Origin of the sequence: Actinomadura sp. 7K507 (assembly GCF_004348425.1) — a bacterium.
Classification (GTDB): Bacteria; Actinomycetota; Actinomycetes; order Streptosporangiales; family Streptosporangiaceae; genus Spirillospora.
Map to the genome: position 1 here is coordinate 1 of NZ_SMKK01000050.1, position 44,452 is coordinate 44,452.

Genomic DNA, 44,452 nt, shown 5'->3' on the forward strand with positions numbered 1-44,452 from the left:
CCGTGGTCACGGCCGCCGCCCGCCCGACCCCGCGCGCCGACGCCTACACCAGCGCCAGCACGGGCGCCCACACGGGCTCCCACACGGGCGCCCGCACGATCCCCAGCGCGCCGCTCGGCCCCGACACGCTGCTGTGGCGCCACGCCGCCGACATGCGCTCCCTCCTCCCCGGCGCCGCCGCCGGGCTGATGCAGCTCATGCACCCCGGCATCGGCGCGGGCGTCAACGAGCACTCCGCCTTCTTCGACGCGCCGTTCGACCGGATCCACCGCTCCATCCCGCAGATCTGGGCGACAATCCTCACCCCGGACGGCGACTCCCGCGCCCGCACCATCCGCGACCTGCACCGCGCCATCGGCGGCGTCGACGAGCACGCGCGCCGCTATCACGCCCTGGAACCCGAGACGTTCTGGTGGGCGCACGCCACGTTCACCTGGGAGATCTTCAAAGCGGCCGAGACGTTCCACCCCGGCACCCTCACCGCCGAGGACCACGAGCAGATGTACGCCGAAACCGTCACCTGGTACTCCCGCTACGGCGTCAGCATGCGTCCCGTCCCCGCCGACTACGCGTCCTTCCAGTCCAAGTTCTGGCACGTCTGCACCAAGCAGCTCGAACTGACCCCGGCCGCCGCCCGCGCCCTGGAGATCGCCAAGCACGGCTCGGACACCATCGCCGTCCTGCCCGTCGGCGGCCCGCGCCTCGACCGCGCCGGACGCCTCGTCATCGAACGTCCCCTGCGCCTGCTCACCTTCGGCTGCCTGCCCACGATCGTCCGGCAGCGCTTCGACATCCCCTGGACGCCGCTCGACCAGGCCCAGTTCGCCGCCCTCGCCATGGCCAACCGGCAGGGCTACCGCATGATGCCGACCGGCATCAACCACTGGGCCCTGCGCAGCATGCTCCGCTACATCGGCGCCCACACCCGCCGCGAGAGGTACCAGCCCGCGGCCTGAGCACCGGCCGTCAGCCCGCCGGAGCGGCCGCCTGCTCGGCCAGCCGGGGGCGCAGGGCCCGGCAGGCGGCGAGGACCCGGTTCACGTCGTCGTCGCTCAACCCCGCGTGGGCGGAGAGACGGACGAGAGTGCGTCCCACCGAGGCGGTGGGCGGGAACAGCGCCGCGCTGAAGATGTCGCGGACCGCCAGGGCGTCGCGCATGAGCGTCGCGTCGGCCTCCGAGCCCGCCTCCAGCGCGATGATCTGCGAGTCGGACTCCACGAGCCGGTAGCCCAGCTCGGCCAGGCCGTCGCGCAGGCGCCGCGTGACGACGCGCAGCCGCTCGCGGCGGCGGCCGCCCTCCCGCACGACCCTCAGCGCCGCGGCGAGGCCCGCGACGTCGTGCGGCAGCAGCGTGGAGCTGAACACGGCCGGGAGCGCGGTATGGACGAAGTAGTCCGCGAAGCCGGGACGGTCGCAGGCGATCAGGCCCGCGCGTCCGGGCAGGGCCTTGGCGAGGCTCGCGGTGCGGAAGTCGACACGGCCGGTGAGCCCGAGTTCGGCGACGAGGCCGTCCCCGTGGGCGCCGTGCGTGCCGAGCGAGTGCGACTCGTCCACCACCAGGAGGCAGTCGTACGCCTTGGCCACCTCCACCAGTCCGGGCAGCGGGCACACCGTGCCGTCGGTGCTGTAGACGGCGTCCACGGCGATCACTCCGGAGCCGCCCACCTCGATGCGGCGGCGCAGGTGGCCGAGGTCGTTGTGGCGGAAGTAGGCGAGCTCCGCGCCGGCCGTCCGCGCCCCCTCCCACAGCGACATGTGGGCGAGGGCGTCCAGGTAGACCGGGACGTCCGGCCCGGCGACCACCTGCATGAGCCCGGTGTTGGCCGCCCAGCCCGACGGGCACAGCACGCCGGCCCGCGCGCCCATGTGCCGGGCGAACTCCGCGCCGAGGGCGATCTGCGGGTGGTCGTCGGGCAGGCACGGGCCCGGGACCGGCACCGCGCCGTCCCCCGCCCGCAGGCTGGCGATCATGGCGTCGGCGATGGCCGGATGCTCGGCGAGGGCGAGATAGTCGCTACACGTCAGTAGGATCGTCCGGTTGCCCAGGGTCTTGGCGGTCGGCGGACGGCGTCCGCCCCTGGTGCCCCGGAAGCGGCTGATGCGTTCGCCCAGCCGCTGGTGAGCGCTGGTCATGGCCGTCACTCTCCCCCATCATGCGATCGTCACACGGTGTAGCGGATCCCAATCATAGTGTGAAAAGAATCTAAGGTGTCAGTCAAAGACCGCGCTCCGCGCAAGAAAATTTCCTGCTCCGGAATGAACCATTCCGTTCCTGTGATGATCGCCGGGGGCCGGCGCGCGGGTGATCGCGGCGGCGAAGGTACCACCGGCGTTCGCGGAGATCAGGCCTGCCGGTCGCATACTCTTCAGCCAGGTAGCCGAACAATGAGGTGTGAACACGATCGCCGCCGGCGCTGAATCCGCGGCGCCCGCCAAGCTCCCCGATCTTGGCGGACGCGCCGGGCCCCTGCCCCGCATCCCGCGGGTCCGCCGGGCCCGCTGGGCCGTGGCCGGGATCCTGCTGGCCTGCGGTGTCACCGCGGCGCTGGTGACGGCCGGGCCGCTGCGCCCGGCCCTGTCGGCGTTCGGCCAGATGCGCTGGGCGTTCCTGCCCGTCCTCCTCCTGCTCTGCGTGCTGCACTTCGTCAGCTCCGCGGTGGCGCTGCGCGCCGCGTCCGGTCGGCCGATCCCGCTGTACCAGACGACGCTGACGCAGTTCACCGCCTCGGCCGCCAACCGCGTCACCCCGGGCGGTCTCGGCGCCGTGGCGGTCAACACCCGCTATCTCGTCTGCCGCGGGCTCCCGCTCCCCCAGGCCGCGGTCACCGTCGCCGCCGTGCAGGTGGCGGGCGTGCCCGCGGACCTGCTGCTGCTGGGGGCGGTCATCGGCCTCGGCGGCGGCAACGGCCAGTTGCTGGACGCGCTGGGCCGGCACGCCGCTCACGCCGCCGGCCTCGTCCCGCCCGTCCCGCTGCTCATCGGCGCCGGGGTGCTGCTCCTGGCCGCCCTGCTGTGGGGGCGCCGCGTGCTGCGCTCCGAGGCGGTCGGACGGGCCGTCGCCGGGATCGCCGACCTGTGCCGCCGCCCGCGCGACCTCGGGGTGGTCCTCGCCGGATCCGCCGCGACCACGCTCGTGCTCGGCCTGGCGTTCGCGCTCAGCGCCTTCGCGGTGCCCGGGACGGGCGTGGGGCCGGGCGACGTCCTCGCGCTCGTGGCCGCCTACCTGGTGGGGGCGGCGGCGGGCTCGGCGGTGCCGTCCCCGGGCGGCGTCGGTTCCACCGAGGCCGCCCTCGTCGGAGCGCTCGTCGCCCTGGGCATCGCCGCCGGCCCGGCCCTGCACGCCGTCCTGCTGTTCCGGGCCGTCACCTTCTGGGCACCCGTCCCGGTGGGGTTGCTCGCCTGCCGGACGCTGCGCCGGTGAGCGCCTTTACGTTGTAGATCATTAGATGTGGAAGACGTCCTTGGCGTTGCCCGACAGGAACGCCTCCCTCGCCCCGTCGGGGAGCTCCAGATCGTCCAGGCCCTTGAGGGCCCGCTCCGCCGTCATCATCGGGAAGTTCGTGCCGAACAGGACCTTGTGCTGCCTGTCCTGAACCATGTACCGGACGAGCTCAGGCGGATACCTCCGCACCGTGTAGGCGGACGTGTCGATGTAGACGTTCGGGTGCTTGCGGCACACCGCGACCATCTCCTCCGTCCACGGATAGCCGATGTGCCCGCCGACGATGACGAGTTCCGGGAAGTCGAGCGCGACCTGGTCGATGTAGGGGATCGGCCGTCCCGTCTCACTCGGACGCAGCGGGCCCGTGTGGCCGACCTGCGTGCAGAAGGGGATGCCCAGCTCCACGCATTCGGCGAACAACGGGTAGTAGCGCCTGTCGGTGGGCGGCAGCTCCCACAGCCACGGCACCACTCGCAGACCCTTGAACCCCAGTTCGCGCACGCACCGCCTCAGTTCCCGGACGGCGTCCATGGGCTTGCGCAGGTCCACTGACGCGACGCCCTCCAGGCGCCCCGGCGGGGCCTGTCCGACGAACGAGGCGACCTCGTCGTTGCTCACCAGGGCACCCTCGGGGCCGTACCAAGCGCTGATGAGCCCGACGTCCACTCCCCCGGCGTCCATGGCGCCGACCGTCATCTCGACCGGCACCTCCTCCTCCGGAGGCTTCTGCCCGGTCCACCGCCACAGCGAATCCAGCATCTCGTGCTGGAGGAACCGCACCGTCCCGTGCTGCATCCACGCGTCAATCACCATGATTACCTCCCACCGACCGCCATGCGGCCTCGCTAAGCGACGCGACCTGGACGTCGTCCGGCTCTGGGCTCTGGCCGTTCAGCCACAGCCGGCTCAGCTCCTGCGCGGGCCCGAGCCACAGCACGAACGCCGTCACGACGTCCACGTCGATCAACGCCCCGTGCCGTACCTGGACGCGCCACCAGCTGCGGACCTCACGGAAGAACGACCGGTTGCGATCGGCCAGCCCGGCGCTTCCGGACGGACGTTCCGTGAACATGAACCTCGCCCGCTCGGGATGCTCCCTGCACCACCGCACATGAAACGCCACCACCCCTGGCACCGCCCCGCGCGCGCTGTCATGCGCCCGAAGCTCTTCCAGGAAGGCGTCCTGATACATCGCGAGGCACTCGATGAACAGCGCCTCGGCGACCTGCTCCTTGCCCGCGAAGTGGTGGTAGAAGCTGCCCACGCTCACGCCGCTCGCCGCCCGGAGGCTGCTGAGGGTCGTCCCGGCGACCCCGCCGCGCCCGAACAGCTCCAGCGCCGCGCGCAGCACCTTGTCCCGACCGACCTCGTTCACGGAACATTATTTTGGCACCCTAGAACAATGTTCTGTCAACCCGGCCATGGCCGACTGCTAGCCTGATGCCCATGTCCAGCCCCGAGTCGGATAGACGCTGACTCCCGGGCGACCCCCGATCGAGCGGGTCGCCTGACGCGGGCTGTCTCGCCTTTGACCCGATCCCCCACGCGATCACGCGTGCGGATCGTCGTCTCCGCCGTTCCGTGACGACGCCGGACGGCCGTACAGGCACAGCCCCCGACCGATCAGACGACCTGTTCGCCGACTCGGGAGTCCCCCATGCCTTTCGCCGTCTACGTCCTCGCCCTGGCCGTGTTCGCCCAGGGCACCTCGGAGTTCATGCTGGCCGGCCTGGTGCCGGGCATCGCCGCCGACCTGCACGTGTCCATCCCCGCGGCCGGGATGCTCACCTCCGCGTTCGCCGTCGGCATGGTGGTCGGCGCGCCCGCGATGGCGCTCCTGACCCGCCGATGGCCGCGCCGCCGCGCCCTCCTGGTGTTCCTGGGCGCCTTCATCGCCGTCCACGTCATCGGCGCGCTCGCCACGAACTACGCGCTGCTGCTCGCGACCCGCGTGGCCGCCGCCCTCGCCAACGCCGGATTCTGGGCCGTGGCCCTGGCCACCGCGGCCGCGCTGGCCGCCCCCGCCGCCCGCGCCCGCGCCATGTCCGTCGTCGTCGGCGGCGTCACTGTCGCATGCGTCGCCGGTGTCCCGGCGGGCGCGCTCCTCGGCGGACACTGGGGATGGAGGGCCTCGTTCTGGGCCGTCGCCATCGTCTCGGTGCCCGCGCTCATCGCGATCGCCAGGACGATCCCGGAGGAACAGCCGTCCGCCGCGAGCGCGCTCGGGGAACTGCGCGCCCTGGCCGACGGGCGCCTCGTCCTCACCCTCACCGTGAACGCGCTCTTCCAGGGAGCGACGTTCTGCACCTTCATCTACCTCGCGCCGCTGGCCACGAACGTCGCCGGCATCGGCTCCGCCTGGGTGCCGGCCTTGCTCGCGCTCTTCGGCGCGGGGTCCTTCGCGGGCGTCACCATCGGCGGGCGGATCGCCGACGCGCATCCGGCCGCGCTCATCACGACCGGCATGACGGCGCTCGCCGCCGGGTGGGCCGTCCTCGCGCTGACGGCCGGGAACCCGGCGGCGGTGATCGTGCTCGTGTTCGTCCAGGGCATGGTCGCGTTCGGCACCGGGCCCGCGCTGATCGCGCGCGTGCTGGACCGGGGCGCCGCGGCGCCGACGCTGGCCGGAGGCTTCGCGACCGCCGCGTTCAACGTGGGCGCCGCGGCCGGCCCGTGGCTCGGCGGCATCGCGATCGGCGCGGGCCTCGGCTACCGCTCGCCCGTCTGGGTGAGCGCGGCGCTCATGGCCCTCGCGCTCGCCGTCACGCGTCTGCCCGCAGGCCGGTCCGGGCGGGGTTCTTCACGGCGGTCTTGGCGGAGGCGGTCATCGCGGGCAGGTAGCCGAGGCGGTGGCCGCGCGCGGTCGGGTGGTAGGACGACTCGATCGGGATCGTCACCGCGTTGAGCCAGTCGTCACCGGAGCACAGCTCGTGCCCGGAGAACTCGTCCCGCACATCGGACCAGGTGAACCCGGCGCGGCCCGCGGCCTGGCGGGTCACCCCGGCCAGCGTGTCGGCGGCCCCGTTGAGGGCCGTGCGCTTGGCGTTGCTCAGCCCCACGCACCAGTCGACGATCGTGTACAGGCGCGGGTAGCCGAGCACCACCACGCGCGCGGACGGCGCCCTGGACCGGATCTTCGAGTACAGCGAGTCGAGGCGGCCCGGCAGGGTGTCCCTCATGTAGCCCTCGGCCTGCGCCACCCTGTTCTGGCACGTCGAGGTCGAGTTCAGCACGCACGTCTGCATGACGTCGCTGAAGCCGGCGTCGTTGCCGCCGGCCGTGACGCTCACGAGCGTCGTGGAGGACCCGAGCGCGCCGAGCTGCCCGCTGGCGACGCTCGTGGTCGTCGCCCCCGAGCAGGCGACGAACTTGAACGACTCCGTGGCGTTCGCCGACGCCCACAGGTTCGCGTAGGCGTTGGCGCTGCGCTTGCACGCCCCGCTGTCCGGGTCGTAGCTTCCGGCCCCCGTGCCGGACGAGTAGGAATCCCCGAGTGCGACATAGTGGGGCCCGGCCGCGTAGGCGGCCCCGGACCACACCATTGAACCGGCGGCGAGAGTCACCGCACCGAAAGCGGACAGAAGGGGGCGAGATAGACGCATCTGCACTCCGGAGCGACGTATCGAATTGTGACGCCCGCCTTATACCCGCCCCACCATTCCCTCAAGCCCCTGATCTGATCAACAACATTTGTCATGATTTGCGACCAAAATCCACGACTCTCACCAATCAAGTCCTGTCAAGACCCAAAATAGCCAACCATTAATTCTTGAACCCCAACAGCCCCAGAAACCCCACAAGCCTCTTCTTATATGGCGTTCTTCGCACTCCAGGCGCCGGTGACGGCCGTGCGTTCTCCGCGGACCCGGAGAGTCTCGCCGAACCTGCGCTGACGCTTGGGAAGGCCGTGAACCAGCATGATCTCCCGGGCCGCCACCTCCTCGGCGATATCGAGAAGGCCCCGCCGGTCGGCGTGGGCCGAAAGCCGCATCGTCTCGACCCGTGCGTGGACGGGGACGGTGACCGCGCCGTCGTGATCGGGCAGCGTGAAAGTACCGCCCGTTGCGGCGAGGTCGAGCAGCGCCCGGCCCGGCGATTCCTCGTCCTGGTAGCCGGATATGAACAGCGCGCCACCCGGCTCGGGCAGGATCCTGCGAGCCCACTGGACGGCGGGGCCGCCGTTCAGCATGCCCGAGGTGGAAATGACGACCCCGGTCCGGAAGGAGTCGAGTTCGGCGGGTCGGTCGGCGACGGCGGTGGCGCCCTCGAAGATCCGCAGGCGCGGGTTCAGCGTCTCGAACACGCGGGCCAGCTCGGCGGCCATGCCGTCCACGCGGACCGGAACCTCGGGCAGCAGCCGCCGCAGGATCAGCGCGATCTCCTGGGCGCGCCCGAGTGCGAACGCGGGGATCAGCACCCGGCCGCCGCCCTGGTGGATCTCGGCGACGGCGCGCACCAGCCGGTCCACGCCCGCGTCGCGCCGGTCGTGGTCATCGGTACAGCAGGTGGACTCCATGACCAGGAGGTCGGCGGCGCGAGCGGCCTCCGGGACGGCGTAACCGCCGACGGTCTCCTGCCGGAAGCCGGAGATGTCGCCGGTGACGACGGCACGGCGGTCCCCGGCTCGGACCACCACCGCCGGCCGCGCCGAGGATGTGCCCGGACGGGAACAGCTCGACGGTCAGCGCGCCGATCCGGCGGGGGACGCCGAACGCCAGTTCCTCGCAGCGACCGGCCGCGGCCTCGGCGTCCCGCCGGCCGTAGAGGACCTCGGCGCCGGCGCCCCAGCGGGCCAGGCGGCGTTCCCCGGCCGCCGCCACCTTGGCCGTGTCCGTCCACATCACCGGCATGAGCGCCACGGTCTCCGGCGTGCCGAGCACGCGCAGGTCCGGGCGCCGGGCGACGAGGGCGGGGACGTAGCCGCAGTGATCGTTGTGGGCGTGGGTGACGACCACCGCGTCCAGCCGCCCGTCCAGGGCCTGATCGATACCGCGGGGCGGCTCGGCGCGGTCGCCGGGCCTGAGCCCGGCGTCGATCAGGATCCGGGTGCCGCCGGCCTCGACGAGGACGCAGGACCCGCCGATGTGGGTGTCGCCGCCGAGCGGGACGACCCGCAGGCCGAGTTCCGCGGTCACCGAGACCGGCGGCGGGGCTGGGTCCACGATGGCGCGCAGCACCGAAAGGATCTCACCGGGGTCACGGCGGGCGGCCCGGGCCGCGGCGGCCAGGTGCGCGCTGCGGTGCTCAGCGGGCGGTGCCGGACCGGAACCGGCGTTACTGCGTGGATCGCGGGCCTCGGCGTCCTCGGCCGGGCGCGGCGGCGGTTGCTCGAGCGCGCCGAGGAGCGCGGCGGCCAGGCCGCGCGGCTCGCTCCAGCTCCGCCGCTCGATCCCGAGCCGCCGGGTCAGGTCCTCTGCGCGTTCCTCCTGTTCGGCGAGCGCCTCGCGGGTGTCGTCGAGCAGCCGCCTGACCTCGCGCACGTCGCGCTGCGCGTATTCCAAGCGCCCCTGCGAGGTCCTGAGCCGTTTCCGCAGGTCGTCGATCTTGCGGGCGGCGCGGCCGGCCTCCCGGCTCGCGCGGTCCGCGGCCCGGTCGCGGCGTTCGATCCACGTCAGCCCGGCCTCGACGACCGCGCCGTCGGGATGGAGCAGGACGACGGCCAGCGCACGGGCCTCGTCCCCGGCGCCCGCCTCCGTCAGCCGTGCGGCCGCCCGGCGGCGCAGCGCAGGGGACCGCGCGAGCGCCGACAGCAGCATCGGGGTGTGCTCCTCGACCAGGAGACCGGGGTCGGGCCGGAGGCGGACGGCGGGCGGACGGTCGAGCACCGCGAGCGCGACAGCGCGCAGGACGGGACCGAGCGCCTCCTCGGCGACGGCGGGCTCGGTGAGGGTCACGTGCCCTCCGCCCAGCGAGTCACCTCGGCGAGGACCGGCTCGCACGCCAGCGCCCCGTCCCCCGGCTCCAGCGCGCCGAGTACCAGCAGCGCCTCCACCAGGTCGTGCGCGCTGTCGTAGCCGTGATCGCGCAGGTCGCCGGGCATGAGCCCCGCCGTCCCCTCCTCGCCGTAGAGGGTGAGGAGGGTGGCGAGGTCCTCGGGGGTGTCGCGGGCGTCGTCGCCGACCAGGGTCAGCCAAGCGGCGGCCAGGCACGGGTCGGCCCGCACTCCGGTATCGCTGAGGAACATCTCAGGTTTGCCACGCACCTGCCGCAGCACGTTCTCCAGCACGTGGTCACGGTCGCCGCCGTGCTCGGCGAACGCGGTGACGACCCGTCCGACCAGCGCGGGCCAGCCGCCCGTGCGCCGGACCAGCTCGCGCTGCCCGGCGTCGTCGGGGAACCCGAGGGAGTCCTCCAGCATCCACTGCCGGATCGCCGGCGGGTCGAAACGCCGCAGTGGCACCAGCTCGACGTCGTCGTCGCCCGCGTACCGGAGCCACGCCGCGGACGACGCGGGCCCGGCGACGAGCACGACGGCGAGCGTCCCCTCGCCCGACCGGTCGGCGACCGCCTCGCGCGCCTCCGCGAACCGCCGTTCGAACTGGTCGCCGTCGCGCACCGCGTGCAGGTCGGCGACGATCACGTCGTGGCCGGGGTGGCGGCGGGCGCGCAGCACCCGGCTCGCGAACGTCCCCTCCCCCGGCCGGACGACCCCGATGCGCAGGTCGGACCGGTCGGACGGCATCGCCTCCAGCGACGCGACGACCCGCTCGGCGTGCAGGGCCGACGAACCCGCCACCAGGTGGACGAGACGGCCGGGACGCAGCAGCCCGGTGATCTGCCCGATGCTGAGGGGCGCGCGGTCAGGGCCTTCCTTGTGCGCCATCCGGTAGGAGTGCGCGTCGAAGTGGTCGGGCTCGTCGAAGTCGCCCGCGTTCTCCAGCGCGTTCTCGACCTCGCGGGCGCCGCCGAGCAGCCGCAGGACGTGCGGGGTGCGCAACCGGTACCTGTCCTCGTCCACGCCGAGCACGCCCAGGTTGACGCATTCGGCGAGCAGGCTGCGGAAGTCGTCGCCGCTGCAGTCCTTGAAGCCCTTCGCCCACCAGTAGCGGCACTCCTCGCGAAGCTCCTTCACGCTGAGGGACGCGTCGGCGCCGTCGCCGAGCGCGTGCAGCGCGACGGTGTAGGCGATGACCTTGTACCGCTTGTCCAGGTTCAGCGTCCATTCGAACCGGTCCTGGAAGCCGCGGACGAGCTTCTGGTCGCGCCACACCTCCGCCACGTCCTCGCCGGTGATCCCGTACGGGAGCGGCCGCGGCGTCTCCCGCAGGCGGGCGAGCAGTTTCTCGGCGAACAGCTGGACCAGGGCGGGGGCGTTGTTCGCCTCGGCGATCACGCGGGCGGCGAGCGTCTCGGGGAACACGAACCCGAGCGTGGCGAGCGGCCGGACGAGCAGGTCGAAAGCGTCCTGCGGCTCCAGTGGGCCGATCGCGATGGGCTCGCCCAGCTGCGCCAGAGGCTGGTTGGGCAGGCTGTGGAACCGGGCGGTCTGGTGCAGTCCCGCCCATACCACCTTGACGCGGCGGCCCGTGTCCTCCATGAGGGTGCGCAGCGCGGTGACGTCCTCGAAGCGGCCGCGCTCGGCGTCCTGATTGAGGAAGCTGTCGGCCTCGTCCAGCAGGATCAGGAGCTGCCGGTTCCCGTCGGCGTCGGCCCAGGCGCGCACCGCCTCGACCACCTGGTCGCGGCTCGCCAGCCCCGAACGCATCACGCCCGCCTTCGCGAGCCGGTCGCCGAGCTTCGGCCACAGCGACATCGACCGGACCTTCCCGACCGTCTGGATGTTCTCCAGGATCACCGTGCGGTTCGGGTCGGAGTCCAGGTCGCGTTCGGCCTTGCGCAGCAGCGCCGACTTGCCGAGCTGCCGCCCGCCGAACACGAACGACGGCCCCATCCGGTCGGTCACCTTGCGGACCTGCTCGGATCGTCCGTAGAACATCTCCTCCGGCACGTCCCCGGCCGGCGTGTAGGGGTTGGTGGCCGTGAACGGCGCCAGCAGCGCGACCGAGACCGACCAGTCCTGCGGCCGGCACGCCAGGTAGGCGATGGCCGCGTCGTCCAGGACGCCGGCGACCGGCGCGGGACGGCCGCGAGCGGCACGGCCAAGCTCTTCCCGGTCGCCCGCGGACAGGACGCCGAAGTAGAACACGAGTACCGTCTCGCCCTCCGGCTGGCCACTGAGGAGGTCGACTAGCTGCTGCGGCGCGGGGCGTCCCCAGAGCAGCAGCAGGCGCAGCCGCTCACCCGACGGGCTCTTCTGCGAGCCGAACGCGGGAAGCAGTGCCCCGCCCACCGAGCCGACGTGCCGGACATCGTCGATCCCGATCCACATCCGCTCGGGGGCCTGGTCGGCGTCGGTCTGCGTCCCCTCCAGCCCGATCATCTTGAGGACCGCTCCGATCAGCGACCGCATGTTCCCGGCCGTCTTCGCCTGGCCGTCCCGGAGGTTGAGCCACTTGCGCAACCCCTCCCCCGCGACCCGGCGGGACGCCTCACGCATCGCGGCGATGTCGATGCCGGCACCGCTGAGCAGGTCGTCCAGGCCCGGGTCGGCGACGCCCTGGCCGGCGATCAAGGCGTTCTTCAGCTCGTCGATGTACCCGCTGCTCTCCTGCTTGCGGGCGCGTTTCCCGGTCACCACCGACCGGCGGTGGAACACGTCCGGGAATGCCGGGTAGAAGCGCCCGAAATCAGTCTCTTCCGACTTTTCGGGAAGGTGCTTGCCGGCCTTCAGCTGGGCGAGGAACTCCCGCGCGGTCGTCAGGTCACCGGCCTCGATGTGCCACTCGATGCGCTGGACGTCCGCAGCGCGGAGGCCGCCCGCCTGCTCGGTGAGGACGGCGCGCTGGTCGGCGACGGCGGCCTCGCTCTGCGACCTCAACCGCGCGGCGAGTGCGTCGAGCTCCCCGCCGATCCGGTCGTAGTCGTGCCGATCGGCACTGCGAAGCCGCCGCACCGTCTCCTCGGCCTCGCGCTCCTGGCCTTCTGTGAGCAGCCCGTCCCGCCTGGACGTCGCGATCATGTCGCGGATGCTCTCGACGCGCCCGTCCCTTTCCGCCCGGGCGTCCCGGACGAGGTCGTCCCGGCGTGCCCGCAGCCGCGCCGCGGTCACGGGGTCGGGCGCCTGGAGGACGGAGATGACCGCCTGCGTGCCCCGGTGGTCGAGCCGTGCGGCACGTGCCTCGAACACGGCCGCCCAGTCGGGCGGCCCGGCGATCGCCACGGACACCAGTCCCTCCAGGCCGACCTCGCCGTCCAGTTTCAGCGTGTGCGGGTCGAGCGATACGCCGGCGGGCAGCAGGTCCCGGTTGAGGACGCGGGCCGGCGGCGGCTCGGCCCCGGGCAGCTCCCGGCCGTCCAACAGAGTGAACACGCTCGCCAGCAGGGACCGTGCGGCCTGCGCGGCCGCCTCCCCCGCGGTCTCCGCCGTCGCGGCGAGCGCCACGTCGATCTCCTGGCGCCGCCCGCTGACCGCCTCCCGCAGCTGACGCAGCGGCCCCGCCCGCCAGTCACGCTCCCCGGCCCCGGTGTCGCCGCCCTCCTTGACCGCGGCCGCCCACCGCCCGGCGGTGTCGAGCGCCTCGTCGATCCACTCGTGCAGCCTGGCCCGCGCCTTCGCGATGATCGGCTTGCCCTTCTTTGGACCGTTGACCCGTTTGTCGGTCGCGTCGATCAGCCGGTCGACGCGGTCGCCGCCACGCAGCCGGACGACCTCCGCCGCGACGTCCCCTGCCCGTGCCGGATCGTCCTGCGCGGCCGGCTTCAGCAGGTCGTGGATTTCCCTGCCGTCCTGGAGCAGCGCCTTCCACACCTCGGTCGCACGGGCCAGTTTGTTGGTGCGATGCGGCGCCTGGTCCAGCAGCCGCTCCGCCTCCCTCGACGCCGCCCGCCGCGCCTCGGCGACTCTCGCGGCGCCCCGGATCCAGCCGTCGGTTCCGGGACCGAGATACAGCCCCGCGCGCGCAGCCCGCGCGAAGGCCTCCCCGCACTCCTTCAGTACGTCATGGCCGGACACGACGACGTTGAGGCTCTCGGTGAGGCGCGCCGCCTCCGGATACACCAGCCCGGCCCTGATCGCCGAGGCCCACGCCAGAAGCCCGCCGGCCGGATCGTGCGCCAGCGCCTTGGCGTCCAGCTCACCGGACTTGATCGCGAACTCGGCCGACAGCGGCCCGGCGAACACCGCCATCTCCGTCGCGAGCGCCGCGCACCAACGCGCGTTCACCTCCGCGTCGCCTCGTCCCGCGGCCTTCCTGAGCCACCCGGCGAGGCCGAGCCGCCCGTCCCGCAGCGCGGCGGCCTCCGCCTCCACCGACACGGGCGGCTCGCTCTCCCCGGACTCACCGTCACGGCCGGCATGCTCCGGAGGCGTCCGCGGCTCCTCCCCGGCGGGTTCGGCGGACGGGCTCGGCATCGTGGCGTCCGGCTCGTTGCCGCCCGGCTCGTCGTCATCCGGGAGCGCCCGTTCAAGAAAGGCGTCGAGGGAGGACAGGTCGACCTCGTCGGCAAGCGCCTCGTCCTCGTTCCGAGGTCCGCGCTCCGGGACGGCGGCCGCAACGGCTTCAGCCTCCGGGGCCTTCCGGGGGACGGGGACGTCCACGACATCGGGGACCTCCTCCTGCACGGTCGGCCCGCCCACCAAGGGCGGGGCCACGACCTCGCCCGTGACGTCCGCGACCGAGAGCCGGCCCATCAACGCGACATCGATCAGGCCATGCCAGCCGGCCGGCAGTTCGGCGCGCGCCCGTTCGGCCAGGGCCGGGCCGCGTGCCTGCTCTCCCTTGTCGGCCATCACGTCGATGAGTTCGGCCAGGACCGCGAGCCCGAGGCCGCCGTCGTCGCCGGGCGCCGCCCGCCGCACCTCCTCCAGCAGCCCGGCCACGAACTCCGGTCCTTCGATGCCACGCAACGCGAGGGCCCGCCCCCTCCGCCGCCCGGTCTCCACGGCGGCCGCGAGCGCGGACAGTTCCGCGACGTGATCCCCCGGAAGCGCGGCATCGATCCGTGCCCTGATTCCGTCGAAATCCGCCACCACCCCCTGGATGAGGGCGAGGTCGCCGTCATCCGGGCGGCGCCCCTCCCGCAGGCTCCCTGCGGTGCTCTCTGCCGCGTCGGCCGCGTCCGGGAACCGGCCGCGCAGCTCGTCCAGCGCGGTCGCCAGTTCCTCGGGCCGAGAGGCGGTGACGGTCCCTACCGGGCCTCGCTGCGCCACTTCCCGCAACTCCAGAAAAGTGACGGGGCGTTCGGGCAACTCCGGATACTCCTCCTGGCACGCCGCCCACATGGCCCGCGCGCCGGGCATCCGCCCGGCGGGCTCCGCCGCCAGCAGGCCGAGCGCGACCACGGCGAGCGGGCGGCCCTCCCTGACCACCCGGACCAGGCCCCAGCGCGCGACCGTCTCGGGGGCCTCCCAGGCCAGCAGTGTCCGCAGACGGGGCGCCCGTGCGAGGACGTCAGCGGCGGTGCCCGCGTCGAGAAGCGCCACGCAATCGTCCGCGTCGAGCCCGTCGGCGTTCACGAAGCCGTGGCCAAAGACGCCGCCGATGAGGGACCGCAAATTGGTCCGCTGCCTCGTCGTCCCGTGACGCATGCTGCGCAGCACCTGTTCGGGCCCGCCTGGTGGGATCTTCTTCGCACCTCCGAGGCGTACGGCCTCCAGAACCGCGCGAACCAGTTCCTGCGGGCTCATCCGCAGGAGGTCCCGCATGTCCGCGGCGGATACCGCCGCCAGCGCCACTTCCTCAAGCTCGGCCAGCCCGGCGCCACATTCCACGAGAGGCCCGAAAGGCGCCGCCCCCTCATGGCACCCTTCAGACCGAGAACCTTGCCCCATCCTGGATCGCCCGCTCTCTCTCACCACCACCACACCCCTGTGCAGCCGGTGACGCGAGCGTAACCCAGAACATAGGATTTCTTCCATCAATGTGCAAAGTTTGTGTTGATCAAATTAACAACCATAGTCGTTGATCGTGTGTAAACCTGTGTGCGGCTCTGGACGTCCCATGCACCAGGCGCGTCGGCTCCCCCGCGCATCCGCTGCCACCGCGACGACGAAGGGCGGGCCCTCCGCGTGCACGTTCCACCAGCGCACCGCCATGGCGGACGGGCATGACGACGAGCAAGCCACTGACCTCGCGCGACCCCGAAAGGCTCGGTGGCTACCGGCTGCTGGGACGGCTGGGCGAGGGTGGCCAGGGTGTCGTCTACCTCGCCGAGAACGACGGCGGCCGTCGAGTCGCCCTGAAGGTCCTGCACGACCGCGGCGGCTCCCGTGACGCGTTCCTCAAGGAGATCTCGGCCGCCCGCAAGGTCGCGTCCTTCTGCACAGCCGAGATCCTCCAGGTCGGCGAGGACGACGGCCTGCAGTACGTGGTCACCGAGTTCATCGACGGCCCATCCCTCCGCGAACTCGTCCAGGAGGACGGCACGCAAGGCGGCCCCTCGCTCTACCGCCTCGCGATCGGCACGGCGACCGCGCTCGCCGCGATCCACCAGTCGGGCGTAGTGCACCGCGACTTCAAGCCGGGCAACGTCCTGGTCGGCCCGGACGGCCCCCGAGTCATCGACTTCGGCGTGGCCCGCTCCCTGGACGCCACCGTGACCGCGACGAGCTCCGTGATAGGCACACCCTCCTACATGGCCCCGGAACAACTCGCGGGCGACACGGTGGGGCCCGCCGCCGACGTATTCGCCTGGGGCGCGACCATCGCCTACGCCGCGAACGGCCGCCCGCCCTACGGCCAGGACACGATCCCCGCCGTCATGAACCGCATCATGAAGGGCAAGCCAGACCTCGGCGGCCTCGCCGGCCCGCTCCGCGACCTCGTCACCCAGGCTCTGCACAAGGACGCCGCCAAGCGCCCCCGCAGCCGCGATATCCTTCTCCACCTCCTGGAACGCGCGCAAAGCCCCATCGCCGCTCCGGAGGCCCTCGCCCAAGGCCGCGCCCTGGCGATGGCGGACGACGATGCCCTCACTATCCGGTTCGCCACGCTCAGGCTCCCAACCGAACCGACACGCCGTCCCACAACTCGCCGCAGGCTCATCCTGGTCAGCATGGCGGCAGCGGTCATGCTCATCGTCGTCGCAGCGGCGCTGGCAGTCAGATCCCATCTCGGCGCCGGTACGTCATCGACCGCCAAGCCAAGGCCCGAGGAATCACGGGCAGCCGCAGCGCCTGGGACGGCGAGTCCGCCTCCATCTGCGCCCCCCCACCACCTCCACCACGGTGGAAGCCGCCGTCAATCAGGCGATCGCCTCCCACAAGACCGCCGCGTTCTCCGCAACTGGCGCGATAGCCCAAGGAGACGATTCCTTCGTCGCCCGTGGTTGGCTGGACTATCAATCAGAGCAGACCACCAATTACGACCTGACCGTGCGCAGCCGCGACGGAGACGGCGTTACCGGCGTCTCCGCACCCGCACAGGTATTCCTCATCGGGAGATGCATCTATCTCGGGAAAACTCCGCAGCACTGCCAGCTCGAGCCGGGCGTCAATGAGAGACGTGACCTCGACCCTCACATATGGCTGGCCAGGGAGGCCCGCTGGGTCAGTTCCCCAGGCAATATCTTCGCACTCCTGCGCCACTCGACGTCACTCGAACGGAAGGCAGAGGCGAAGACGGTGACCTATCGAGGCGTAGCACGCCTCGAGCCCCTCGCCGCGGGACCGGGAGCCCCCTTCTACAGCCAGTATTCGGCCGACGGCACCAAGCTGACCTACACCTTGGTGACCAGCCTGGACCATCTGCCCCAGCGCCTCGACATCGAACTCGCGGTCGAACTCGAGCCGGCCAGCATCGTGCGCTCGCTCTATTCCGTCACATACCGATCATGGGGAGAGGGAACCCGGATCGATGCCCCCACACTGACCCGGCGATAATGCGAGGCTGCCTGGGGCAAGAGCGGAACCATCACCCGCCTCTACTGACGCACATCCACGCTATAACTGACAACGGAAGGTCTGTAATGCAGGCTCACGAGGTCGCCTTCTTCAAGCTCATCGAGGGTGAGAAGCAGTTTCAGATCCCGTTGTACCAGCGCACCTACAGCTGGGGGCACCGGGAATGGGCGCGGCTGTGGGCGGACGTGCTCGAACACGCGGAGATCATCGCGGCCGGAGAGGACCGCACACCGCACTTCATCGGCTCGGTCGTCCTGGCGCCGGGCGTGATGTCGGCTGGAGACATCCAGCGGTGGCTGGTCGTCGACGGACAGCAGCGCCTGACGACGCTGATGCTGGCGAGTTGCGCACTGCGCGACCGGTTCCGCGAGATCGCGCCCCGTGAAGCCGACCGGATTCACAAGCAGTACCTGGTCAACGAGTACCGCGAGGGCCTCGACCACTTCCGGCTCCTGCCCACCCAGGCCGACCGGGAGGCCTTCACCGCGTGCATGGAGAGCGGGGCGACGGCCGGAGGCAGGGACGGCATCGGCGCCGCGTACCGCTTCTTCAAGCAGGCCCTGATCGACTACGACCCCGAGGGTGACGTGGCGGCGCTCAAGCGGCTGGAGACCGTCCTGCGCGGCCGACTGTCCGTCGTGGAGATCACCGCCGAGCAGGGCGACAACGTCTACCGGATCTTCGAGTCGCTCAACAACACCGGCGTCAAGCTCAGCCAGACCGACCTGCTCCGCAACTACGTCTTCATGCTGCTGCCGACGATCGGCGAACGCGTCTACACCAAGATCTGGCTGCCCATGCAGGAGGAGCTGGGCGCCGGCAACCTCGAACTGCTCGCCTGGCTCGACCTCGTGATCCGCGGCGACTACCGCGCCAAGCAGAGCGAGGTCTACCGCGCCCAGCAGCGCCGCCTCGGCGAGATCGTCGAGCGGGGCGGCGAGTCGGCCCTCGAAGGGGAGATCGCCGAGCTGTACCGGCGCGGCCGGCTGCTCATGCGGATGGTCGAACCGGCGCGGGAGCCGGACGCGCACCTCCGTGCCGCCCTGACGCGCCTGCAGGAGTGGGGCGGTCAGATCACCTTCCCCATCGCCCTGCACATGCTCGACCTGCTCGACCATGAGCGGGCCACGGCGGCCGAGGTCACCCGCGGGCTGTCCCACGTCGAGAGCTTCCTGGTCCGCCGGATGATCGCCGGCATGCCGACGAACAACCTCAACCGGATCCTCAACAGCGCCCCGAAGGAACTGGAGACGGACCGGCCGATCGACGATGCCGTGCACCGCTACCTGTCGGGGGAGCGTCGCTACTGGCCGTCCGACGAGCAGCTCCGCACCGCCATCAGGACGAGGCCGTTCTACTGGTCCGGCCGCCCGAACCAGCGTTTCTTCGTGCTCAAGCGGCTGGAGCAAAGCCACGGATCAAGCGAGCCGGTCGATTTCGCGGCGGCCAAGCTCACGATCGAGCACGTGATGCCGCAGACCGTCACGCAGGAATGGATGGACCTCCTGTCCGCTGAAGTGACCGACGAGGACGGTCCCGCAGAGCTCCATGCGGAGCTGCTGCACACACTCGGCAACCTCACATTGACGGCGGACAACTCCAAGCTCTCCAACAGCCCGTTCCACCGCAAGCAGGAGATCTTCGACGCCAGCGCGCTGCGCATGAACCGCGAGATCGCCGACGCGCCGGGCTGGGGCAAGGCGATGATCCTGGAACGCGCGGAGAGCCTGACCGGACGCTGCGTGTCCCTGTGGCCGGCGCCGCTGCCCGGCGGGTCCGACCTCGAGGACGAGCGCCGCACCTGGGTGCTGCTCCGGCGCCTGCTCGCCGAACTCCCCTCCGGCTCCTGGACGACCTTCGGCGACCTGGCCGCGGTCATCGGCTCGAACCCGGCCGGCGTCGGAACGTACATGGCCTCCCGGCCCGGCCTGGAGCACGCCCACCGCGTCCTCACCTCCGAGGGGACGGTGTCATCGTCGTTCCGCTGGCCCGACGATCGCGCCGCGACACCCCGCGACGTCCTCGAAACCGAGGGCGTGGCCTTCTCCGGTGGCGCCGCCGCCCCCCCCAGCGGCTCACCGCCAAGGACCTCGCCAGGCTCGTCGGCATGGACGCGCCCGAAGATCCCGACGACGACCGTGACAGCCCCGAGGACCGCTTCGCGGACCGGCTCTCCGCCCTCGGCGACGATATCTCCGGCCTCGTCGGCCAAGCCCTGCGGCACTGGATCGGCCGGGGCGGCGAACTCGACTTCGGAACGGCGGAGACGAGCTGCATCCCCGGGCTCGACCGCCCCGATGCCCACGGCTGGATCTGGCCCGTCGTCTTCTACCCGCGCAGCGCGAAGATCGAGGTGGTCTTCCAGCACCTCGCGAAGCGCCCTCCATTCGACGACGACGCCGTGCGCGAGGAGTTCCGCCGCCGCCTGAACCGCATCGACGGTGTCGACATCTCTGAGGACCGCCTCACCAAGCGTCCCAACATCCCCATCGCCGTGCTCTCCGGCGGCGGCCTCAAGCCATTCCTGGAAGCACTCGACTGGTTCATCGACCAGGTGAGCGCCGCCCTCCCCCGGGACGAAGAACCAGAGGACACCGAAACGGCCCACGCGGATCTCGGCGCCGAATTCCACAGCGCGATGCTGCTCCTTTACGCCCGCACCAAGACCGAAGCCGAATACAACGCCTCCGCGTTCCTGAGCATGGTCACCGAGCACGGCGGCGTAGGCGCCGCCAAACGCCTCCTGACCTCCCCGGCCGTCTCGGACGCCTTCACCGCCCTTCACGCACGCGACCGCCTGGACCTCACCGTGGAAGCCCACGCCCTCGACCCGCGATTCGCCCTTCTCTTCACCGAAGACGAACGGACCAATGCCCGCAGCCGCCTGGCCGAGGCCGGCTACCAACCGTGAGAAGGACGCGGGCAGACGGCGGTGCCCGGGCGGCGCTACCGCGCGCTAAGGAGCGCGGTTTCGCGCCGTTTTCGTTCTGATCCAGTGCCAGGCGCTGCGGGCGTAGGTGTTCAGGCGCTGGCTGAGGCGGCGGGCCCGGGGGAACTCGGTGCCGAGCAGTCCGAGTCCGGCGAGGATCGACACGATCCCGGGCCCCGGCAGTACCAGCATCGCGACGCCGGCCACCATCAGACCGACCCCGACGATCGTGACCGCGATCTTCCGCAGCAGCCGGACGGGCGCAGGGCCCGCCGGCGCGGGTGCCGCCTCCGCGTCCGACTCGGCTCGCTCCGACCCGGTCATGGTCACATCGCCCCCCGGGCTCGTTCGGCCTTTCCCTTTGGGACGACTCGGAACGTCGCCAAAGATCCCGATCAGGCCCCGGTGTGGCCAGCGCCACACCGATCGGGGACGGCTAGCATTTCGGCAATGAGGATCCGGTCTGCCGCGCTCCGGCCGCGCGGGCGCCCCGGGACGCTGGTTCACCGGATGGCCGAACGGCTGTGGAAGCGGCTCGGCGGGCGGGCGCAATGGCGGCTCGCCCGGCTGCGGCACCAGACGTTCCTGGTGTACGCGGGCGGGATCGTCCGGGACGATCAGGGCCGGGTCCTGCTGCTGCGGCACCGGCTCTGGCCCGCGTATCGCGCGTGGGGACTGCCCGGCGGATACATCAACGCCGGTGAACGGCTGGAGGACGGCGTCGCCCGCGAGATCCGCGAGGAGACGTCACTGGAGGTGGAGGTCACCGGGCGTCCCGTCGGCGTCGCCAGCGGGTTCCAGCACCGGGTGGAGGCGTACTACGAGGCCCGGGTGACGGGCGGGCGACTCGAACTCGACACCGCCGAGATCCTTGAGGCCCGCTGGTACGCCTTCGACGACCTGCCGGACGAGATGTCTCCGCGCCTCCAGAGGGTTCTCACATCTCTCTATGGCTGACCCTTTTCCTGGGCTCCCCCTCCGGTGGCCACGGTCTGCGAGACCGTGCGCTTGGTCATGCCGCTGGCGGCTGAATCGATGCCCCAAGTGAAGACTCTTTTCGGGTGGATGCGGATGAGTGCGCCGGTGTAGTGGGAGTCCTGCGGGGCGTCCTCGACGACGGTTTCGGCGCGTCCGCGGATCTCGATGCCGCGGACGCGCCACGGCTTGACCGAGGCCAGGTCGTCCACGACGAAGGCGACCTGGTCGTTGTGGCGGAGGTTGCGGAACTTGCGGGTCTTGGCGAGGTCGTAGCCGCGGATGTCGATGGTGCCGTTCTCAGCGTTGTAGGTGAATCCGACGGGATTGTTCTGGGGGTCGCCCCCAGGGCCGACGGTGGCCAAGCGGCCGAGGCGCTGGGTGCCGAGGTATTCGCGTTCGCTGTCTGTAAGGCTCATGACCCAAGCATGGGATCCCAAGCGCGGTTGAGGTCAAGCGCCCCCGCCGGCAGGCCATGGTCCACGCGCCCGCGCGCAGTGATGGCACCGTTGGCCACGGCCCACTGGCTGGTCCCGGGCCCGCCCGGTGTAGGCCGGGGCGGCGGGATCCCGAAGTATCTGATCTTTTTCTGTTATCGCCCGTCCTGTCGGGGGTCTGCAACGTATTCACAGGCACCCGACGAGAGGACGTGGCAGCACCATGGGCAACCCCAATCCCCCCAGGAGCGGAGGGCCGGGCCCGAAGCGGCGGCAGCGGACGGTGTCCGGGCGCGCGGCGGCGTGGACGGCCGCCGGCGCGGCGGGGCTGCTGGTGATCGGCGGGGTCGCCGGTACCGCGAGCGGCGCGTTCGGGGGCGGTTCCGGCGCCGCCCCGGCCGCGAGCGGCTCCTCGGCGTCGCCCGCCGCCTCCCCGCCGGCCGTCCCGGACGCCGCGGCGCCGACGCCCACCGCGACGGCCAGTCCCAAGCGCACCCGCGAACGGCCCCGGAAGACCGCGAAGCCGCGCACGCGGGCTCCTCGCACGACCCGTCCGGCCAAGCCCGCCAAGCCCCGGCCCGCCCGGTCCAAGGCACCGGCCGCGCCGGCGGGCGGAGGCGCCGCCGCGCAGGTCATCGCGCTGGTGAACAAGGAGCGCGCCAAGCAGGGATGCCGTGCCGTGACCTCCGACGCCAAGCTGGCGAAGGCGGCGCGGGGCCACTCCGCCGACATGGCGAGGCGGGGGTTCTTCAGCCACACCAACCCCGACGGCAAGGACCCCGGCGCCCGGGTCACCGCCACCGGTTACCGCTGGTCCACCTACGGCGAGAACATCGCCAAGGGGCAGCCGACCCCCGCGAGCGTGATGAAGTCCTGGATGAACAGCTCCGGGCACCGGGCCAACATCCTGAACTGCGCCTTCGCCGAGATCGGCATCGGTGTGGTGAAGTCGGGCGGCCCGTACTGGACGCAGGTCTTCGGCACGGCCCGCTGATCACCGGGGCGTCGCGAACACCTGCGTCCACCAAGGCCCCCCGGCGCCGCGGACGACCCCGATCCCGACCATCGTGAACCGGCAGTTCAGGATGTTGGCGCGGTGCCCGGAGCTGTTCATCCAGCCGTCCACGACGGCGGGCGGGGCGGTCTGGCCCTGGGCGATGTTCTCCGCCCACCCGCTCCAGCGGAATCCGGCGGCGGTGATCCGGTCCCCCGGGCCGCTGCCGCCGGAACCGCGGTGGTCGAGGGCGCGGCGCGCCGCCATGTCGGCGGAGTGGCGCTGCGCCGCCCGGTGCAGGGCCGGCGACACGCGCAGCGGACGGCACCCCGCCCTGGCCCGCTCGGCGTTGACCAGCCTGACGACCTGCTGCTCGGTCGTCGGCGCGGCCGCGCGAGTGGGACGTTCGACCCGGTCCTTGTCCGCCTTGTCGGGCGGGGGCGTGTGCGGCGGCGTCCGCTGGACGGGCGCCACGGGGTCGCGGACGGGAGGCGCCGCGTCCGGCGGCGCGTCCCGCACCCCCCAGAAGATCGCGGCGGCGGCGACGCCCACCGCCGCCGTCCCCGCCACCCAGGGGGCCGCGCCGGACAGCCCGCCGCCCTTACCTCCGGACAGCGCGCCCGCCTGACCGGCACCTCCGGACAGCCCGAGCCCCTGGCCCGCGCTCACCGCGGCGTCCGCGCCGGTCAGCGCGGCGTGGAGCGGATGCTCGGCGGGGAACGGCACCATCACCAGCCCCGCCAGCAGCGCCTCGGGCGGCGCCAGGTCCCGCTGGCGGGCGGCGCAGGGCCGGCACGACCGGATGTGCTTGGCGATCCGCTTGCGCCACAGCGGCGACGGGCGTGCGTCCCAGCCGACGAGCACCGCGTCGAGCGCGTCGCATCGCCGGCCGCTCACCACGCGGACGACGCCCCGGCACGTCGCCAGCTGCTTCTTCATCCGCTGCACGCGGACGGCCGCGTGCGGGGCCGACAGCCCCAGCCCGTCCGCCAGCTCCTTGCGGGTGAGATGCCCGGACGCCTCCAGCCACCACAGCCCGAGCAGTTCACGCTCGTCCGGGTCGAGCCACCGCGTCGCCTCGGCGATCTCCCGGCGCTGCTCCGACAGTTCCAGCCGCAGGACGGCCGTCTCGGCGAAGTCGGCCTCGGCGCCCGCGACCCGGGCCAGGTCCTCCGGGTCCATCGGGGTCCTGCCGCGCTGCGACCTCCAGCGGCGGCGCACCTGGTTCATGGCGATCGAGATGAGCCAGGACCGGAACCGCGCCGGCTCCCGCAGCCCGCTCAGCCCGCCGAGCGCCCGCAGCACCGACTCCTGGACGACGTCGTCCACGTCGGCGTGGCCGCCGAGCGCCCAGCCGACCACGTTGTAGAGCAGCGGCAGATGCTCGGCGACCAGCTGCTCGCGGGCGTCGTCGTCCCCCTCCTGAGCCGCCCGGACCAGCCGGTCCACATCCGTGCCCACACGCATTCCTCGTCCTCCAGAGACTCACCGCTGATCCTTCTGGAGACGTCCCAGAACACCGCAGATAACAAGAACCCGGCCAATTCTCCTCGGATCCCGGCCCTCCCGTCCGCCCCGCGGTGCGCGCAGGATCATCGTATGGGCGTGCGAGAGTGGGCCTCATACCGGTCAAAGCGCCACCGAGTACAGCCGCCTGGCGGCACCTGGCAGCACGGGACGGCTTCGAGGTCGCCTATTTTCAGCCCGGCGACGACGGCCATCGCATCGAGGGCGGCACCACCGCCGTCGAGGAGGGCCAGAGCTGGATCGTCACGTATCTCATCACCCTGGACGCCGCCTGGACCACGCGCAACGTCCAGATCACCGGCCGCGCCGCCGCCGGCTCCCACCGGCTCGTGCTGGAGGCCGACGGCGCCGGACACTGGCGCGTCGACGGCGAGGACAGCCGCCGGCGCTAGGACTATGTCTCGCCCGCTTTCGACTTCTCGTGCCGCCTGGTCTTCGACGAATCCGGACTCGTCCTCGACTACCCGGGCATCGCCGTCCGCACCGCTTGAGGTCGCCGGGACCCGGCAACGCCAGCCCGATCTCCTCACCGTCTTCTTCGGATTCGGAATCTTCAGCACCGACGCCGCCCTCGGATTCGGGGAGGGCGCGCGCGGCTTCTCCGCCCAGCCCCTCGGCTATCTGGACGAACGCACGCTCAACGCCGCTCGCAACGACGGCTATTCACGGGTCGGCTATCTCACCGAACCCGAGTTCGCCTCCGCAATGGCCTGCTAAGCCTGACTGCGGCGGGAAACAGAGCCCACTCGCTGCCACGTTCGGACGGGTACGGCGCCAGGTGGCCGACGACGCGCCGGCCAGGTCGGCCTTTCCGATGCCGGACGGCCATGGCCGCCGAGCCGGCTTCGTGCCGGTTCATCCGCCGACGTGACATGCCGGGGCGCATCCGACCGCGGCATCCACTCGAAATTGGGCCTCAAGTGGCGTGGACATCATCTGGGACAAGATCTATCCTCCGAACTCGAAAGCATTTCTCACGGAAAGGACGAGCCCGCCGCCCCCGGACTCAAACCGCATGCCATGTCACATTAAAGCATCGGTTTCATTATCTCATCGCGCCGCAAAGCTCCCTGTTCATGCCGTAAGAAAGGCCTGGTTATGGCGGAACCCCCGACCGGTGGTACCGAATCCGGAGGCGACCTGAAAGACACCGCCCCGTCGCATGCGAGGGGAGGCCCGCTCGACGGGGCGGCCCGCAAGCTCGGCCTGCGGACGGACCCCACCATCTTCTTCACCTCGGCCGGGCTGATGGTGCTGTTCCTGCTCCTGATGCTGCTGCTGCCCAGCCAGATCAACGACGTCTTCACGGCCGGCCGGGACTGGATCGTCACCAACCTGGGCTGGTTCTTCATCCTCGGCGTGACCACCTGGCTGGTCTTCCTCGCATGGGTGGCGTTCAGCCGGTACGGCAACCTCCGGCTCGGCGGTGACGACGCCCGTCCCGCGTACGGGAACCTCTCCTGGTTCGCGATGCTCTTCGCCGGCGGTATCGGCACCGTCCTCATGTTCTGGGGCGTCGCCGAGCCGATCACGCACTTCGCCAACCCGCCGATCGCCGGGGTGGAGCCGCACTCGGTCGAGGCCTCCAAGGAGGCCATGAACTTCTCCCTCTACCATCTGAGCCTGCACACCTGGGCGATCTTCACCCTGCCCGGTCTCGCGTTCGGCTTCTTCATCTACCGGTACAACCTGCCCATGCGGGTCAGTTCGGTGTTCTACCCGATACTGAAGGAGCGCATCCACGGCCCGATCGGGAAGACGATCGACATCTTCGCCGTCCTGGGCACCCTGTTCGGCCTGGCGGTATCGCTGGGGCTGGGCACATCGCAGGTCGCGGCGGGTCTCGAGGCTCTGACGCCGCTGCCGGACAGCGTCGGAACCCGGGTGCTGGTGATCACCGTGCTGACCGTCGTCGCGGTCAGCTCCATCGTCGTCGGCCTCGACAAGGGCGTGAAGCGGCTGTCGAACCTCAACATCCTGATGGCCGTCGGACTGATGCTCTTCGTCCTCTTCACCGGCGGTGAGCTGGTCTTCCTGTTCCGGCAGATCTTCGAGAGCACGGGACGGTACCTGGAGAGCATCGTCGGGATGTCCCTGTGGAACGACTCGCTGGCCGGTTACACCAAGGACGGCGGCTGGGGCTGGCAGGGCGACTGGACCGTCTTCTACTGGGCCTGGACGGTCACCTGGGCGCCGTTCATGGGAGTGTTCCTGGCGCGCATCTCCAAGGGCCGCACGATCCGCCAGTTCGTCGGGGGCGTCCTGGTCGCGCCGTCGCTGTTCACCCTGGTCTGGTTCGTCATCTTCGGCTGGTCGGCCATGCAGATCGACGGTATCGGCGGTGGCGGCGGTGAGCTGACCCGTGAGGTCGTCACCGAGGAGCAGATCCCGCTGGCGATGTTCGAGTTCTTCTCGAACTACCCGGCGGTGACCCTGATCCAGGGCCTTGCGGTCGTTGTGGTGGCGCTGTTCTTCGCGACGTCCTCGGACTCGGCGTCGCTGGTCGTGGACATGCTCTGCGTCGGCAAGGGGGACGCCGGGCCGGTTCGGCAGCGGGTCTTCTGGGGGGTGTCCGAGGGCGCCCTGGCCGCCTCGCTGATCGTGCTCGGCGGCGACGAGGCCCTGAACGCCTTGCAACAGGTCATCACGGTGATCGGACTTCCGATCTTCATCATGTCGTTCCTCATGATGTTCAGCCTCGCCATCGGGCTGAAACGGGAGTCGCACGCCGCGTACGCCGCACAGCTCGCAAAGATGCGGCAGCGGTCCGAGCCGCCGGCCGAATCGAAGCCGCCTCCAGAGGAGCTGACCAGCCGGTGACGCCGCTCCCGGGACGTCCGGTGTAGGCGGCGAGGACGTCGGCGACACCGTGAAGGGTGCGGCAGCCGGGCGTCCCGCAGCCGCGGCGGACCTCTGCCGCCGCGCGCCGCCGTCCACCTGCGCGGGCCAGGTGGACGGCGGCTCGCCGGTGCCTCGCGAGCCACGCCCGGCCCGGACGCTCCCGGCCATTCCGGTACCCCGGACGTCCGGCCGTCCGCCCACGGGACAAGGCCGGATCGGGATAGCATGCGGTGAAACGGAGGATATCTCCGGGGATGCGTATTGAATTGGGGTTCTAGTGGTGGAGGACGCTTCCGGTTCGGAGTGGCCGGGCGACCACGCGCCGTCCGTGGACCTGCGAACCGATGTGCCGCATTCGGCGCGCATGTACGACTTCTACCTCGGCGGCAAGGACAACTTCGCGGCCGACCGTGAAGCCGCCGCCAAGGTACTGGAGATCTTCCCCGACGTGGCCCCGGGCGCCCGCGCCAACCGTCGTTTCCTGGGGCGGGCGGTACGGTTCGCGGCCGGGCTCGGCATCCGCCAGTACGTCGACATCGGCACGGGCATCCCGGCGGCCGGCAACACCCACGAGGCCGCCCAGTCGGTGGCCCCCGAATCCCGCATCGTCTACGTCGACAACGATCCCATCGTCCTGACGCACGCGCGGGCCCTGCTCAGCAGCACGCCCGAAGGCCGCACCGCCTACCTGGACGCCGATTTCCGCGACCACGGCCGGATCCTGTCCGCGCCCGAGACGGCCGAGCTCATCGACTTCACGCAGCCGGTGGCGCTGCTCACCGTCGCGCTGCTGCATTTCGTCCCCGACGGGGACGACCCGGGCGGCGTCCTGGAGCGCTACAAGGCGGTCATGCCGCCGCGCAGCGTGATGATCTTCTCGCACGCCACCACGGATCTGGTGGACGACTCGGACGAGTCCCAGGCCGTGGTGCGCGCCTACAGCGGCGCCGGAGTGGGCCTCACGCCGCGCTCCCGGGACCGGGTCACGGAGTTCTTCACCGGCTGGGACCTGCTCGACCCCGGCGTCGTCCCGGTCACCGACTGGCGTCCCGACGGCAACCCTGACGACGCCGCACTGAAGGCGTCCCAGGCGGGAGCCTTCGGCGGCGTGGCGATCAAACCCGCCTGACCCGCGCGCCGCGCGCGCCGCGCGCTTGCCCGCCGATGGCGGTGTCCGCGGCCCCGCGCGAGCCGCACCCGGTGACCGTCACAGCGTCTGCGTGCGCGGGGAGCATCGCGTCCTGAGCGGACACCGTCAGCCGACGAGGCGGCCTTGCTGGACGACGACCGTCTGCTCGGCATCCGCGATGAAAGCCCGCCCTGCGGCCATCGTCATGGAAACGGCTCCGATAGGCAGTGACCACAGATCGGCGCCGGTTCCGGAATTCAGAGCCCATACTCTCGGCGCATCGGGACTTGTCGAACCCGAGACCAGCACGGCGTCGGGGTGGGCGGCGAACAGCTCGATCTTCGGTAGTTCCCGGGACCAGACCTTCTTTCCCGTTGCCGGGCTGCAGGCGTGCACCCCGAATTCGTCCTCGGCAAGGGGGTCGCGGTGGTAAAGGAGGTCGCCTGCGAGGCCGGGAAAAGATCCCTTCACCCTCCAGGCGGAGTCTCCGGTGTTCCTGTCGAGGGCGTGGATCTCGCCGCGGTCCTCGAAAACGAGCAAGTCCTTTGTGAAAAGCAGATTGTCCGTCCCGGCGCGTGCCGCCCAGACCTGCCGTCCGGAAGCCAGGTCCAGCGCCAGCAGCGTGTGAGAACCGTCCACGGACGTTTTCCCCGCGTAGAGGTAGCGGCCCACCTTTGTATATTGGGACGACGGATTCCTGCCCAGCTGCACTGTCCAGCGCACGCGCCCGTCCCGGGCATCGTGCGCCGCAATGCGTTGCTCGATCGCAGCGAAAACCATTCCACCGCCAACGCCGACCACCTCGGTGAGCGCCTTCTGCGGGACGCTCCAGATCGTGCGGCCGGTCGCGGGGTCGAGGACGGTCAGGTGCTGAGCACCCGAGCAGTAAAGACGCCCATCGGTGAGCACTGGAGTACTGATGCTGAAACCGTCGAAATCGCGCCGCCAGGCCACAGCCCCAGTGGTCGCGGTCAGCGCGACGACCGAACTCGTCCCGCCCGGTTGACCAGGCTCGCCATTGCTCACTGCGGTGATGACGAGTCCCGGGGCCAGGACGAGCGGCGACTGGATCATGCCCTGCGTGTCCGAACGCCAGACCGGACGCGGCACGGCGAGTCCGATCCCGTGCACGACCCCCTGGTTGTCGGCCATGTAGAGGGTCCGTGCGTCCCGGCTCCAACCCGACCAGGCGTTGCCGGGGGCGGCCAGCGGCCAATGACCCGAACCGGCCGTGGGCACGGGTGTGAAGACCACGGGAGGCTCGCTGTCGTCGCCGCCGTCGAGCAAGCGGCGCCCCGCCCAACCGGCCCCCACGGCCGCGAGACAGGCCGAAGCGAGGAAGAGCCGCCTTGACGTCTGCTTCACAGCGCGTTCCCTTCGGGAGGCCTAAACGGTGCCTGCTGTGCGAAAAGGTCTGCCATCCCAGTCCACGACCGAATTCTTTTGTTCCTTGCCCGGGATCGTCCATACCAGCTCGATCTGCCAGCGAACGTCAGTGGAGCCGGGCTTGCCTGTGATGCGCAGGGCTTCGGGATCCGATTGCGTCAGGCTCATTGGCAACGACAGGCGCCGGACCTTCTCGGCTCTCGCGTGCTCAGCGGGACGCGTCTTGGAATTCGGCGCGGCGACCGCCGATTGCGGCCACCTCCGGTAGATCTCACGGGCGGACACCGCTCGCCCGATGGGCAGCACGTCCAACGGCACCTCGAACCAGGAGAACTCTCCCGGTCCCCCGCACGGCAAGCGCAGCGGTTCCATCGGGATCGCCGGCTTGCGCTCGATCACCTTGATACGGACATCGGTCAGCACCGCGGTCTGGTCCCGCGGCCCGGCCGCGAAGATGTCGATGTCGAGTCCGTCCATCGCGGCGGCGTCGTGGTCGCCGGCCCATTTGCCGAACGCGGTCTGATCCCTCATCAAGGCCAGGGCCTCGCCGCTGTCCTGCGCCGGAGGACGGTAGCCACCGCTACGGGGGACACCCCAACGCTGATCGCAGGGACTATTGATGGCCGACGCCGTGATTTCGACCTTCGGCTCGTCCCCGAACAACCGCCCCACCGCCTGGGTCACCTTATTGCCGACCGGAGCGAACATGGCCGTCAGAAAAAGAGCGATCACCACACTGACTGCACCTGTGGCAAGAATTTTGGACGAGCGCTCTCCTTCCCCTTGCCCGCCACGCCGCCGAATCCGCAAGAAGTCCCCCTATCCAGCACCATCGATGAATCCGGTCACCCGCAATTCATCCCTGGGACCACCGGCCGCCCCGCAAACGCCGGACATCTCCTCACCGAGGATACCTGCAAAAGGATCACAAACCGCACCGCAACCCTGCCGACCCATGTCCAGAAATGGACAACGAGACGGTGAGCGAGGTGCCGCTTGTGCTGCTCGTAGAAGTACGAAGGAGGTCCGGGAATGTGTCTCGCGGCGTCGCCGCAACTTCGCAAACCGTCCGCTTGTGCACCGATCAGACAGGGCCTCGGACGGGGTCCCCTCCGCGCCGGCCGACGGGTCACGAGATCGGTTCGAGCGGTCCTGCTCACGTGCGAGCGCTTCCCGTCTGCGTTGTGGCCACGGGGCCTTCTTCGTTGCCGGGTGCGGCCTCGCCGGCGGCAGCCTCGACCAGCTGGATGGCACATTCCGGCCAGTGGCGCTCGTGGTGATCGAGGTGGGCGCCGGGAATCCTCTACTTCACCGGCTCGCCGCATCGGCTCCCCGCATCCAGTTCTCCATTGCACGGCGGGCCGGAATCGAAGGATGTGGGCATGGCCGAGGAGCGTTACCGGACCGTCTTTCATACCGAGCTGCCCGCCGACGAGGCATTCTCCGCCGCGGAGCAGCAGTTGCGCGGCTGGCTGGGTCAGAAGAACCTCGATCAGAAGGCGTTCGACAAGGGAGTTCCGCGGGTCGGTCCTGAGGGTGAGCTGCTTCTCGTGCTGGCACGGAACTCGGCCGACGGCACGCAGACGAAGCGGTGGCAACTCCGCGAGCCCGAGCAGGACGGTTCCTGGGTGTCGACCTTGACCGTCCACGCGGCGGGACGGGTGCGTGATCGTGCTCGCAGCTGGTTCTGGCTGGACGTCGAGTTCCTCGGCGCACCGTCCGACGAGCAGGATTCGCGCAAGGGGCGCAGACCGGGTGTTCCCCGCCTCGCCAGGGCGCTCCTCGGCGCGGTGGACGCGCGTGACTCTCTCGCCGAGTTGCGGGAGAGGCCGGTCCTGGTGCGGCCTCCCGACGTCGAGGCGCTGATCGACGTCCTGTGCGATCCGGACCGCCGGATGCCGGTGATCGTCGCGAGCGCCCATGTCAGGCGCGAGTTCGGGGACTGGCGCGAGAGCATCGACCGGACCACGTGGACCGCCACCGGTCTGGCGAGCCTCTACCTGCTCGATCCACCCGCCACGAACCAGTTCAACTCCGAGATCGGCGAGTCCCACAGGGTGTGGGCCGGGGCGGTGCGCACCTACCTCCCGGACGTGGATCCCGCGAGCGACCGGGATGCGCTCCGCCACAGGGTGCTGACCGCGTCGCAGATCGAGGACAACGAGGCACGCGCCAAGGCGTTGCTCTCCGGACTTCCACGGAGGCTGAGCGCGGAAGCGCTGCTGCCCCGTCCCCTCACCGGCCTCAGCAGAGCGCTCCTCGCCGAGCGGCCTCCCGCGGACCCCGCCGGCGGCGTTCCATCGGCGGGCGTCCAGGAGGCCGCCGACACGCTCTTCAAGGAGGTCAGCAGGATCAAGGGGAATCTGGATGCGGCCCTGGAGCTGGTCACCGAGGCGGAGGAGACCGAGAGACGCCTCGCTCGGCGCAATGACGAACTGGCCGCCCTCAGCGTCGAGTTCGACGCCGCCAACCAGCGCGCCGAGTACCTTCAGGCCCAGGTGCGGGCTTTGCGGCATCGACTCGTCCAAGCAGGACATCAGACCGACGGCCACACGCCCCCGGATGAGCAGACCCTCCTGCCCACGTCCGCGGCCGAGGTCGTGGACCGTATCGCCGAGCTGGAGCGGATCGTCTTCACCGGCGACATCGACCACCCCTTGGAACTGGACATGATGCCGAGCGCCTCGTCGTGGGCGCAGACCGCGTGGCAGGCCCTCCTCGCCATGGACGACTACGCGGCGGCGAGCGCCGACGGCCGGTTCGGCGGCGGCTTCTTCGCCTGGTGCAAGGAGCCGCCGGCGGCGGGCCGCGCCATCAGTGCCGGCAAGGTCGCCGCCGACGAGTCGGAAACCGTGAAGGGCAACGCGAAGATGAGCCGCCGGCGAATGCTGCCGGTGCCGGAGGACGTGGACCCGTCCGGCGAGGTTCACATGTGGGCGCACATCAGGCTCGGCGGCGGCGCCGGAATGAGCGCCCCCCGGATGCACTACTTCGACGACGTCAAGAACACCGGGAAGGTCTACATCGGCTATCTCGGCCCGCACCTCCCGGTCAGGTCGACCAACTGACCGGTCGGCGCGGCGAGGGTTTGACCTTGACGTTGCGTCAACGTTTGTAATGGGGGTATGCGAATCGGTGAACTCGCCGCGCTGGTCGGGGTGTCGACCCGGACCGTGCGGCACTACCACCACCTGGGGCTGTTGCCCGAACCGGTACGGCTCGCGAACGGGTACCGGGAGTACGGAGGTCCTGCGGGGGCTTCCATCGGGGTCGCGGTTCGCCGAGCTCGACTCGGAGATGCCGGCACTGGTCGACACTGCGGCCGGGCCTGGTGGACGCGACACGTTCGTGGAGATGCTGCGTCCGCTCATGGCGATGGCGCGGGACACCAGAATCTATTCGCGACTGGATGAGATCGCGGAGGCGCGGCCCGACGACCCGCGTGTCGCCGAGATCGCCGAAGACCTCGCCGGGTTGTTGTCGGTGGAGATGGCGGAACTCATTCTCACGCACGGTTCGGAGGGTGAGTGGCTGGACGAGAGGGAGGCGGTCGTTGCGGCGGCTCTTCTGCTGGAATCGGTCGTCGCGTGCCGGCTGGTCCGGCAGAAGCGGCGGGACGGCGCCGGGTGGCCGGCCGCCTTTCGCGGGGTCGGCGAGCTGGTGCCCGATCCGGTGCGCAGGATCATGGGCTTCGATCTGCGGGGAATGGTCAGCCTGGGCTTGTTCGTGGCGCGCCGCCGACATGGTGTTCCACCGGATTCGGTCGATCATCGCGTCGTGTGTCACTCGGCCGCATGTCCTGTCGGAGGACGAGCTGCGAATCCAGACGAACGCGGTGGTGGAGCTGAAGGAGCCGATCACTGCGCCGCGTCCCCTGGGCGGACGGGTCAAGGTACGGACGATCCGCTTCTTCGCCGACGACCCGTCCCCGGTGCTCGACTCCGAAACCGGCAGCGCCCCTCAGCCGGACACGGCACGTGGAACGACGCTCAAGCAGGCAAGCCGGCGCTGACGCACAAACTGTCCAGTCCTTTCCATCAAACCGGCTGACACCTTTCCCGGTGCCGAACCACATGGTCTTGTCCTTGTCGATGAACATCGCGTAGACCTCGTTGCCTGCCAGGCCATCGCGGGTGGTCAGCGTGCGCCATACCTCGCCGTCGCGGATCGAGACCGCCCTCGGTCGTGCCGAACCACATCCGCCCTTCCGGGTCTTCGAACATCGAATAGACACGTCGCCCGCCAGACCGTCGCGCCTGGTGAACCGCCGCCATCCCGACCCGTCCCAGCAGCCGACTCCGGCGCCTCGTCCTCCGTCGTAGGTGCCGATCCAGATGCGGCCTTTGGGAGTCCTCGAGGACTTTGAGGACCTCCAGCCCCGGTGCACCCTGTTCTATGGTGACGGCTCGCCACCGCAATCATCGGCGGCGGGGGTCTGCAGCTCTGATAGACAGATCCGTACCTGATCATGGTCACGACCGGGATGGAGGAATCGTTGCTCTCGGACTATCAGCAACGGCTGCGCGACCGGCTTCTGGCCGCTCCCGTCCTCGCTCCCCCGCCGCCCTGGCAGCCGGCGCTGGACCGGAGCACACCCATCGGCGGGCTGCTGGGAATCGGCTTCGCCGCACATCCAGAAAACGGACGTGACCTAGTCATGGTGGTCTCCCAGGGCGGCCACGGGCTCTTCGACGCGGTCACCGGCGAGAAGATCGCCCGAAACCGTGATCCCGACCCGGACACCAGCACGCCCGACGCCTCTACGGACTTGACCTGCCCCGGGCTCGGACCGATCACCGGAACCCGGGTGCACATCGCCGGTCTCTTCGGCGGAGGACTCCACCACACCACCTCCGACGGCTGGGCCCTGGACATCGTCACTCCCGAATGGCCCAACGACCGCGTCTTGCTCTCTGCAGGCGGCGACCTCTACAAGGACCCGCACGGAGAAGGCTGGTGGCACATCTTCCACTCCAACTACTCCACCTTCCGCTCCGCCGGATTCTCCCCCACCGGACTCACCCTCGCGGTCGCCACCAGCAGCGACCTCACCCTCTGGACCCGACCAACCGTTCCTCATCAGTGATCAGGAGTCGGTCCTGGACCCGCGTCCCGGGCACTACAACACGTCCCGGGCACTGGACCCACGTCCCGGGCACTGCATGCGTCCCGGGCACTGCATGCGTCCCGGGCACTACACGCGTCCCGGGCACTGCGCGCGTCCCGGGCATCGGCGGATGCGCTGCTCACCAGCAAGGCTCGGCCATATCCGCCCCATCGCTGCGGCGAGCCCACTGCGTCGGCGCGGACGCAGGGCCTATCTGGCGAGTACGGCCGGCATGTCCAACCGCGTCAGCTTCCGCGGGTTGGCCATCGCGTGGATCCGGGTCACGCACCCGTCCTCCACCACCAGGCTCAACGCGGCCACCTGGCCGTCGATCTCGACCCGCCCGGCCGGCGCCCCGTTGAGCCAGACGGCCGACACCGTCCAGTCCGGGCGCGCGAGCAGTTCCGCGACGAGCCCGGCCCCGTGGATCGGAGCCCGGGCGGCGGACGCGCGCCCGCCGCCGTCGGCGATCAGGACCACGTCCGGCGCCATGACGTCCATCAGCTCCCCTACCTGCCCGGTGCGCACCGCCGCCAGGAACCGCTCCACCACGGCTTGCTGCTCCGACCGGCTCACCCGCACCCGGGGCCGCCGGGCCGCCACACGCTCGCGGGCCCGCCGCGCGATCTGCCGGACCGTGGCCGCGGGCTTGCCGACGGCCTCGGCGATCTCGCCGTAGGGCATCTCGAAGACCTCGCGGAGCACGAACACCGCACGTTCCGTCGGAGCGAGCGTTTCCAGGACGGTCAGCATCGCGATCGAGACACTTTCCGCGAGGTCGATGTCCTCGGCGACGTCGGGGCTGGTCAGCAGCGGTTCCGGCAGCCATTCGCCGACGTAGTCCTCGCGGCGGCGTGACAGCGTGCGCAGCCGGTTGAGCGCCTGCCGGGTGACGAGCCGGACCAGATAGGCCCTCGGGGCGCTCACCTGCGCGTGGTCGACGGCGGCCCACCGCAGCCAGGAATCCTGCAGGACGTCCTCGGCGTCGGCCGCCGACCCGAGCATCTCGTAGGCGACGGTGAACAGCAGGCTGCGGTGGGTGAGGAACAGGTCCGCGGTCATGCCGTCGATACCGCGCCGGGCCCGTCCGGGACCTCGGCCAGCGGAATCTCGCAGGCGTCGGAGAAACCCTGCGAGGTGACCCCGTTCGCCACGTTGGCCCTGGTCGCCATGTTGACGTAGGCGATGTGGACGGTGAGCTCGACCATCGCCGCCGGGCCGAACCGCTCCAGCAGACTCCCGTACTGCTCGTCGGTGACGGTCGGCGGCGTGTTCGACATGGCCTCGGCGTACTCCATCACGTCCCGCTCCAGCGGGGTGAACACATCCGAGGTCCGCCAGCGCGGCACCTGGCTCGCCTTGGCGAGGTCCAGATCGTCGTTCCGAGCCTGGAAGTAGCCGACGTCGAGGCACCAGCTGCAGCCGATCTGCGCCGCGACGGCCATGTGCGCGAACGACTTGAGGCTCGTGTCGGCCGCACTCCACGCGCCCGCCTTGGCGCCGAACTCCAGATTGTCCTGGGCGAGCGCGGGGCTGTGCCACAGCACTTCGGCGTTCTCGAGTACACCGCCCAGCTGCTTGATCATGTTCTCCTTGAGCTCGTCGGGAAGCTCGGCCTTCGGGAGGCGCAGCGTCATGACGTTCCCCTTACGGGTTCGCGTTGGCAGGTCGTCATGAAGACACCGCCGGCCCCTTCGAACGTGACAGCAGGGCCGGCAAGGACCCGTTTCCGATGCGGCACCCGTACCGGCTGGGCGTCGGGCACATCTTCCGGCCGGAATTCGCGGGATCGGCCGAACGCTGCCGGGCGGCACTCAGCTGAGCCGGCCCGGAGTCGGTCGGCGACTTCTACGCGGCGCGACCCGCGCCGCACGAACCGGGGTAAAGTGCATTTGTGAAAGCCGCGGTTCATTTAAAGTACGGCCCGCCGGACGTGGTCCGGATCGCCGAGGTGGACAAGCCCTCGGTCGGGGACAATGACGTTCTCGTCAGGGTGCATGCGACGACGGTGAACCGGACGGACTGCGCCTACCGTGCGGCCAAGCCGTTCTTCATGCGGTCTGTCACCGGGCTCGTCCGGCCACGGCGCAAGGTGCTGGGGACCGAGTTCGCGGGAGTCGTGGAGGCGGTGGGGGGCGGCGTCGCTTCCTTCGCCGTGGGTGACAGGGTCTTCGGGTACAACGAGGGTGCGTTCGGGACGCATGCCGAGTACCTGTCGGTCGCGCAGGACGGCGCGATCGCGACCATGCCGGCGGGCATGACGTTCGGGGAGGCCGCTCCCGGTACCGAAGGTTCGCACTACGCGCTGGCCTCCATCAGGAAGACGGGGATCGAAGCCGGCCAGGACGTCCTGGTCTATGGCGCGACCGGCGCCATCGGCTCGGCGGCGGTGCAGTTGTTGAAGCATCTCGACGCCACGGTGACCGCGGTTTGCGACACCGCGAACCTTGGAATGGTGCGCGGCCTGGGCGCCGACCGGGTCGTCGACTACACGGTCGCGGACTTCACCGCGGACGAGCAGCGATACGACGTGGTCATCGACGCGGTCGGCAAGACCACGTTCGGGCAGTGCAGGCGGCTGTTGAAACCCCGCGGAATCTACGTGTTCTCGGACTTGGGGCCCTGGTGGCAGAACCCCGTCCTTGCGCTTGTCACGCCGTTGTTCCGCGGGAAGAAGGTTCAGTTGGCCGTCCCCCGGCAGGACGCGGAGATGGTGCGGTACTTGCGGGAGCTGATCGCGGCCGGCCGGTTCAGCCCGGTCATCGACCGGCGGTATCCGCTGGAACGGATCGTCGACGCATACCGGTACGTCGAGACCGGCCAGAAGATCGGCAACGTCGTCATCGACGTCGTACCTCCGACCTGACCGGCCCTGGCCGACCAGTGCGCCAAGCCGAGGCCGGGCGGCGGCGTTCCGGCCACATTTCCGCAGTCGACGACCGACCGCACCCTTCTCGTCCTCGGCCTCGAAGGTCAGACCAGCGAGCCCCCGCCCGCCCTGTGACGGTCAGAGTGTGCCGCGTCTGTAGTCGCGGTACTGGGACGCCAGCGTGGCGGTGTCGTAGGCGGGCCACAGGGTCAGGGCACCGTTGTCGCGGTCGACGACGAGGACGTGCTCGGGTGCCTCGGGCGGCGGTGTCGCGGGCCGGGCGACGAAACCCTCGTCGAAGGCTTCGATGGACATCCGGACGGGGTTGCCGGTGGTGCGGGTGTACCAGGCGTCGGCGCGGCGCCAGGCTTCGGGTCGGTCGACCGGGTGCGCCTGGAGTGCGTAGGCGGCCAGGACATCGGAGATGCTGCGGATCGTGCGGCAGCGGTCGACGCCGCAGGCCAGGCAGACGAGCCGGTCATGGGGGTCGCGTCCGTAGCGGTGGGCGGTCACGACGGTGGTCAGCGCGGCGGACGTCGCCAGCGTCAGCATCCGGCCGGTCCGCAGGAAGGACAGGCTGTAGGGGTCGAGGGCGCCGGTGTTGGCTTCGGCGAGGGAGTCGAGGGCGTGGGGGTCGGTGCGCATGGCGGCGGTCATGGCGGACCGCACTTGGGCAGCGGTCCACTCGCGCAGGTCGCGGGCGTTCACGCTGCTTCGCCCGGGAAGGCGGAGAAAAGGGCGGTCACGGTGCGGGAGCGGTCGTTGCCGAACCAGCCCCAGCCGGACGCGAGGAGGGAGACGGTGAGCAGGCCGCGCCCGGACTCGGCGTCGTCGGGGGCGTCGGCGACGACGGGTTCGGACGGGGCGCCCTGGTCGCTGACGGCGACGGCGACCGCGCCGTCCCAGCGGGTGATCTCGACGGTGAAGGCGCCGCCGGGCTGGCCGGACTTGGTGTGCCGCAGCGAGTTGACCACGAGTTCGTCCACGGCCAGGAGCATCTCGTCCAGCAGCGGGCAGCCTGCCAGGAGGGCGGTGGCGAAGCGGCGGGCGGTGCGGGCCTGGTCGAGTTCGCCGGGGAAGGCGCGCCGCCAGCGCTGCGCACTCGCCGGGACGGACGGGATGGTCATCGGGTAGGACATCGGGTTCCTCAGCGCATGGTGGCCGGTTCGTCATCGTGCGTGCTCATCATCACGCCACCGACCGGCACGCACCCGCGAAATGCCTCGTCAGGCCGCTGATCGGCACGCTCAAGTGACGGGTGTCGGCCAGCGCCGCGGCAGAGGTTCGAACGTCCGCGGATTGGACGTTCACGTGGTGGGTCCTGATCCGTCAGGCTCGGAGACGGGCGTTCGCCATGACGACGCGGCCCGCGAGTCCGGTGATCTGGGCGTGGAGTTCTCCCGAGGTCGCCAAGTCGAGACCCGATCGGGCGACCGAACTCATCGCGGCCCGGACGGCCTCCCGTGCTTCCCGGGGCTCGGCGGGGTCAGGTGCGATGGCTGCACCGGCTCGTGTCCCCACCGCGAGGCGGTACGTGGGCAGGCGGCCCACGCCCCTCTCGCTCAAGGGGGCGCCGCCGGCACCGCCAGCAGCACGTATTGGATCCGCCGGTGCCGCCAGCGTGCACGCGGACTAAAGAACCCTGCACGCAAACATAAGACGGGATCGGCCACGGCCTGCACTAATTAGCGATGAAGGCCACAAGCAGCGGAAATCCCAAGCCGTGCGGGCTCCTGAATTCGGACCGACGCGCGGACTGGCAACCGGCCCCGGGTTCGGGGTGAAGGGAGACACAACGATGTCGGCAGCCATGAGGCGACCTCGGCGACTCCTGGGCATCGCCGCGACCGTGGCGGCAACTGGTGCGATGGTCGCCGCCCCGGCGTCCGCGCAGACGCTCACGGCCGCACCGGAACCACCCGGGGCGGCCCCGGCCAACCCAGGCCCCTCCAAGGTGTCCGCGGATGCGGGCGCGGCAGACATCATCGTCTACAACCCGAAAGTCACCGCCCCCAGAGGGGGGCAAATTCCATTTTCCAGCACAAAGAAGCCGCGCGGAGTCGACCACCGCTCGTTCCTGAAGTGCTCATCCCCCGGCACGGTCTGCCTGCACACGCCCCACCGACTCGACGACGATCACCAGTACTGGGCCACCTTCACACTCTTCGAGTACGGAACGTATTACCTCAGCGGCTTCAGTTACAACGGTAGAAGCGCCCTGCAGAACCACCAGTACGACAGGGCGACAGCCATAACGGAGAGAAATGACCACAGCGACATCGCCTGCTTCGAAGCCGCAGGGACACGCTTTTACGCCGTGAACTACTATCCTGTCTGGCACGTCAAGCTTTCTCCCGTCCAGTCGTGCTAGAGGTGGTCACCGAAACCGGCGGCCAGCAGGGCGCCGGCAGGCGAGCGCACGCCGAGCCGGAGACGAGCGGTCTGGGTCCGGATCGGCTCTCTGGCTTTCGTGGTCGGGCCGCGATTCCGCCTTCAAGCTCGATGACTTTCGTTCACGTCGACGGTCAGCACCAGTGACCACTCACTCCAGCGGAAGGAACCACTCTGATGACGCAGCACGCGTACGCATCGGTGAACGGCATCGAGCTCTACTACGAGGTGCACGGAGCGGACCACCCCGGACCTCCGCTGATCATGCTGCACGGCGGCGTGCAGACGTTCCATCTGAGCTTCGACGCATTGCTGCCGGAGCTGACCGGCGACCGTCAGGTGATCGGTGTCGAGCTGCAGGGACACGGTCATACCGCCGACCGCGACGGGGAGTTCAGCATCGGGCAGTGCGCGGCCGACGTGGTGGCGTTGCTGGACCACCTGAACCTCGACCGGGCCGACTTCTTCGGCTACAGCCTGGGCGGGCTGGTCTCGACCGAGGTCGCCACCACCCACCCGGAACGGGTCGGCCGGGTGGTGCTGGCCGCGTCGCACTTCCGCCCGGACGCTTACTACCCGGAGATCACGGCGCCGGAGCAGGACTCGCCCCGGCTGCCGACCGAGGAAGAAGGCGCGGCCATGTACCGCGCCTACACCGAGGCGGCGCCCGACCCGGACCACTTCTCCGCGTTCCTGGAGAAGATCCAGCCGGCCGTGCACGACTTCGAACCATGGACGGACGAGCAACTGGCCCGACTGACCATGCCGATCCTGATGATCATCGGCGACACCGACTTCGTCCGGCCCGAGCACGCGGTCGAGATGCACAACCGGTTGCCGGACTCGCAGCTGGCCATCCTGCCCGCGACCAGGCACATGGATGTCACCGCGCGGACCGACCTGGTCCTGCCGATGGTCAAGACCTTCCTGCGACGCTGACGAACCCTGCGCCGGCAGACGAGGCGAGCTGGCCGACCACCATCGCGGGATCGTCCTGCTTGACCCGGAACCGGAAGCGGGGCCGACCGCTTCACCGGGACACCGGAGCAGATCGACAGCGCGGTGGGGTGGTGTGCGAGCTGATGGGAATCGACCGGTCCGCGCTCACCGTGGAACTCTTCGACCGGACGGCCGAGGACGAGAAAGCGGCCGGGCAAGGAGCGTCGCGCCGTCGGCCACTACTACGTCAGGGACGGCCGGGCGGTCGTCGGGCTCGGGCTGGGCTACCTCACGGAACGCGAGTTCGGTTACGCGATGGCCTGCTACGCATGGCTGCGCCGTGACCCCGAGCCCGACTGGGCGGGTGAACTCGACCCGGGCCCGTGCGTCTATCTGAAGCAGGGCCTCGCCTACCTCTCACGCAATGCCCCGGCCTGACGAATTCCCGACCCGCAGGACCGGAACGGTGCCCCTCTCGGTCCGCGTGGTTTCGAAGGCCGACCGTGTGTGGCTCGCCGGCCTGTACCTGATGTTCACGCCGACCAAGTGGCCCCGGACGCCCCGGGCCACCGTCCGTCGTGAGGCCCCGGGCATCGCCTCCTGGCCGACACTCGCCCAAGCTCTTGAACACATGGGGCTCGGGCGTCCATCCGGCTTCACTCACGAGGCGATGTGCCGACCATGGGACGGGCGATTCGCGCCCGCATCGGATTTCCGGTCGGGCCAAGTCCATCCCCTTCCACCTGGCCGACGGACGGCTTGGATTCGCCGCGATTCGCCAAGGGGGACGGCTACCTCACCGCACTCGGCCTCACAATCAGACCCATGACCCATAACGCGAGCACACCGGAGCCGTGCGGTTCTCTCTGCCCGTAGGCCACCGTCGAGGTGTTCGTGCACCGGAGCACTTCCGCCCGCCGCGCGAAAAGTCCAGAATGGCCTTGTCGATCTTTCACCCGGGGGCCTGCCATGAATCGTCGATGGGCTGTGCTGGTGGCGTTCTGCCTGACACTGGCGGTCGGCTGCGGAGGCGGGGAGCCCGAACCGCGCGCCGGCGCCTCCCAGTCGGCGAGCCAGCCCACCACTGAACCGGCTACCGAATCGCCGGTCATCGGCGACCTCTACCTCGACCGGGGTGACTGTGTACGCGAGGAGAAGAAGGACACCGAGACGGCCTATCCCGAAGTCGCCTGCGACGACCGGCGGGCAGTGGCCAAGGTGCTGTCGCGCTATCTGGACGACACGGTGACCGATCTCCGCGGCAGCGACTGCATGGACGACACCGACCTTCTGGTTGACATGCGCGCGAGCCTTGGGCTCCTAGGCGCGGCCGCGCGCGCCGATGAGGGCTACGCCTGCCTACGCAATCTGAAAGAACCACACCCCAGCGACCCGGGCCGCGGCGGAGGTCCGGGCTTGCGGGTCGGCGACTGCGTCAAGGTCACCGAGAGCGAACTCGGTTCCGGGCTGATCCGACGGTCCATGGGCGCCGAACTCCCGTGCAAGGGAAGCAAGCGCGGCTCGACCTACCGCATCGTCAAGATCTCGACGGAGAAGCGCTACGCGGGCGGCGACTGTCCCGACGCGGCGGAGGAGTTCAGACCCACCTCGCTGTCGGGCGAATCCGACGTACTGGAAGAGGTGGAGTTCTACTGCGCAGTCGAACGCTGATCGGAGACAACGAACCCTCGTTCGTCCAGGCCGGTTGCCCGCAAGAGTCTCAGCGAACCGCCGGGACTCGCCGCGATCCAAAATGAGTTCGGGGCCATCAGGATGCTCGCCATGGCCGCGCCGTGGATCGCGCGGTCGGCGGGCGTCCAGTCGACGTGGTGGGCGCCCGTAGCGGCCTCACCCGGCGTGCGCCTGTCGCATGCGGAGAAATGCGCAACCGATCGCTGACCGGCTTGCGCCCGTGCGGCATTTTTCCTGCTGGCGATGAAACCTGGAAGCTGACGGTGCTGTAGGTCCCGGTGGCCATAACTGGGTGCCATGTTCACAGAACCGAACCGGGGTGATGGCAGCCACGTTCAAGGCCGTACGCGTGACGGACGGTGTCGCCGTGGGCAATGAGCCGCCGGTCGGCTACGTCGCCGTGAATCCGATGGCACGGGTCCCAACCCGGCGGGCACCAGTTCGCCTGTCAGAACAACGGTTACCGTCACACGGCTACGCATCGCCTGATCGGCCCATACAGTCATCAAGTCTGACAAATGAGACGTCACCGTATTCATTGAATGGCGAGGATCAAACCATCGAAAAGTCTGCATTCGACGCAGAAGGGAGACGAAGTAACGCTGAAACCAACAACCGGTAACGCAGAACGGCAGGTACGACCTCGGAGGACCGATATCGGCACGTGCAAAGTTCGGACGTGCGCGATTACATGGGGCCGGTGTGGCCCAGGCGTAAGCCCCGCGCGTCAAGCCACACCCCGTGTGGGCCGTCCGACCCCCTGATGCCCTGAGGCCGGTTCACCTCCCCCAGGGAAAGGGCCGCGGGCGTGGGCGTAGAAGACACCACCAAGACCGACACTCGCACCGAGACGACGGACAAGCCCGCTTCCCAAGAGCGCCCCTACACGCCACCGCCCGACAACCCCGGCTCCCCCGGCCAGCCGTCCCGCCTGGAAAGCCTCCGTCGCGCCCGCGAACAGCAAGAAGGCGGATCGCAGCAGACCCAGGACAAGGACGCCGGCACCAAACCCGCCGAAGAACGCGACGACAAGACAGTCTCAGGACAGACCGGCAGCGGGAACGAGAAGGCGGAGACCTCCGGCAAGCCCGAGGCCGAGGACAAGCAGCAGCGCCAGGACGAAGACCAGCGCGAGGACGACGGCAGGCCCGGAAGCGACCAGCCCGGACGCCAGGACAAGCGCAACGACGAACCACGCTCCCAAGAGCAGGACAGCAAAGTCGGCCGCGAGGCTGACACCGGCACACCCGGCGACCGCGACCGGCCCCAAGCCCAGACCGCTGAGCAGCGGGCCGACACCCGCACCGAGCCCGCCGACAGACCCGCCTCGTCCGAACGCCGGTGGACGCCGCCGCCCGACAACCCCGGCTCCCCAGGACAGCCGTCCCGCCTGGAAAGCCTCGCCCGCGCCCGCGAAGAGCAAGAACGGCGATCACAGCAGAGCGAGGGCACCGACACCGGCAGCCTCCCAGCCGAGCAGCCCGCCACAGCGCAACCCGAGAACGACGGTGCCAACGCGGAGCCGACCAGCAAACCCGAGGCCGCCGCCCCGGAACAGGACGCGGGTAGCCCGAGGACTAACGAAGGCAGAACCGTGGACGGGCCCAAGGCGGACGCCGCCGAAGCGTCTCCCGCCCCGGAACAGGAGGACGCCCGTGGTGCGGACAAGCCCACCGACGACGGCCGCGAACCTCGTCCCGAACCAGCGGGGCAAACCACCGACCAGCCCACCGGACCACAAGAACCCCGTCCAGCCACCACAACCGGCGAACTGGCCCCTCAGGAGCGCCCCACCGACCCGCCGCGAACCGTCGAACAAGGCTCTCAAACCCCGGACGGCCCCGCCGACGACAGCGACCAACCCCGCACCGAACCAGCCGAACAACCCACCGCC

Annotated in this window: 37 protein-coding genes and 2 pseudogenes; 23 read left to right on the plus strand and 16 right to left on the minus strand. The window is 70.4% G+C overall.

Going from position 1 to position 44,452, the window contains the following annotated elements; genetic code table 11:
- Positions 1–956 (plus strand): oxygenase MpaB family protein (locus E1285_RS13865; RefSeq protein WP_347814078.1); only part of this gene is annotated, 956 nt, incomplete at its 5' end.
- Positions 957–966: 10 nt separating this feature from the next.
- On the opposite strand, the gene cqsA is transcribed toward E1285_RS13865, so the two are convergent.
- A complete protein-coding gene (gene cqsA, locus E1285_RS13870; protein WP_132151910.1) occupies positions 967–2,133 on the minus strand; it encodes an alpha-hydroxyketone-type quorum-sensing autoinducer synthase in 1,167 nt (388 codons plus the stop codon).
- A gap of 259 nt (positions 2,134–2,392) precedes the next feature.
- Between cqsA and E1285_RS13875 the strand changes: the two genes are divergently transcribed.
- On the plus strand, positions 2,393–3,421 hold the full coding sequence (locus E1285_RS13875; RefSeq protein ID WP_132151912.1) for a YbhN family protein: 1,029 nt from the start codon (positions 2,393–2,395) through the stop codon (positions 3,419–3,421).
- Positions 3,422–3,442: 21 nt separating this feature from the next.
- On the opposite strand, the gene E1285_RS13880 is transcribed toward E1285_RS13875, so the two are convergent.
- Positions 3,443–4,255, minus strand: a complete 813-nt coding sequence (locus E1285_RS13880) for an amidohydrolase family protein (protein WP_132151914.1) — start codon at positions 4,253–4,255, stop codon at positions 3,443–3,445.
- Positions 4,245–4,817, minus strand: coding sequence for a TetR/AcrR family transcriptional regulator (locus E1285_RS13885; protein ID WP_132151916.1), 573 nt, complete (start codon positions 4,815–4,817; stop codon positions 4,245–4,247). Before E1285_RS13885 ends, E1285_RS13880 begins: the two co-directional genes overlap by 11 nt.
- Before the next feature lie 282 nt (positions 4,818–5,099).
- Here E1285_RS13885 and E1285_RS13890 point away from each other — a divergent pair, with 282 nt between their 5' ends.
- On the plus strand, positions 5,100–6,347 hold the full coding sequence (locus tag E1285_RS13890) for a Cmx/CmrA family chloramphenicol efflux MFS transporter (RefSeq protein WP_132151918.1): 1,248 nt from the start codon (positions 5,100–5,102) through the stop codon (positions 6,345–6,347).
- On the opposite strand, the pseudogene E1285_RS47315 reads toward E1285_RS13890, so the two are convergent.
- The 4 genes and pseudogenes from E1285_RS47315 to E1285_RS13910 all read right to left on the minus strand — a co-directional run.
- Positions 6,346–7,044 (minus strand): annotated as a pseudogene (locus E1285_RS47315) (SGNH/GDSL hydrolase family protein); the annotation flags it as partial. The gene E1285_RS13890 and the pseudogene E1285_RS47315 sit on opposite strands and share 2 nt — an antisense overlap.
- 206 nt (positions 7,045–7,250) lie before the next feature.
- Positions 7,251–7,958 (minus strand): MBL fold metallo-hydrolase RNA specificity domain-containing protein, encoded by a 708-nt coding sequence (locus E1285_RS13900; RefSeq protein WP_165966606.1) that lies wholly within the window; start codon positions 7,956–7,958, stop codon positions 7,251–7,253.
- Positions 7,933–9,336: an MBL fold metallo-hydrolase gene (locus E1285_RS13905; protein ID WP_132151922.1), complete on the minus strand. Its 1,404-nt coding sequence runs from the start codon at positions 9,334–9,336 to the stop codon at positions 7,933–7,935. The genes E1285_RS13900 and E1285_RS13905 overlap by 26 nt, the downstream gene beginning before the upstream one ends.
- Positions 9,333–15,212: a hypothetical protein gene (locus E1285_RS13910; RefSeq protein ID WP_132151924.1), complete on the minus strand. Its 5,880-nt coding sequence runs from the start codon at positions 15,210–15,212 to the stop codon at positions 9,333–9,335. Before E1285_RS13910 ends, E1285_RS13905 begins: the two co-directional genes overlap by 4 nt.
- A 335-nt stretch (positions 15,213–15,547) precedes the next feature.
- Between E1285_RS13910 and E1285_RS13915 the strand changes: the two genes are divergently transcribed.
- The 4 genes from E1285_RS13915 to E1285_RS46605 all read left to right on the plus strand — a co-directional run bounded on the left by E1285_RS13915 (position 15,548) and on the right by E1285_RS46605 (position 20,253).
- Entirely contained in the window at positions 15,548–16,939 is a 1,392-nt protein-coding gene (locus E1285_RS13915; RefSeq protein WP_132151926.1) for a serine/threonine-protein kinase, read from the plus strand.
- A 124-nt stretch (positions 16,940–17,063) separates the two neighbouring features.
- The gene (locus E1285_RS13920; protein WP_132151928.1) at positions 17,064–17,321 is read left to right on the plus strand and encodes a hypothetical protein; all 258 of its coding nucleotides are present in this window, start codon (positions 17,064–17,066) and stop codon (positions 17,319–17,321) included.
- Between the two features lie 86 nt (positions 17,322–17,407).
- Complete coding sequence (locus E1285_RS13925) at positions 17,408–19,771, plus strand: DUF262 domain-containing protein (protein ID WP_207946581.1); 2,364 nt, start codon at positions 17,408–17,410, stop codon at positions 19,769–19,771.
- Complete coding sequence (locus E1285_RS46605) at positions 19,744–20,253, plus strand: hypothetical protein (protein WP_207946582.1); 510 nt, start codon at positions 19,744–19,746, stop codon at positions 20,251–20,253. The genes E1285_RS13925 and E1285_RS46605 overlap by 28 nt, the downstream gene beginning before the upstream one ends.
- A gap of 45 nt (positions 20,254–20,298) precedes the next feature.
- On the opposite strand, the gene E1285_RS13930 is transcribed toward E1285_RS46605, so the two are convergent.
- The gene (locus E1285_RS13930; RefSeq protein WP_132151930.1) at positions 20,299–20,595 is read right to left on the minus strand and encodes a PGPGW domain-containing protein; all 297 of its coding nucleotides are present in this window, start codon (positions 20,593–20,595) and stop codon (positions 20,299–20,301) included.
- Between the two features lie 126 nt (positions 20,596–20,721).
- Between E1285_RS13930 and E1285_RS13935 the strand changes: the two genes are divergently transcribed.
- Positions 20,722–21,228 carry an NUDIX domain-containing protein gene (locus tag E1285_RS13935; protein ID WP_165966607.1) on the plus strand — a complete coding sequence of 169 codons (507 nt, stop codon included), beginning with the start codon at positions 20,722–20,724 and terminating at the stop codon, positions 21,226–21,228.
- On the opposite strand, the gene E1285_RS13940 is transcribed toward E1285_RS13935, so the two are convergent.
- On the minus strand, positions 21,219–21,665 hold the full coding sequence (locus tag E1285_RS13940) for a PPOX class F420-dependent oxidoreductase (protein ID WP_132151932.1): 447 nt from the start codon (positions 21,663–21,665) through the stop codon (positions 21,219–21,221). The genes E1285_RS13935 and E1285_RS13940 overlap by 10 nt on opposite strands.
- Positions 21,666–21,906: 241 nt before the next feature.
- Between E1285_RS13940 and E1285_RS13945 the strand changes: the two genes are divergently transcribed.
- A complete protein-coding gene (locus tag E1285_RS13945) occupies positions 21,907–22,677 on the plus strand; it encodes a CAP domain-containing protein (RefSeq protein ID WP_132151934.1) in 771 nt (256 codons plus the stop codon).
- On the opposite strand, the gene E1285_RS13950 is transcribed toward E1285_RS13945, so the two are convergent.
- Entirely contained in the window at positions 22,678–24,138 is a 1,461-nt protein-coding gene (locus tag E1285_RS13950; RefSeq protein ID WP_207946583.1) for a sigma-70 family RNA polymerase sigma factor, read from the minus strand. It abuts the gene before it with no gap.
- A 152-nt stretch (positions 24,139–24,290) separates the two neighbouring features.
- Here E1285_RS13950 and E1285_RS13955 point away from each other — a divergent pair, with 152 nt between their 5' ends.
- The 4 genes from E1285_RS13955 to E1285_RS13965 all read left to right on the plus strand — a co-directional run bounded on the left by E1285_RS13955 (position 24,291) and on the right by E1285_RS13965 (position 28,174).
- On the plus strand, positions 24,291–24,596 hold the full coding sequence (locus E1285_RS13955; RefSeq protein ID WP_207946584.1) for a putative glycolipid-binding domain-containing protein: 306 nt from the start codon (positions 24,291–24,293) through the stop codon (positions 24,594–24,596).
- 4 nt (positions 24,597–24,600) lie between these two features.
- Complete coding sequence (locus E1285_RS45580; RefSeq protein WP_165966605.1) at positions 24,601–24,921, plus strand: hypothetical protein; 321 nt, start codon at positions 24,601–24,603, stop codon at positions 24,919–24,921.
- 381 nt (positions 24,922–25,302) lie between these two features.
- Complete coding sequence (locus tag E1285_RS13960) at positions 25,303–27,024, plus strand: BCCT family transporter (protein ID WP_132151938.1); 1,722 nt, start codon at positions 25,303–25,305, stop codon at positions 27,022–27,024.
- A gap of 301 nt (positions 27,025–27,325) precedes the next feature.
- Positions 27,326–28,174 carry an SAM-dependent methyltransferase gene (locus E1285_RS13965; RefSeq protein WP_243722765.1) on the plus strand — a complete coding sequence of 283 codons (849 nt, stop codon included), beginning with the start codon at positions 27,326–27,328 and terminating at the stop codon, positions 28,172–28,174.
- A 126-nt stretch (positions 28,175–28,300) separates the two neighbouring features.
- Here the strand turns inward: E1285_RS13965 and E1285_RS13970 are convergent, their stop codons facing one another.
- Together E1285_RS13970 and E1285_RS13975 are read right to left on the minus strand one after the other, a co-directional pair.
- Entirely contained in the window at positions 28,301–29,539 is a 1,239-nt protein-coding gene (locus E1285_RS13970) for a PQQ-like beta-propeller repeat protein (RefSeq protein ID WP_132151940.1), read from the minus strand.
- A gap of 21 nt (positions 29,540–29,560) precedes the next feature.
- Positions 29,561–30,295 (minus strand): hypothetical protein, encoded by a 735-nt coding sequence (locus E1285_RS13975; RefSeq protein WP_132151942.1) that lies wholly within the window; start codon positions 30,293–30,295, stop codon positions 29,561–29,563.
- Positions 30,296–30,942: 647 nt separating this feature from the next.
- On the opposite strand from E1285_RS13975, the gene E1285_RS13980 reads away from it, so the two are divergent.
- The 4 genes and pseudogenes from E1285_RS13980 to E1285_RS14000 all read left to right on the plus strand — a co-directional run bounded on the left by E1285_RS13980 (position 30,943) and on the right by E1285_RS14000 (position 34,646).
- Positions 30,943–32,628 (plus strand): hypothetical protein, encoded by a 1,686-nt coding sequence (locus E1285_RS13980; RefSeq protein ID WP_132151944.1) that lies wholly within the window; start codon positions 30,943–30,945, stop codon positions 32,626–32,628.
- Between the two features lie 57 nt (positions 32,629–32,685).
- Positions 32,686–32,802 (plus strand): annotated as a pseudogene (locus E1285_RS47320) (MerR family DNA-binding transcriptional regulator); the annotation flags it as partial.
- A gap of 112 nt (positions 32,803–32,914) precedes the next feature.
- The gene (locus E1285_RS47325; protein ID WP_132151946.1) at positions 32,915–33,610 is read left to right on the plus strand and encodes a hypothetical protein; all 696 of its coding nucleotides are present in this window, start codon (positions 32,915–32,917) and stop codon (positions 33,608–33,610) included.
- 445 nt (positions 33,611–34,055) lie between these two features.
- The gene (locus E1285_RS14000; RefSeq protein ID WP_132151950.1) at positions 34,056–34,646 is read left to right on the plus strand and encodes a hypothetical protein; all 591 of its coding nucleotides are present in this window, start codon (positions 34,056–34,058) and stop codon (positions 34,644–34,646) included.
- A 231-nt stretch (positions 34,647–34,877) separates the two neighbouring features.
- Here the strand turns inward: E1285_RS14000 and sigJ are convergent, their stop codons facing one another.
- Complete coding sequence (sigJ, locus tag E1285_RS14005) at positions 34,878–35,729, minus strand: RNA polymerase sigma factor SigJ (protein ID WP_132151952.1); 852 nt, start codon at positions 35,727–35,729, stop codon at positions 34,878–34,880.
- Positions 35,726–36,304, minus strand: a complete 579-nt coding sequence (locus tag E1285_RS14010; protein WP_132151954.1) for a carboxymuconolactone decarboxylase family protein — start codon at positions 36,302–36,304, stop codon at positions 35,726–35,728. Before E1285_RS14010 ends, sigJ begins: the two co-directional genes overlap by 4 nt.
- A gap of 257 nt (positions 36,305–36,561) precedes the next feature.
- Between E1285_RS14010 and E1285_RS14015 the strand changes: the two genes are divergently transcribed.
- Positions 36,562–37,533, plus strand: coding sequence for an NAD(P)-dependent alcohol dehydrogenase (locus E1285_RS14015; RefSeq protein WP_132151956.1), 972 nt, complete (start codon positions 36,562–36,564; stop codon positions 37,531–37,533).
- 141 nt (positions 37,534–37,674) lie between these two features.
- On the opposite strand, the gene E1285_RS14020 is transcribed toward E1285_RS14015, so the two are convergent.
- Complete coding sequence (locus tag E1285_RS14020) at positions 37,675–38,244, minus strand: hypothetical protein (RefSeq protein WP_132151958.1); 570 nt, start codon at positions 38,242–38,244, stop codon at positions 37,675–37,677.
- A complete protein-coding gene (locus E1285_RS14025) occupies positions 38,241–38,675 on the minus strand; it encodes an ATP-binding protein (RefSeq protein ID WP_132151960.1) in 435 nt (144 codons plus the stop codon). The genes E1285_RS14020 and E1285_RS14025 overlap by 4 nt, the downstream gene beginning before the upstream one ends.
- A 659-nt stretch (positions 38,676–39,334) precedes the next feature.
- On the opposite strand from E1285_RS14025, the gene E1285_RS14030 reads away from it, so the two are divergent.
- The 5 genes from E1285_RS14030 to E1285_RS14045 form a co-directional block, all read left to right on the plus strand.
- Positions 39,335–39,907, plus strand: a complete 573-nt coding sequence (locus E1285_RS14030) for a hypothetical protein (protein ID WP_132151962.1) — start codon at positions 39,335–39,337, stop codon at positions 39,905–39,907.
- Between the two features lie 197 nt (positions 39,908–40,104).
- Entirely contained in the window at positions 40,105–40,866 is a 762-nt protein-coding gene (locus E1285_RS14035; protein WP_132151964.1) for an alpha/beta fold hydrolase, read from the plus strand.
- A 315-nt stretch (positions 40,867–41,181) separates the two neighbouring features.
- Complete coding sequence (locus E1285_RS48160) at positions 41,182–41,304, plus strand: hypothetical protein (RefSeq protein WP_279510062.1); 123 nt, start codon at positions 41,182–41,184, stop codon at positions 41,302–41,304.
- 531 nt (positions 41,305–41,835) lie between these two features.
- Positions 41,836–42,537 carry a hypothetical protein gene (locus E1285_RS14040; protein WP_165966610.1) on the plus strand — a complete coding sequence of 234 codons (702 nt, stop codon included), beginning with the start codon at positions 41,836–41,838 and terminating at the stop codon, positions 42,535–42,537.
- A gap of 829 nt (positions 42,538–43,366) precedes the next feature.
- Positions 43,367–44,452: hypothetical protein (locus tag E1285_RS14045; RefSeq protein ID WP_132151968.1), on the plus strand; the 1,086-nt coding region annotated here is incomplete at its 3' end.

Bases quoted from the DNA above. Each gene is read 5' to 3' on its own strand.
- E1285_RS13960 (WP_132151938.1), top strand. From the start codon at position 25,303: ATGGCGGAACCCCCGACCGGTGGTACCGAATCCGGAGGCGACCTGAAA.
- sigJ (WP_132151952.1), bottom strand. From the start codon at position 35,729: ATGACCGCGGACCTGTTCCTCACCCACCGCAGCCTGCTGTTCACCGTC.
- E1285_RS45580 (WP_165966605.1), top strand. From the start codon at position 24,601: ATGTCTCGCCCGCTTTCGACTTCTCGTGCCGCCTGGTCTTCGACGAAT.
- E1285_RS47325 (WP_132151946.1), top strand. From the start codon at position 32,915: ATGCTGCGTCCGCTCATGGCGATGGCGCGGGACACCAGAATCTATTCG.
- E1285_RS13880 (WP_132151914.1), bottom strand. From the start codon at position 4,255: ATGGTGATTGACGCGTGGATGCAGCACGGGACGGTGCGGTTCCTCCAG.
- E1285_RS13980 (WP_132151944.1), top strand. From the start codon at position 30,943: ATGGCCGAGGAGCGTTACCGGACCGTCTTTCATACCGAGCTGCCCGCC.
- E1285_RS14025 (WP_132151960.1), bottom strand. From the start codon at position 38,675: ATGTCCTACCCGATGACCATCCCGTCCGTCCCGGCGAGTGCGCAGCGC.
- E1285_RS13945 (WP_132151934.1), top strand. From the start codon at position 21,907: ATGGGCAACCCCAATCCCCCCAGGAGCGGAGGGCCGGGCCCGAAGCGG.
- E1285_RS13935 (WP_165966607.1), top strand. From the start codon at position 20,722: ATGAGGATCCGGTCTGCCGCGCTCCGGCCGCGCGGGCGCCCCGGGACG.
- E1285_RS14010 (WP_132151954.1), bottom strand. From the start codon at position 36,304: ATGACGCTGCGCCTCCCGAAGGCCGAGCTTCCCGACGAGCTCAAGGAG.
- E1285_RS13915 (WP_132151926.1), top strand. From the start codon at position 15,548: ATGACGACGAGCAAGCCACTGACCTCGCGCGACCCCGAAAGGCTCGGT.
- E1285_RS13890 (WP_132151918.1), top strand. From the start codon at position 5,100: ATGCCTTTCGCCGTCTACGTCCTCGCCCTGGCCGTGTTCGCCCAGGGC.
- E1285_RS14030 (WP_132151962.1), top strand. From the start codon at position 39,335: ATGTCGGCAGCCATGAGGCGACCTCGGCGACTCCTGGGCATCGCCGCG.
- E1285_RS13925 (WP_207946581.1), top strand. From the start codon at position 17,408: ATGCAGGCTCACGAGGTCGCCTTCTTCAAGCTCATCGAGGGTGAGAAG.
- cqsA (WP_132151910.1), bottom strand. From the start codon at position 2,133: ATGACCAGCGCTCACCAGCGGCTGGGCGAACGCATCAGCCGCTTCCGG.
- E1285_RS14040 (WP_165966610.1), top strand. From the start codon at position 41,836: ATGAATCGTCGATGGGCTGTGCTGGTGGCGTTCTGCCTGACACTGGCG.
- E1285_RS48160 (WP_279510062.1), top strand. From the start codon at position 41,182: ATGGCCTGCTACGCATGGCTGCGCCGTGACCCCGAGCCCGACTGGGCG.
- E1285_RS14035 (WP_132151964.1), top strand. From the start codon at position 40,105: ATGACGCAGCACGCGTACGCATCGGTGAACGGCATCGAGCTCTACTAC.
- E1285_RS13930 (WP_132151930.1), bottom strand. From the start codon at position 20,595: ATGACCGGGTCGGAGCGAGCCGAGTCGGACGCGGAGGCGGCACCCGCG.
- E1285_RS13940 (WP_132151932.1), bottom strand. From the start codon at position 21,665: ATGAGCCTTACAGACAGCGAACGCGAATACCTCGGCACCCAGCGCCTC.
- E1285_RS13900 (WP_165966606.1), bottom strand. From the start codon at position 7,958: ATGGAGTCCACCTGCTGTACCGATGACCACGACCGGCGCGACGCGGGC.